General features: G+C 43.9%; 51 protein-coding genes, 1 pseudogene and 1 other annotated feature (1 of these 53 only partly in view). Of the genes and pseudogenes, 30 read left to right on the forward strand and 22 right to left on the reverse strand.

The features are described 5' to 3' along the window. A protein-coding gene (locus tag BAE46_RS09885) for an ABC transporter permease (RefSeq protein WP_006005008.1) crosses the window boundary here: on the reverse strand, positions 1 to 736 show its start. 890 nt of this gene lie to the left of the window's left edge; 736 of the gene's 1626 nt are visible here — the first part of the coding sequence; its start codon is at positions 734 to 736; its stop codon lies off the left edge, out of view. Positions 737 to 819: 83 nt separating this feature from the next. Next, a complete protein-coding gene (locus tag BAE46_RS09890) occupies positions 820 to 1764 on the reverse strand; it encodes an extracellular solute-binding protein (protein ID WP_244885004.1) in 945 nt (314 codons plus the stop codon). Between the two features lie 293 nt (positions 1765 to 2057). Between BAE46_RS09890 and yciH the strand changes: the two genes are divergently transcribed. From yciH to pheA, 3 genes and pseudogenes are all read left to right on the forward strand, one after another. After that, on the forward strand, positions 2058 to 2384 hold the full coding sequence (gene yciH, locus BAE46_RS09895; protein WP_006005006.1) for a stress response translation initiation inhibitor YciH: 327 nt from the start codon (positions 2058 to 2060) through the stop codon (positions 2382 to 2384). Between the two features lie 131 nt (positions 2385 to 2515). Next, positions 2516 to 2674, forward strand: a pseudogene (locus BAE46_RS15225) (response regulator); the annotation flags it as partial. A gap of 184 nt (positions 2675 to 2858) precedes the next feature. Continuing rightward, complete coding sequence (gene pheA / locus BAE46_RS09900; RefSeq protein ID WP_006005003.1) at positions 2859 to 4037, forward strand: prephenate dehydratase; 1179 nt, start codon at positions 2859 to 2861, stop codon at positions 4035 to 4037. Here the strand turns inward: pheA and tyrA are convergent. The 11 genes from tyrA to ffh all read right to left on the reverse strand — a co-directional run bounded on the left by tyrA (position 4034) and on the right by ffh (position 15372). Further along, positions 4034 to 5209, reverse strand: a complete 1176-nt coding sequence (tyrA, locus tag BAE46_RS09905) for a bifunctional chorismate mutase/prephenate dehydrogenase (RefSeq protein WP_006005002.1) — start codon at positions 5207 to 5209, stop codon at positions 4034 to 4036. The genes pheA and tyrA overlap by 4 nt on opposite strands. 46 nt (positions 5210 to 5255) lie before the next feature. After that, positions 5256 to 6344, reverse strand: coding sequence for a 3-deoxy-7-phosphoheptulonate synthase (locus BAE46_RS09910; protein ID WP_006005001.1), 1089 nt, complete (start codon positions 6342 to 6344; stop codon positions 5256 to 5258). Positions 6345 to 6667: 323 nt separating this feature from the next. Then, positions 6668 to 8206 (reverse strand): AbgT family transporter, encoded by a 1539-nt coding sequence (locus BAE46_RS09915; protein ID WP_006005000.1) that lies wholly within the window; start codon positions 8204 to 8206, stop codon positions 6668 to 6670. Positions 8207 to 8371: 165 nt separating this feature from the next. Continuing rightward, entirely contained in the window at positions 8372 to 9565 is a 1194-nt protein-coding gene (locus BAE46_RS09920; protein ID WP_006004999.1) for an ATP-binding cassette domain-containing protein, read from the reverse strand. 10 nt (positions 9566 to 9575) lie between these two features. Next, complete coding sequence (gene modB / locus BAE46_RS09925; protein WP_006004998.1) at positions 9576 to 10283, reverse strand: molybdate ABC transporter permease subunit; 708 nt, start codon at positions 10281 to 10283, stop codon at positions 9576 to 9578. Continuing rightward, complete coding sequence (modA, locus tag BAE46_RS09930; protein ID WP_070112610.1) at positions 10280 to 11095, reverse strand: molybdate ABC transporter substrate-binding protein; 816 nt, start codon at positions 11093 to 11095, stop codon at positions 10280 to 10282. Before modA ends, modB begins: the two co-directional genes overlap by 4 nt. Positions 11096 to 11718: 623 nt before the next feature. Continuing rightward, positions 11719 to 12078 carry a 50S ribosomal protein L19 gene (gene rplS, locus BAE46_RS09935; protein ID WP_006004996.1) on the reverse strand — a complete coding sequence of 120 codons (360 nt, stop codon included), beginning with the start codon at positions 12076 to 12078 and terminating at the stop codon, positions 11719 to 11721. Between the two features lie 45 nt (positions 12079 to 12123). Continuing rightward, entirely contained in the window at positions 12124 to 12885 is a 762-nt protein-coding gene (gene trmD, locus BAE46_RS09940; protein ID WP_006004995.1) for a tRNA (guanosine(37)-N1)-methyltransferase TrmD, read from the reverse strand. Next, on the reverse strand, positions 12885 to 13415 hold the full coding sequence (gene rimM / locus BAE46_RS09945) for a ribosome maturation factor RimM (protein ID WP_006004994.1): 531 nt from the start codon (positions 13413 to 13415) through the stop codon (positions 12885 to 12887). Before rimM ends, trmD begins: the two co-directional genes overlap by 1 nt. 30 nt (positions 13416 to 13445) lie before the next feature. Then, positions 13446 to 13694, reverse strand: coding sequence for a 30S ribosomal protein S16 (gene rpsP / locus BAE46_RS09950; protein ID WP_006004993.1), 249 nt, complete (start codon positions 13692 to 13694; stop codon positions 13446 to 13448). A gap of 238 nt (positions 13695 to 13932) precedes the next feature. Beyond that, a complete protein-coding gene (gene ffh / locus BAE46_RS09955; protein WP_006004986.1) occupies positions 13933 to 15372 on the reverse strand; it encodes a signal recognition particle protein in 1440 nt (479 codons plus the stop codon). Between the two features lie 166 nt (positions 15373 to 15538). On the opposite strand from ffh, the gene BAE46_RS09960 reads away from it, so the two are divergent. Together BAE46_RS09960 and BAE46_RS09965 are read left to right on the forward strand one after the other, a co-directional pair. Continuing rightward, positions 15539 to 16345, forward strand: a complete 807-nt coding sequence (locus BAE46_RS09960) for a cytochrome C assembly family protein (RefSeq protein WP_006004983.1) — start codon at positions 15539 to 15541, stop codon at positions 16343 to 16345. 64 nt (positions 16346 to 16409) lie between these two features. Next, positions 16410 to 17714: an HlyC/CorC family transporter gene (locus BAE46_RS09965; protein WP_006004981.1), complete on the forward strand. Its 1305-nt coding sequence runs from the start codon at positions 16410 to 16412 to the stop codon at positions 17712 to 17714. Between the two features lie 65 nt (positions 17715 to 17779). Here the strand turns inward: BAE46_RS09965 and sixA are convergent, their stop codons facing one another. The 3 genes from sixA to fadI all read right to left on the reverse strand — a co-directional run bounded on the left by sixA (position 17780) and on the right by fadI (position 22365). After that, a complete protein-coding gene (gene sixA, locus BAE46_RS09970; RefSeq protein WP_006004979.1) occupies positions 17780 to 18310 on the reverse strand; it encodes a phosphohistidine phosphatase SixA in 531 nt (176 codons plus the stop codon). Between the two features lie 624 nt (positions 18311 to 18934). Further along, on the reverse strand, positions 18935 to 21058 hold the full coding sequence (fadJ, locus tag BAE46_RS09975; RefSeq protein WP_070112612.1) for a fatty acid oxidation complex subunit alpha FadJ: 2124 nt from the start codon (positions 21056 to 21058) through the stop codon (positions 18935 to 18937). After that, on the reverse strand, positions 21055 to 22365 hold the full coding sequence (fadI, locus tag BAE46_RS09980) for an acetyl-CoA C-acyltransferase FadI (RefSeq protein ID WP_070112614.1): 1311 nt from the start codon (positions 22363 to 22365) through the stop codon (positions 21055 to 21057). The genes fadJ and fadI overlap by 4 nt, the downstream gene beginning before the upstream one ends. 392 nt (positions 22366 to 22757) lie before the next feature. Here fadI and BAE46_RS09985 point away from each other — a divergent pair, with 392 nt between their 5' ends. The 7 genes from BAE46_RS09985 (at position 22758) to putP (ending at position 31862) form a co-directional block, all read left to right on the forward strand. After that, positions 22758 to 23726: an AAA family ATPase gene (locus tag BAE46_RS09985; RefSeq protein WP_006004971.1), complete on the forward strand. Its 969-nt coding sequence runs from the start codon at positions 22758 to 22760 to the stop codon at positions 23724 to 23726. A gap of 27 nt (positions 23727 to 23753) precedes the next feature. Further along, complete coding sequence (locus BAE46_RS09990) at positions 23754 to 24767, forward strand: DUF58 domain-containing protein (protein ID WP_070112616.1); 1014 nt, start codon at positions 23754 to 23756, stop codon at positions 24765 to 24767. Beyond that, a complete protein-coding gene (locus BAE46_RS09995) occupies positions 24764 to 25360 on the forward strand; it encodes a DUF4381 domain-containing protein (RefSeq protein WP_006004968.1) in 597 nt (198 codons plus the stop codon). Before BAE46_RS09990 ends, BAE46_RS09995 begins: the two co-directional genes overlap by 4 nt. After that, complete coding sequence (locus BAE46_RS10000) at positions 25353 to 26399, forward strand: VWA domain-containing protein (protein ID WP_070112618.1); 1047 nt, start codon at positions 25353 to 25355, stop codon at positions 26397 to 26399. The genes BAE46_RS09995 and BAE46_RS10000 overlap by 8 nt, the downstream gene beginning before the upstream one ends. Continuing rightward, a complete protein-coding gene (locus tag BAE46_RS10005) occupies positions 26392 to 28494 on the forward strand; it encodes a VWA domain-containing protein (RefSeq protein ID WP_070112620.1) in 2103 nt (700 codons plus the stop codon). The genes BAE46_RS10000 and BAE46_RS10005 overlap by 8 nt, the downstream gene beginning before the upstream one ends. Positions 28495 to 28583: 89 nt before the next feature. Continuing rightward, positions 28584 to 30248, forward strand: a complete 1665-nt coding sequence (locus tag BAE46_RS10010; RefSeq protein WP_141729337.1) for a BatD family protein — start codon at positions 28584 to 28586, stop codon at positions 30246 to 30248. A 90-nt stretch (positions 30249 to 30338) separates the two neighbouring features. Continuing rightward, positions 30339 to 31862, forward strand: coding sequence for a sodium/proline symporter PutP (gene putP, locus BAE46_RS10015; protein WP_070112624.1), 1524 nt, complete (start codon positions 30339 to 30341; stop codon positions 31860 to 31862). Positions 31863 to 32018: 156 nt separating this feature from the next. Here putP and BAE46_RS14825 read toward each other — a convergent pair whose 3' ends face one another. Continuing rightward, positions 32019 to 32252, reverse strand: coding sequence for a hypothetical protein (locus tag BAE46_RS14825; RefSeq protein ID WP_171901024.1), 234 nt, complete (start codon positions 32250 to 32252; stop codon positions 32019 to 32021). A gap of 299 nt (positions 32253 to 32551) precedes the next feature. Here BAE46_RS14825 and cysD point away from each other — a divergent pair, with 299 nt between their 5' ends. From cysD to BAE46_RS10040, 5 genes are all read left to right on the forward strand, one after another. Continuing rightward, the gene (cysD, locus tag BAE46_RS10020; RefSeq protein WP_070112626.1) at positions 32552 to 33466 is read left to right on the forward strand and encodes a sulfate adenylyltransferase subunit CysD; all 915 of its coding nucleotides are present in this window, start codon (positions 32552 to 32554) and stop codon (positions 33464 to 33466) included. Then, complete coding sequence (gene cysC / locus BAE46_RS10025) at positions 33466 to 34065, forward strand: adenylyl-sulfate kinase (protein WP_070112628.1); 600 nt, start codon at positions 33466 to 33468, stop codon at positions 34063 to 34065. The genes cysD and cysC overlap by 1 nt, the downstream gene beginning before the upstream one ends. Then, a complete protein-coding gene (gene cysQ, locus BAE46_RS10030) occupies positions 34062 to 34859 on the forward strand; it encodes a 3'(2'),5'-bisphosphate nucleotidase CysQ (RefSeq protein WP_006004949.1) in 798 nt (265 codons plus the stop codon). Before cysC ends, cysQ begins: the two co-directional genes overlap by 4 nt. Position 34860: 1 nt before the next feature. Then, complete coding sequence (cysN, locus tag BAE46_RS10035) at positions 34861 to 36267, forward strand: sulfate adenylyltransferase subunit CysN (RefSeq protein WP_070112630.1); 1407 nt, start codon at positions 34861 to 34863, stop codon at positions 36265 to 36267. A 167-nt stretch (positions 36268 to 36434) separates the two neighbouring features. Further along, a complete protein-coding gene (locus tag BAE46_RS10040) occupies positions 36435 to 38159 on the forward strand; it encodes an SLC13 family permease (RefSeq protein ID WP_070112632.1) in 1725 nt (574 codons plus the stop codon). A gap of 83 nt (positions 38160 to 38242) precedes the next feature. On the opposite strand, the gene BAE46_RS10045 is transcribed toward BAE46_RS10040, so the two are convergent. After that, positions 38243 to 39133 (reverse strand): LysR family transcriptional regulator, encoded by an 891-nt coding sequence (locus BAE46_RS10045; protein ID WP_070112634.1) that lies wholly within the window; start codon positions 39131 to 39133, stop codon positions 38243 to 38245. A 110-nt stretch (positions 39134 to 39243) separates the two neighbouring features. Between BAE46_RS10045 and metE the strand changes: the two genes are divergently transcribed. Beyond that, positions 39244 to 41532, forward strand: coding sequence for a 5-methyltetrahydropteroyltriglutamate--homocysteine S-methyltransferase (gene metE, locus BAE46_RS10050; RefSeq protein ID WP_070112636.1), 2289 nt, complete (start codon positions 39244 to 39246; stop codon positions 41530 to 41532). A 335-nt stretch (positions 41533 to 41867) separates the two neighbouring features. Here the strand turns inward: metE and BAE46_RS10055 are convergent, their stop codons facing one another. Further along, positions 41868 to 42107, reverse strand: coding sequence for a CDGSH iron-sulfur domain-containing protein (locus BAE46_RS10055; RefSeq protein ID WP_342341485.1), 240 nt, complete (start codon positions 42105 to 42107; stop codon positions 41868 to 41870). Positions 42108 to 42322: 215 nt separating this feature from the next. Beyond that, entirely contained in the window at positions 42323 to 43243 is a 921-nt protein-coding gene (locus tag BAE46_RS10060) for a cation diffusion facilitator family transporter (protein WP_083256857.1), read from the reverse strand. A gap of 361 nt (positions 43244 to 43604) precedes the next feature. Continuing rightward, positions 43605 to 43722 (forward strand) — a sequence feature (His leader region). Between the two features lie 99 nt (positions 43723 to 43821). On the opposite strand from BAE46_RS10060, the gene hisG reads away from it, so the two are divergent. The 12 genes from hisG to BAE46_RS10120 all read left to right on the forward strand — a co-directional run bounded on the left by hisG (position 43822) and on the right by BAE46_RS10120 (position 54709). After that, complete coding sequence (gene hisG / locus BAE46_RS10065) at positions 43822 to 44721, forward strand: ATP phosphoribosyltransferase (protein WP_006004934.1); 900 nt, start codon at positions 43822 to 43824, stop codon at positions 44719 to 44721. Positions 44722 to 44731: 10 nt separating this feature from the next. Beyond that, positions 44732 to 46051 (forward strand): histidinol dehydrogenase, encoded by a 1320-nt coding sequence (gene hisD, locus BAE46_RS10070; protein ID WP_070112638.1) that lies wholly within the window; start codon positions 44732 to 44734, stop codon positions 46049 to 46051. Further along, entirely contained in the window at positions 46044 to 47165 is a 1122-nt protein-coding gene (hisC, locus tag BAE46_RS10075) for a histidinol-phosphate transaminase (protein ID WP_070112640.1), read from the forward strand. The genes hisD and hisC overlap by 8 nt, the downstream gene beginning before the upstream one ends. After that, positions 47162 to 48232 carry a bifunctional histidinol-phosphatase/imidazoleglycerol-phosphate dehydratase HisB gene (gene hisB / locus BAE46_RS10080; protein ID WP_006004927.1) on the forward strand — a complete coding sequence of 357 codons (1071 nt, stop codon included), beginning with the start codon at positions 47162 to 47164 and terminating at the stop codon, positions 48230 to 48232. Before hisC ends, hisB begins: the two co-directional genes overlap by 4 nt. Beyond that, the gene (gene hisH / locus BAE46_RS10085) at positions 48233 to 48847 is read left to right on the forward strand and encodes an imidazole glycerol phosphate synthase subunit HisH (protein ID WP_006004925.1); all 615 of its coding nucleotides are present in this window, start codon (positions 48233 to 48235) and stop codon (positions 48845 to 48847) included. Positions 48848 to 48852: 5 nt separating this feature from the next. After that, positions 48853 to 49590, forward strand: a complete 738-nt coding sequence (gene hisA / locus BAE46_RS10090) for a 1-(5-phosphoribosyl)-5-[(5-phosphoribosylamino)methylideneamino]imidazole-4-carboxamide isomerase (RefSeq protein ID WP_006004923.1) — start codon at positions 48853 to 48855, stop codon at positions 49588 to 49590. Beyond that, positions 49572 to 50345 carry an imidazole glycerol phosphate synthase subunit HisF gene (gene hisF / locus BAE46_RS10095; protein ID WP_006004920.1) on the forward strand — a complete coding sequence of 258 codons (774 nt, stop codon included), beginning with the start codon at positions 49572 to 49574 and terminating at the stop codon, positions 50343 to 50345. The genes hisA and hisF overlap by 19 nt, the downstream gene beginning before the upstream one ends. A 67-nt stretch (positions 50346 to 50412) precedes the next feature. Further along, entirely contained in the window at positions 50413 to 51033 is a 621-nt protein-coding gene (hisIE, locus tag BAE46_RS10100; RefSeq protein ID WP_006004917.1) for a bifunctional phosphoribosyl-AMP cyclohydrolase/phosphoribosyl-ATP diphosphatase HisIE, read from the forward strand. 216 nt (positions 51034 to 51249) lie between these two features. After that, on the forward strand, positions 51250 to 51723 hold the full coding sequence (locus tag BAE46_RS10105) for an Hsp20 family protein (protein ID WP_070112642.1): 474 nt from the start codon (positions 51250 to 51252) through the stop codon (positions 51721 to 51723). A gap of 492 nt (positions 51724 to 52215) precedes the next feature. Continuing rightward, positions 52216 to 52713: a DUF2244 domain-containing protein gene (locus BAE46_RS10110; RefSeq protein ID WP_070112644.1), complete on the forward strand. Its 498-nt coding sequence runs from the start codon at positions 52216 to 52218 to the stop codon at positions 52711 to 52713. Between the two features lie 59 nt (positions 52714 to 52772). Continuing rightward, positions 52773 to 53021: a DUF6482 family protein gene (locus BAE46_RS10115; protein WP_006004909.1), complete on the forward strand. Its 249-nt coding sequence runs from the start codon at positions 52773 to 52775 to the stop codon at positions 53019 to 53021. A gap of 71 nt (positions 53022 to 53092) precedes the next feature. Continuing rightward, positions 53093 to 54709 (forward strand): GMC family oxidoreductase, encoded by a 1617-nt coding sequence (locus BAE46_RS10120; RefSeq protein WP_083256858.1) that lies wholly within the window; start codon positions 53093 to 53095, stop codon positions 54707 to 54709. A gap of 84 nt (positions 54710 to 54793) precedes the next feature. Here the strand turns inward: BAE46_RS10120 and adk are convergent, their stop codons facing one another. Beyond that, a complete protein-coding gene (gene adk / locus BAE46_RS10125; protein ID WP_070112646.1) occupies positions 54794 to 55438 on the reverse strand; it encodes an adenylate kinase in 645 nt (214 codons plus the stop codon). Between the two features lie 268 nt (positions 55439 to 55706). After that, positions 55707 to 57638: a molecular chaperone HtpG gene (htpG, locus tag BAE46_RS10130; RefSeq protein WP_070112648.1), complete on the reverse strand. Its 1932-nt coding sequence runs from the start codon at positions 57636 to 57638 to the stop codon at positions 55707 to 55709. Between the last annotated feature and the right edge of the window lie 33 nt (positions 57639 to 57671).

Raw genomic sequence — 57671 nt, forward strand, 5'->3', positions numbered from 1 at the left:
ATAGCATAGTAGCTAATTGACTCGCGGCCGTCGCATTACCCATGCCAAACCAGGTACGGTATATACCGGTGGTAAAGGTGTTTATACCAAAATAGGCCACGGTCCCATAATCAGCCATTGCTTCCATCATGGCTAGCGCCGCGCCTGTAATTATGGACGGTCTTGCCAAAGGTAACGCGACTTGCTTCATATGTTGAAAACGCGACAGGCCGGCTAGTTTTGATACCAAAGTAAACTGCGCCGATTGCTCGCTAAACGCCGTTCTGGCAAGTAAGTATACATATGGGTAAAGTACTAAAATCATGACCAACACCGCGCCTTCAAGACTGCGGATATCGGGCAACATTTGTTGATTAAACGGCGCCTCAAATAGTGTGCGCAAAAATTGCTGTAGAGGTCCTGAAAAATCAAGCATGCCGGTGTAGGTGTAGGCAATAATATAAGCAGGCATGGCTAATGGCAGCAAAATTAACCAGTTGAGTAAGGATTTGCCGTAAAAAACATAGTTGACCATAAACCACGCCAAATAGGTGCCTATCACCGCGGTGCCTAGGCCGACCCCTATTGCCAACACCAAGCTATTAAATACGTAGCTACCCATTACGGTGCTAAGCAAATGCGACCATACCTGCGTGTCAAAATTGGCCATGCTGGCAAACACAACTAATAACGGGACTGCAAAGAGTCCCGTTATTGTCCATGTGCTTATTTTAAGTAGGCTTATTTTGGCGTACATGTAAAATCAAAGATGACGTAATAAGGTATCTATATTCTACCGTATTTGAAGCAGAAAAATAGCGAAAACGCACAGCTTAATGTTTATTTCCAGCCGGCTCGGTCCATCAGCATTAAGGCTTTGGCATTATTTTCGCCTATTTTGGTAAGCGGTACTGTCTGACCCTTAAACTCACCAAAGCTAGCTAGTTCTTGACTTACGGCAACGCCCTCAATCACGGGGTATTCATGATTGACTTCTGCGTACCATTTTTGTGCTGTTTCGGTGAGCATATACGCCAACAGTTTTTCAGCGTTTTCTTTGTTTTTAGCATATTTTGTAATAGCGGCACCTGACACGTTGACATGCACCCCCATCTCATTTTCACCCTGATCATACCACACCACCTCTATCTGCTGCGCGACTTGGCGCGTGTCTTGATCTTTACTGGTTAACATACCGCCTAAATAGTAGGTATTAGCAATAGCCACGTCGCATTCACCCGCTGCGAGCGCTTTTATTTGGTCACGATCGCCGCCTTTAGGGGAGCGTGCAAAATTAGCCACCATGCCTTTGGCCCACGCTAAGGTTTTCTCATCGCCCCAAATTTCAATCAGCGCCGACACCATCGACTGATTATAAATATTGCTAGACGAGCGAATACAAATACTGTTAATAAACTCAGTGCCGACCAACTGCTCTAGGCCGGTAATAGGCGCATCGTCAAACGTACCCTTTCTGACCATTATAGGTCGTGCACGTTTAGTTAGAGCAACCCACTGCTTAGTTTCTTCTACCCAATACTTTTTGGCAACGTCTGTCACGTCTGCAGACTCAATGGCTTGGGTTAAGCCCATATCTTTGGCGCGCACTAAGCGTCCCACATCGGCTACTAACAAAACGTCGGCTTCGGTAAACTGTCCTTCGGCCTTTATACGGCTCAATAGGGCGTCGCCCTTACCGGTGACTAAATTAACCGCTATGCCACTTTGCTGCGTAAATTTATCAAGCAAGGGCTTTATTAATGCTTCTTGGCGACCCGAATACACGTTCACCTCTTGTGCGAAAACTTGCAGCGAACCGCACAGCAAAATCGCTATACAGACTAATGGTTTGATGCTGAACAGTTTAAGCGATACTGAATTGATAGTTGAAGTGTTAATAAAGAGCTCCTTTGCTATTAAATGATAATAGTTCTCACTAAGATTAAGCGAGTATAACGAGAACGAAATAAAATAGCGAATGGTTTACTTTTATTTAGTAATTGTCGAAGATAGAATGTGACTTTGCACTTTGGCATCTATTTTGTACGGCATTTTACACTTAAGGACACACCGTCATTATGAACGATTCACGATTAGTATATTCGACCGACCTAGGGAGAATTAAGACAAACGACAGTCAAGCCAAGGGCCAAGCACCGAAGGGCGATGGCATTGTGCGGCTCAAGCGCGTCACTAAAGGCAGAAAAGGCAAAGGGGTCAGCACAATTGAAGGTCTTGAGATGACGCCAAGCGAACTCAAAGCCCTTTGCAGCGAATTTAAAAAGCAGTGTGGCTGCGGCGGCAGTGTGAAAGGCTTTATCATAGAAATACAGGGAGACGTACGCGAAAAATTAAAAAGCATCTTGGAAAACAGAGGGTTTAAGGTAAAACTGGCAGGCGGTTAGTCAATAGGCAAAAGCAGTGATCGACCAAAACGATGTCGACGTCGTGGACAGCTCTATGTATTTAGTTGACGGCAGCGGCCTTGATATTCTAAAGTATTTAAAAGAACAGAACAGCGCGGCAGGCCTTCCTTAATCCCTGCACCACACACATCCTTATGGTTACCTCGGAGGCGAGCGGCAGTATAAACATGACTAATCTCCAGCAAGCAGGCGTAAATGCCTTATGTAACAAGCCCTTTGATTCGGACGAAGTACGCGCAATTCTGTCTAGATTGCTAGAACAGGCATAAGATAAATCGAATAATTCATTGACAGTGATGCCCTCGTTTTTTACATTGCAGTGTCAACGTATACTTTACTTGCCGCGAGGCGCATATGGGGATCTCCTTTTAGGCAAAATATTGCCATGGGAGGCACGCAAGATTGTTTGTTATTTGAGCAATTGAGCACTACTACTACTTCAGGAAAAAACACGTGTCAATAGATGTCTTAGCTTCAATCCGAGAGCAAATAACCAAAACCGACAGTGAACTTCTCGCGCTCATCGCACAGCGCCAAAAACTCACCGCGCAGGTAGCAGAAACTAAAGTGAAGCATCAAATATCGGTGCGCGACAAAACGCGAGAAGAACAACTGCTTGTGCGTTTAATCAAGCAAGGCAGAGAGTTTGGTCTTGACCCTCATTTTATTACCAACCTGTTCCAAGTCATTATTGAGGACTCGGTGCTACAGCAGCAGGCGATGCTGCACGAATGGGCTAATCCCGATTCTCGCTTGCCCTTAAACCGTGTTGCCTTTTTGGGTAAAAAAGGCTCCTATAGTTATTTGGCTACGCAAAAATATTTTTCGCGCAGGCCCGGCGAATTGGTTGAAATTGGCTGTAAAAGCTTCGCTCAAATTATTGAAAAAGTAGAAACGCATGAAGCTGACTATGCCGTGTTACCTATAGAAAACACCAGCTCAGGCAGTATTAATGAAGTGTATGACCAGTTGCAGCACACCCGCTTGAATATTGTAGGTGAACTGACTCATCCTATAAAGCACGCGCTACTAGTACATGATGGGGCGCAAAACATAGATATTAAAACGATATATGCACACCCTCAAGTATTTGCACAATGTAGCCATTTTTTAGCCGAGTTTGGCAATGTAGAGGTGAAAACCTGCGACTCTACTTCCGACGCTATGATAAAAGTAAGTGAATTAGCCTCACCTCATGCCGCAGCAATAGGCTCTGAAGAAAGCGGCGGTTTTTACGCCCTTAAATCGATAAAGTCTAATTTAGCCAATCAAAAAGAAAACCACAGCCGCTTTATAGTGGTGGCGAGTCAATCCATAAAAGTGCCTTTACAAGTGCCGGCGAAAACCACGGTAATAATGTCTACAGTGCAATCGCCAGGGGCGCTTTGTGACGTACTACTGGTGTTGAAAGAAAATAATATTAATCTAACCAAGCTTGAATCAAGGCCTATCAACGGCAATCCATGGGAAGAGATGTTTTATGTTGACGTAGAAGGCAATACTGAAGACGGCCCTATGCAAACAGCCTTTGATAAACTGCGCGGTATGACGCGTTATTTCAAGGTCTTAGGCTGCTACCCAGTTGAAAAAGTCTCGCCTACCCGAATAGCAGCGAGCAAGGCATTAAGCTAAACGTTTTTGCGCAGCAGGCGACCATCGTCTGCTTTTAAAAGCATTTGCTTACTGTCTTTTAAACACTGCGAAGCATATTCACCAAACCAGTTTTCGACGTCTTTGAAGCGCGCGATGAATGCTTCTTTATCTTGGCTTTTTAAAAGCTTTATGGCATCGCCAAAGCGTTCGTGAAATCGCTCTAGCAGGGCAATGTTATCGCTGTCGTTAAAAATAATGTCGGCGTATAAAGACGGTGCTTGCGCAAACAGCCTGCCGACCATGGCTAATTCAAGTCGATAAATTGGCGAGCTAAACGCAATAAGCTCACTTAAATCAGGATTTTCTTGCTGCAAGTGTTGACCATACACAAAGCTGTTGAAATGGCGCATTACCTGAATAAAAGCCATCGCTTTGTCGTGCACTTTAGCCTGTGTTTGATGAATTTGTGCGCCCCATACTTCCATTTGCGCGATGAACCATGCGTAAGCCGACGGCAAACGCCCGTTGCATACCACCACCACTTGTTTAATCATGCCTGGTGCGTCTGGTCCAAACATAGGATGCAGGCCTACTACCGGCCCGCTGTGTTGCTCCAGCATACTTGCAAGAGGCGCTTGTTTTACGCTGGTAACATCGGCCAAAATACAGTCTTGAGGCAGCGGCGGTAGCGCTTCAATAAGACGAATAGTTTGATTAATAGGCACAGAAAGTATGACTAAGTTTGCGCCGTTGAGCAGTTCGGCGCGCTTATCCCAATTATCTTTTTCAATAATAGTAACCTCGTACTCACTGCTTTGAAACAGTGTCACCAGCACTTTACCCAAAGCGCCTTTGCCGCCTACAATCACCACTTTATGAATGTCAGGGTTGGTTTTGGCATAGTTTGCATGCTGCGAATAATACGAATCTCGCATCGCGCGGCGCAGCACGTCTTCTATCAAATCGCCCGACACACCCATATGCTCTGCCTGTTCTCTGCGCTTGGCAATTAAACTGGCTTCGCGTTGGGGTACGTAAATAGGCATACTGTTGGCGCGTTTTACAACCCCAATTGATTGAGTGAGCTTTTGGCGCGCCGCGAGAAGCTCGACTAACTGGGTGTCTAAGGCATCAATCTCATCTCTAAACCCGGTGAGTAAAGCGCTAAGCTTTTCGTTATTGCGATTGTCTTCAAAGCGATCTTGACTCATTTAGCTGCGTGGCCTTTTTATGCAAATATTTATTAAACAGACCGTTTCAAGCACGGTCGTGTTTTTGTTGGCGCATGGGCAATACGGTGATGAGCTTGTCACGGGCCCCATGAATGAGTGAATAGGTATCTTCCCAGCTTATGCAACCGTCGGTAATTGAAACGCCGTATTCAAGCTGCGCAACTTTCTTACCGTTTGAACTTTGATTGCCCGCGTGCAAATGGCTTTCTAACATGATGCCAATAATAGACTGATTTCCCTCTAAAATTTGATTCACCACATTTTGCGCTACCAAGGTTTGACGCCTGTAGTCTTTTGACGAGTTAGCGTGGCTGCAGTCAACGACTAACGACGATTTTACGCCTTGGGATTGCAATGAAGATTCACAGTCAGCAACGCAGACTGAGTCATAGTTTGGCTGCTTACCGCCACGCAAAATAATATGGCCATCGGGATTACCTTCGGTTTTTATAATACTAACCTGCCCTTCACGGTTAATACCCATAAAGCTATGACCCGATGCGGCCGACTTGAGCGCGTTAATGGCAATACTCAAACTGCCGTCGGTGCCGTTTTTAAAGCCCACCGGCATAGACAAGCCGCTGGCCATTTCTCGGTGGGTTTGTGACTCAGCAGTGCGTGCGCCGATAGCTGCCCAGCTGAAAAACTCGCCTAGGTACTGCGGGCTAATAGGATCAAGAGCCTCGGTGGCAACGGGCAGTTCTAATTCTGCTAAAAAGTTGAGTAAATCGCGTCCTTTGCGAAGCCCTGTTTCAATATCGAAGGTGTCATCAATATGCGGGTCATTAATTAAGCCTTTCCAGCCGGTCGTCGTCCGTGGTTTTTCAAAATACACGCGCATCACAATAAACAAGGTGTCTTTATTCAATTCATGCAGCTCTTTTAAGCGCAAAGCGTACTCTTTTGCTGCTTTAATATCATGAATTGAACAGGGTCCGCACACCACTAATAAACGATGATCACGACGATGAATAATATCGGAAATGATGCCTCTTGCTGAGCGCACATAAGCAAGTGCTTTTTCGGTAGCGGGCATTTCTTGTGCAAGCTGCTGTGGCGTGATTAGAACTTGTTCTGATGAAATGTGACGATTATTGACGGTGTCTTTTTGCATGTGTGTTTTCTTAAATTATGTGTTAAATAAAGGTAGCAGCATGGACTAGCTTGCTATTGAACTTGGTTACACAAGGGCTATTGCTATTATTATACGCATCAATAAGCGCTTAAGCTGGCTAGCTGACTTGCACTACTAAATAAGACTTTGAGAAAGACCTATGAAGATTAAGCATAACGCTTCATTTGTTTTAACAAACTTGCTTGTAATGAGCAAGTAAAAAGCGTCGAAACCCAAAGAAAAAGGCGCTTAACGAGTATTATGTCGTTAAGCGCCTACTTTTCACAAGTTCATGATTTTACCGTTTATTCAACTAGCGCGTGTTAAGCAGCAGGATATATGTAGCTTGACTGAATACCTAAGGGGATGCCTAAAGACCAGTAAATGAGTAAAAACACGGTCCACGCTAGCAGCAAGCAAATACTATAGGGCAGCATTAACGATAGCAATGTACCAATACCGGTGCCTTTCACATAGCGCTGACAGTACAATACTACTAAGGGAAAATACGGCATAAGCGGTGTAATAATGTTACTCGACGAGTCGCCTATTCTATAAGCTATTTGAGTAAGGTCTGGTGAAATACCAAGTTCCATCAGCATAGGCACAAATATAGGCCCTAACAGCGCCCACTTAGCGGAAGAAGATCCCACGAATAAGTTGACGAAAGCGGTCAGAAAAATGATACCTACAATAGTCACCATAGAAGGTAGCTGCAGCGCCTGTAACATCCCTGCACCCTCAATTGCTAGGAGCACGCCCAAATTAGACTTACCAAACGCGTCTATAAAAAGCGCACAGAAAAACGCCATTACAATGTAGTAGCTCATACCATTCATTGCTTTGGTCATGCTGTCTATCATGTCTTTGGTGCTTTTATACACACCAGCCATGTAGCCGTAAACCACGCCGGGCAATAAAAAAAGTAGGAATATAATTGGCACTATCGACTGCATAATAGGCGCTTGGAAGGACGTTAGCGCGCCTTCGCTGTCTCGCATAGGCGAGGTTTCAGGAACAAGTACTAGCACCAGCACCACAATACCGGCAAGCATGGCAAGTGATGCCGCTCTTAAAGCTTTTTTCTGCTTTTGATCTAACTCTTCAAACTTGGGAATTTCGTTAGAGTCGCCATCAACTTCAACATTTTTAAGCCGCGGCTCAATCACTTTATCGGTTAAATACCAGGCGATACCCACTACTAAAAATGACGATGCAGAGTTAAATATCCAGTTGTTAAGCGGGTTAATTTGAATATTAGGATCTAAAATACGCGCGGCTTCTTGGGTAAAACTTTGCAGTAAAGGGTCGATAGCTGAAGGAATGAAGTTTGCACAAAACCCACCGCTGACGCCCGCAAAGGCAGCGGCTATACCAGCAAGGGGATGGCGTCCCATGGCGTAAAAGATGACGCCGGCCAGTGGAATAACTAATACATAGCCTGCATCGGTGGCGGTATGGCTGACAATTGCCACCAGCACTACCATAGGCGTTAAAAAAGTCCGAGGCGTTGAGTCGAGCATGCGCTTTAAACCCGCACTGATAAAACCAGAGTGCTCTGCAACACCTACGCCTAACATTGCCACAAGCACCACGCCAAGAGGCGCAAACCCAGTAAATATAGTAACCATGCGCGACAAGAAGTCAGCTAAAGATTCACCCGTGAGCAGATTATTAATGACCACCGCTTGGCCAGTGCGAGGGTCGAGTGCGTCAAACGCAAACTGCGACATTATGGCGGACAAAAACCATACTACGAGTAAACATAAGAAAAATATAATGGCGGGATCGGGTAGTTTGTTGCCGACTACTTCTACTTTATCAAGGGCTCTAGTTGCCCAAGTGGATTTTGCTTGCTGCATAGCCACTGGCTCCATGTTGTTGTTATTGTTGGAATGCTTAAGGTTTTATTGCTTTTAGGGGCCTAAATATAGCAGTGTAATAAAAATTAACAATGTTTAAAAAGGATTGGCTAAGTATTTTTTGCAGTTCAATAGTAATTTTATTGATGGCGCTAAGTAGGAAACTTACAAAGCTTTGCACACAAAATAAAGTTTTTCATCTACTTTTATATTAAGCGTTTGAAACGACTTTATGGTAATTAAGGAATGAAATACCTGCCCATGCCATCTGCCGCTTACCACTACCCCCGTGGTGTTCTCAATGATATTGCTAATGCACACGGGGAAGCAGTTGACCATACTCGTTTGATTGTTGTCGTGGCGCGATACGCTTAACTGATTGGCGTTTAACGCAAAACTACGTGGCTCACCTTTTTGTGGAAGCAGCAGTGCGCTGACAAATTGGTTATTATTCATTTCGGCACTGTTCACGCTCGGCACTTTTACGTAAAGCCTGCACGCATCCGTCTGGACTCTACTTTTGTCTTTGCTTTTGTTTTGGCCGTTGTTTTGGCTTTCGCTGACCGCTTCAGATTTGCTTAATAACCACACCTGCAATGAGCTGTCTTGATCGTCTATATGGCTAAATATTCCATTCACGGCGCAAAAGTAATCAGCTTTATTAACCTCAACATTTTGAGTACTGCCTATTTGATAATCAACAGCGCTTTTGATCGACATTTGATTAAGCACCGCGCCCTGCTCTATGACTATGACTTCACTGGCACACAGGCTCAATTCTTTTAAAGAATGACTCACCATAATTGCGCGAAAACCGTTTTTGCTTGCGAGTGTTCGCAGCACCTGATGCATGACTTGCCGCAGTTTCCAGTCAAGTGCTGAGAAGGCTTCATCGAGTAAAAGCAATTTTTTACCTGTTAACAAACCACGCGCAAAACATACCCTTTGTTTTTCGCCGCCTGATAGTTGCCAAGGCATTTTTGACATAAGCGACGAAATGCCGCATAAACCAAGCACCTCATCTAAGTCTAAAGAATTGGACTGACGACTTTCACTGTGTCGAATAACTAGCGTGAGGTTTTCTGCCACATTCAAATGGTCAAATAAAGCACTGTCGGCGCCTATATAGACACATGGATTGTAGCGCCCTTTTGTATTTATACAGTGCATGGGTAGATGCATGGTGCACTGTGCTGCGTTAACGAGGCCAGCCATGACTTTAAGCATGGTTGTTTTACCTGCGCCAGACTCTCCGAACATACCGACAATTTTATGCTTATCATCAATGGTGACCTCCATTTCAAACACCTGCTCTTGATGTTTCGATAGTTTAATTTTATGCCACAGCTTTATATTCACAGCTTTATATTCACAGTAATGCACCGTGGCGCTGTTGAGCGGAAAATAAACGCGCTTGACGATTAAATTTATATAACAGCGTTAAGCTAACCAAACTAATCACCAGCAAAAACATAGAAAGTGCATGCGCCTGCTCATACTGCAGCGATTCTACTTGGTTAAACAATGCAATAGACACCACTTGGGTTTTGCCGGGGATATTGCCGCCTATCATCAAAATCAACCCAAACTCCCCTAGCGTGTGCGCAAAACCTAATGTTGCTGCACTGATTATACTGGGGCGAATGATAGGCAGAATAATAAATAAAAATCCTCGTATAGGCGAAATACCTAGGGTGCTAATGGTTAATTTTACGTGAGTGCCCAGTTGGCTAAAAGCCGTTAACAGAGGCTGTATGACAAAGGGCAATGAATAAATAATTGAACCAAACAATATGCCATTAAAGCTAAAAATAAACTGCTCGCCCGTGATCGTAATCCACAGACTTCCTAGATATGAGTTAGGCGAAAACGCAGTTAACAAATAAAAACCCAAAACGGTGGGCGGCAGCACCAAGGGGAGCGCCACAAGGGCCTCAAAAAAAGGCTTTAACTTGCCTTTATAATGCGCCAGCCACCAAGCAAACGGTAAGCCAATGAGTAATAAAATAACCACCGTAATCGTGGCTAGCTTTAAGGTTAGCCATATTGCAGGCCAGCTTTCTAAAAGCGCACTCACTGGCTCGCCTCATTTATAGGCAAATAGCCAAGGCTAGCAAGTTTTCGCTGTGAGTCTTGTGACCTTACGAAATCTATAAATAATTGTGCATGCTCTTTGCGACTCGATGAATTAGCAATAACGACGTCTTGAATAATAGGTGGGTATCGCTCGCTAGGCAGCACAAAGTAGTCACTATACTTAGGATCTTTAAGATTAATTAATGCATTGATCAGAACAGATTCAGCCAGCAGGCCTACTTGGGCATTGCCAGAATCTACAAATTGAAAAGCTTGGATCACATTTGCCCCTAGCACTAATTGTGTAAACACAAACGCTGAATTATTCAAGCTATCAATGTAGTTTTTTGCGGCGCTGCCAAAAGGTGCAAGCTGCGGGTTTGCAATGGCAAGCTTGCCTGATATATCAAGCGTATTGGTGCTATTTAAGCCTTCAACTAACCATTGCGGCGCAGGAAACAACACTAAATTGCCGCGAGCATAGCTTTGCCGAGCGCTGGCTAATTCATTTTCTTCTAAGGCAATAGGCCGCTGAGTATCCGCTGAAAAGAACAAATCAAAAGGCGCTCCGTTTGACAATTGAGCGAACAAAGTACCGCTAGAGCCCACTACCAGATCGATAGGCTGCGATGACCAAAACGGCGACTCTGCAATTAAGATTGATAAGGGAAAATGAAAGTTACTAGCAACCGCGATTGTTAAAGAAGATGTTTCCCGTTTATCGCTGGCACTTGGTTTGGTCGCGTCGCTGCAGGCAAATAGAATTGCCAGTAAAACAAAAATAAAACTGATAATTTTGACCTTGCGCATCATATACTAACAGCAACCCTTCCCTTTTATAATCGAATGCGAACACTACAACAATACTCGGCTAATACCAAGGTTGACAGCTGCCTATTTAGATAAATACACAGGTCACATAGTAACAGCTAATCCTAATAAGTTAATAAGCACAGGCCTATTGTCTTGCAGCAGATGACACAGAGTATATTACTGAAGCGACGCCACAAAGGCATTGGTCGCCCCTTGAAGTATGCCTTAGAACATTCATTTCAACGTAAAAATCAATGAATTTAATCACGACTATGCTCACCTAATTCATCTACGCATCAATAGGACATAAAAATGGCAAAATGGTTACCAGCAAACGTAATTAATCGTATTGATTGGAACCCGCATTTATTCAGCTTACACTTTACTGCTGCCTTTTACCGCTGGTAACTTGTAAGAAGTGGCCTTGCAGGTAACAAGCTAGACGCAATGACCGCAACGTAACCGTTAGCGTTGACAAATAAACTCAAGTCCGTTGATAGCATATTTTAATACCTTCTATTTTAGCTATATCTATTTTATATAGGCACAAAAAAACTCGCTGATAAGCGAGTTTTTTCCATCTTGATATTACATTTTTGTGTTAACGGTAACGTAAATTAGATTTAGTTAAGTTTTTCTTTGATACGTGCAGATTTACCTGAACGATCTCGTAGATAATACAATTTAGCTCTGCGCACGGCACCGCGACGCTTCACTTCAATTGAATCTATAGCAGGGCTATGAGTTTGAAACACACGCTCTACACCCTCTCCACTTGAAATTTTACGAACTGTAAAAGCAGAGTGTAAACCGCGATTACGCTTAGCAATACATACGCCTTCATATGCCTGCACACGCTCTTTTTCGCCTTCCTTTACTTTAACGCGCACAATTACTGTATCACCAGGGCCGAACACTGGAACATCAGTTTTGAGTTGTGCATCCTCAATTTTCTTTATTATGTTTTGATTGACTTTAGCCATCGAATCCTCACGTCCTAGTAGTAACTGTCATTTGCTGCAGCAGGCTTATATAAATTTCTTCAATATTGCCTGTTGCTCCTCAGTCAGAGCTAGGTTATTTAATAAATCAGGGCGTTTCATAAGAGTACGTTTTAACGACTCTTGCAGGCGCCACTGCCTAATTTTTTCATGGTTACCACTTAACAACACCTCGGGGACACTTTTACCTGCATAGGTATGCGGCCTTGTGTACTGTGGGCATTCTAGCAATCCGCTGGTAAAAGAATCTTCTACCGCTGACTGATTATGCCCTAACACATCAGGAATTAACCTTGATACTGCGTCCATCAACACCATCGCGGGTAGTTCGCCGCCACTTAACACATAATCGCCAATAGACCATTCTTCGTCTATGAGCGTTTGGATTATGCGCTCGTCAATGCCTTCGTATCGGCCTGCTACTAGCACTAAGTCAGTTTGTTGACTCAATGTTTGTACACCGTCAAAATCTAGCGTTCGCCCTTGGGGTGATAAGTAAATCACCTTTGATTTTTCGCTAGATGCCGCTTTGGCACTAGCAATCGCGTCTGTTAATGGCTGCACCATCATTAGCATGCCAGGACCACCACCGTAAGGTTTATCATCAACCGTGCGATGTTTGTCAGTGGTATAATCGCGAGGATTATACACTGCCACTTCTATTAAGCCTTTTTTAACCGCTCTGCCAATAACGCCTTGTGAAAAGAAGCTAGTAAACATTTCGGGAAACAATGTAACAATGCTAAAGCGCTGCTTATACTCTGGCTTCGCCTCAACACCACTGCTCATTAGAAGGCTGGGTCCCAATCTACTGTAATGGTCTTGCCATCTTTGTCGACACTTAACACAACACTGTCGTGTAAGAATGGCAACAAACGTTCTTTTTGACCAAATGCATCGTTAATTTTAGCTTTCACTAACATTACATCATTCGCGCCTGTTTCAAACATGTCTTTAACTACACCCATTTCATAACCTTTATCGGTTATTACCTGCATGCCTACTAAGTCTTTCCAATAGAAGTCATTGTCTAATTCAGGCAGCTGCGATGCCTCAATGCTAATTTGCGCATTTTTAATCAACTCAGCTGCATTGCGGTCTTCAACACCTTCAAGCTTGGCAACCAAACTCTTAGCGTGATACCGCCATTGATCAACTTTTAACACTTGATTACCGCCTTGAGACACACTGATGTGCCAAGGTGCATAATCAAAAATACTGTCTTTGTTTTGAGTAAAACTGTTGACCTTGACCCAACCTTTCACACCGTAAGGTGCACCAATTGAACCAATAATCAAAATGTCAGACGCTAGACTCATTTTTACTCCAAACCAACAATAGCTGGACCGTTAAGCCGCAACTTTTGCATCTTTTACCAAACGCGCAACACGCTCAGACAAACTTGCACCTTGACCAGTCCAATATTCAACACGCTCAAGATCTAAACGAAGTTTCTCAGATTGACCTTGTGCAGTTGGATTGAAAAAACCAATGTTTTCAATAAATTTGCCATTACGTGAACGACGGCTGTCAGCAACAACCACTTGATAAAATGGGCGCTTTTTCGCACCACCACGCTGTAAACGAATAGTAACCATATATGCCTCAAACTCGTTGTAACGTTACCGTTAACAAACCCTTCTTCTCAAGATGGGAAAAAGAGAGCGCGAAGTATACTTATTTAGCCTGTGAATGCAAGCAGTATAACGAGTTTAGACAAAGTGTTTGCTAGCGTACGATTGATTAACGCTATAAAGAAGGCTTGCTGCTAGTAAGGAAGAACTTAGTGCTAAGCTCTGTAAAAAGCGCTTAGCACCAAAAAACGTCGCTGATTGCTTATTTCTTACGGCCAAAATTGCCCATGCCCGGTGGTAATTTCATGCCTGAGGGCATGCCGCCACCGGACATTCCACCTGCGCCTGGCATACCACCACCGCCCATCATACCGCCCATGCCGCGCATCATATTCTTCATTTTACCGCCGCCCATTTTCTTCATCATTTTTTGCATTTGCATAAACTGCTTCAATAAACGATTAACGTCTTGAATTTGAGTGCCTGAGCCTGCGGCAATACGGCGCTTACGAGAGCCTTTGATTACGTCAGGGCGATCGCGCTCACCCGGGGTCATGGAGTTAATAATTGCTTCCATTTGAATGAACTGCTTGTCGTTAGCCTGATCTTTAACTTTCGCGCTCATGCCTCCCATGCCGGGCATTTTGTCCATAAGCGACGCCATCCCGCCCATGCTACGCATTTGTGCAAGCTGTTCTTTAAAATCTTGTAAATTAAAGCCTTTACCGGTTTGGATCTTTTTGGCTACGCGCGCAGCGGCGTCTTTGTCTACCTTGCGCTCTACATCTTCAATTAGGCTAAGCACATCGCCCATGCCTAATATACGCGAGGCAATACGCTGGGGGTGGAAAGGCTCTAAGGCATCAAGCTTTTCGCCCATGCCTAAAAACTTAATCGGTTTACCGGTAATTTGCTTAACCGATAAAGCTGCTCCGCCGCGCGCATCGCCGTCGGCTTTAGTTAAAATAACGCCGGTTAGAGGCAGAGTTTCATTAAACGCTTTTGCAGTGTTCGCCGCATCTTGACCGGTCATGGCGTCTACAACAAACAGCGTCTCAACAGGGTTAACCGCCGCGTGAAGCTGCTTAATTTCGTCCATCATTTTTTCGTCAACCGCCAAACGACCCGCGGTGTCGACAATAAGCACATCAAAAAACTGCATTTTCGCATGCTTAATAGCAGCTTTAACTATATCCACCGGTTTTTGCATCATGTTGGATGGGAAACATTCTACGCCGACTTCTTCAGACAAGGTTTGCAACTGCTTTATAGCCGCGGGGCGATACACATCGGCGCTAACTACTAAGACTTTTTTCTTTTCACGCTCTGTTAAATACTTCGAAAGTTTACCGACGCTAGTGGTCTTACCCGCGCCTTGTAAACCTGCTAGCATTATAACCGCAGGCGGCGTGGCGGCTAAATTTAAGCCTTGCGAACCGTCACCTAAAACATTTTCGAGCTCGTCTTGAACCACTTTAATAAACATTTGCCCTGGCTTCAAACTTTTTGAGACCTCAATCCCCAGCGCACGGGTTTTAACTTTTTCAATAAAGTCTTTCACTACGCTCAAGGCTACGTCTGCTTCAAGCAAGGCCATGCGTACTTCGCGCAGCGTGTCTTTAATGTTGTCGTCGGTCAAACGACCTTTGCCACTAATGTTTTTTAGGGTTTGACCTAAGCGGTCAGTAAGATTCTGGAACATAAATCATCAATTTAGTATTTTCTAATTTGGTAATCAGTATACAATAAGCCTAGCGTGATCGTAACGGTTGCGTTAGATTTATTGATAATTACTATATTCTCGGCAATTCGCAGCAGCGCTGCACAAGGAATTAACGCGTGAAACCCACCTCAAAGGTCCATCGCTCATGAGCACTTTACTCTCCTATTTAGCGTTTGCATTTTCGCTTGTCTGTTATATTTGCGCTGGTTCGCTTTATGTACAACAGTTTTTCAAGCAATCCTCCACTCTTATAAAGTACGCACAACCTTCACTGATGCTGGCACTAATTGGTCATCTTGGTATTCTTTTTTTAAGCACGCAGCAGCACAGCGGTGAACAACTGAGCCTATCTTTTGTCGCCACCATGCTGGCTTGGTTAGTCACACTCACTATGTTTATTACTCACAAATTTATTAGAAACTTGTTGTTTTTGCCCGTTGTATGCTTTGTATCTGCCTTCATTATCTTAATCGATCTATTTTTCCCGGCTACCACCGGCATTACTGTCACGATGTCGGTTGGCATGATTGCCCATATACTACTATCGCTGGTAGCCTTTGGTTTGCTTAGCATAAGTATGCTATACGCTTGTCAACTAGCCTATATTAAACATCAGTTAAAGCAAAAGAGTCGCACTATGATAGGCGGACATCTGCCGCCTCTGCAGTCGGTAGAACGCATTTTATTGCAGCTTATGAGCCTAGGCACAGTGTTGTTGTTTTTAGCACTGGTTAGCGGATTTATATTTATCCCTAATATGCTTACAGAAGGCTATGCGCATAAAACTATCCTGTCCAGCATTGCATTGTGCTGCTACACACTGTGTATTGGCCTTCACCACTTTATTGGCTTAAAAGCTCGCAGTACCATTATTTTTAACTTTTTAGGCTTATTTTTGCTCACGCTAGGCTATTTTGGCAGCCGACTAGTAAAAGATTTCTTGTTGACTTAACATGATCGCTCAAGCATAACGTTTATGCTCATCTTATTTCACACATTATCTTAGGAATGCTTAATTGAGCTCTATAGACACTTCTACCCTGCTAATTGTGCTGGGTGTACTCATTTTTATGTCAGCTTATTTCTCTAGTTCAGAGACGGGTCTGATGAGCCTGAATCGCTACCGCTTGAAGCATTTAGCTAATGAAGGCAAAGCAGGCGCCCTGCGCGTGCAGAAACTACTTAATCGTCCCGACCGCTTAATCGGCTTAATCTTAATAGGCAACAATTTAGTTAATATTGCGGCAACTACTATTGCCACAATTGTGTGTATTCGCCTGTATGGCCCCGATTTTGGACCCTTAATAGCGACCGGTGTGTTAACCATCGTGATACTTGTATTTGCTGAGGTAACACCGAAGACTTACGCCGCCCTGTATCCAGAAAAAATAGCTTTTCCTAGCTCCTTCATTCTTATTCCTCTTATGTTTTTGTTTACCCCTTTAGTAAAATTAATTAACTTGATTACTAACGGCGTGTTAATGCTTTTGCGTATCAATCCGGTAAGTCGTTCAGATACAGCTTTAAGTCAAGAGGAGCTGCGCACCGTAGTATATGAAGCAGGCTCTTTAATACCCCAGAAACACCAAGAAATGTTAGTCAGTATTCTTGATTTAGAAAAAGTTACCGCGGAAGATATTATGGTGCCGCGTAGCGATATTTACGCCATAGATATAAACGATGATTGGAGAGTTATTCAAAAACAATTAACGCATTCTCAGCACACCCGCGTATTGCTTTATCGCGATAGCGTAGATGACGCGGTAGGCTTTATGCACGTGCGCGATGCGTTACGTTTATTAGCAAAAGACCAGTTTACGAAAGCCACAATGCTAAGGGCAGCACGCAAAATATTTTTCACACCCGACTCCACTCCCCTGCATACACTTATGTATAAAATGCAGGCCCAGCGTGAACGCATAGGTTTGGTGGTGGATGAGTACGGAGACATTCAAGGTCTGATGACCTTGGAAGATATTTTAGAAGAAATTATTGGTGATTTTACTACCTCAGTGGCACCCGACCATAGTAAAGAAGCGCTTGAACAAAGCGACGGTAGCTTTTTTGTTGACGGTAGTGCCAACATTCGTGAACTCAACAAAGAGCTCAATTGGGCATTTCCAATAAACGGCCCTAAAACGCTCAATGGTCTAATTCTAGAGTTTTTACAAGAGATGCCTGAAGCACAGGTAGGTTTGCGCCTAGCGGGCTACCCGGTTGAAATCATTGAACTGTCTGACAATATGATTAAGACGGTGCGAATTATTCCTGAGTTTTACAAGGCACCCATAGATGATGTTAGCGGTCAGCGCAATAGCTAAGCACTGTATCAGCATGCGAGCGCTAATGGCCACGTTAATTTTTGCATAATGCTGACCTTCGCTGGCTATACACCCTGAAACATCGCTAACTTTTTGCCTATCGCGGTGCTGCCTTTGTAGTCGATAAGCAAGGTGTCAGCTGGTTCAAAATACTGATCATTTATGTTAACACAAAGCAGCCTCGACAAAAGACTCACTAGCGGCATGTGAGTCACAATTAACATGCTCTTTGGCGCATCTGTGCTGGTTGCATAATCATGTATTACATCAGCGCTTTGCTGCGCACTTGCAATTGGTGTGAGTGCATCAGTGGTTTTTTCATTTAACACTTTGATGTGTTTGGCCACACCCCGAAATGTCTGCTGCGTTCGAAAATATGGACTAACTAAGGCTAAATCTATGCTTGACTTAACATTAGTATTTCCAGCCTTCATTACATCGGTAATTTCACTATATGTGCTTATACCGGCTAAATGTTGATTTAACCATCTGCCTACATTTTCACTTTGCTGCACACCAACGTTTGTGAGGCTGCGAGCACGATCTGGCTTTGCATATTCAACCGCCTCACCGTGCCGCATTATAATTAATAGCATATCGCTTTATCACCATTTAAATGAGTTCATTGTTATTTGTTGCTCGCGGATAAAGTGCTTATAAACTTTGCGGGTTTACTTTGGCTTATCCCATAGTGTGAATTGATTCACTCCTATAAATAGAGGTGACGATATAATGTTTATTCGTAATCTTGCTTATATCGTGTCAATTAACCTGCTGTATAATTTTGTATAGTTGTTACCGAACTAAGTAAACCACAGTCGCTGCATGATAAATAAATTTATAGGGTAATAGAGCAAACGTGCCGCTGCTATTTTTGCTCGTTTCACTTATGTCTGCGGCCTTTTTATAAGCCGCATTATTTATTAACAGACTATATGTTAACGGCAATATGACTTGTTTCGTGAATATAAGCTAGCAACGATGCTTGCTATCATAACTACACATTTAGGGGTTTACAATTGCAAAACACCTCTTCACTACTGTTTTTAATGCTTGTCACACGCTTAAAAACGGCGTGCGTTTAGCAATGATTACCCCCCCCATAAGTTTAAGCAAATCGCAGATAAATATGTTTCGGTAAAAAAAATGCGCTATCTATAAAATAGCGCACAATATAAGTATTAAAAACGTTTAATCAATAAAGACAAAGCATAACGGTATTAGTAAAAATTACGCTTCTCATCGCGCATTTCAAGCAGTATCGCCGCAGGAGTATATTTCTCACTATAACTTGTTGCATAGTGCTCTAATCTAGACACCACGTGATCTATGCCTAGTTCATCCATATACCTAAATGGACCGCCTCTAAACGGCGGGAAACCAATACCAAATATAGCGCCTATGTCGCCGTCGCGGGCACTTCTAATAACGCCTTCCTCTAGGCACATAGCCGCTTCGTTAAGCATTAATAATAGACATCGCTCTGCCACGCTTGAATCAGTGTATTTGCTGACAGGCGTTATGCCAAGGAGTGTGTAGAAAGATTCGTCCACTTTCTTGCCGCTGTCTTTGCTGTTTGCTTTGCCCGAATACTTGTAAAAACCAGAGCCGTTTTTCTTGCCCTTTCTGTCATTTTCAAGCAGCTTTTCAAATGCATCAGGTGATGCAAAACGTTCACCAAATTGATTCATCAGTATAGGAATAATTTTGGTACCTACATCAATACCCACCTCATCTAACAGTTTAAAGGGCCCTACCGGAAAGCCAAACTTAACTAGCGCTTGGTCTATCGCGTTAATGGGCTGACCTTCCATTGCCAAAAATCCGGCTTCACTCATATAAGGGGCGAGTATTCTATTTACATAAAAGCCTGCACCATCTTTTACCACAATGGGAGTTTTGCCCTGACGTTTAGCAAACCCTACCGTGGTAGCTATGGTTTGCGGCGAAGTGCCTTCATGCCCTATTACTTCTACCAGTGGCATTTTGTCTACCGGCGAAAAATAGTGCAAGCCAACCACATTTTCAGGTCGCTTGGCTTTTGCTGCAATATCGGCGATGGGAATTGAGGAGGTGTTTGAAGCAAAAATAGTGTTTTCGTGGCAGTGCTCTTCTATTTCTGCCACCATCGTCTGCTTCAAGTTTACATCCTCAAATACCGCTTCTATTGCCATATCAACTGACTTATAGCCGGAGTAATCTAAGCACCCAGTAATGTTGGCCATTTGTCTTTGCATTTGTGACAACAGCATGAAGCGCTTTTTAACTTTCTTATTTAAAATGTCATAGCTATACTTCATCGCACTGGCAATACCGTGTTCATTAATGTCTTTTATACGCACGGGCACGCTTGCTTTAGTGGCACTGACAAATGCAATCCCGCCGCCCATAAGACCGCCGCCTAACACACCAATTTTTTTTATAACCTTGGGTTTAAGACCGTCCGCACCGCTTTCTTTCTTCATTTCGGTGGTCGCAAAAAATACGCCACGAAGCTGTTTCGACTCAGGTGTCATCACCAGCTTACCAAACAAGCTCGCTTCAGTAGCATAGCCTTTTTCGCGGTTTTTTAGGCCAAGCTCAATGCAATCAATTATGTACATAGGCGCTGGATAGTTGCCTTTTGTTTGCGCCATGGTTTGTTCACGCGCTTTGGAGAACATTATGCCACGCCCAAACGAAGTGCTCTCAATAACTTTGCTGACCATGGATTTTGCCACAGTGCGCGTTTTGACCGCTTGGCCAGCAAGCCCTACAGCCACATCCATTAATATAGACTCCGGCACACAATCATCCACAATGCCGTACTTTTTGGCTTGGGAAGCGCGCACAGAATTGCCCGTTAGCATCATTTTCATTGCCTGCTGCAAGCCAATAAGCGCGGGTAAACGCTGTGTGCCGCCGCTGCCTGGCAATAAGCCTAATTGCACTTCAGGCAGGCCAAGCTGTGTTTTATCACTGTCGGTACATACACGATAGTCACATGCAAGTGCTAGCTCTAAGCCGCCGCCTAAGGCTGGACCATGAATGGCAGCAACAAATGTTTTTCTGATTTTTTCAATGCGGTCGAATATCAACTGGCCTTGCCTAGATAAGGTTTCCGCGTCTTGGACCGTATCGCATGCGGACAACATGCTGATGTCGGCGCCCGCCACAAAAGAATCTTTTTTACCGCTGGTGATGACCACGCCTTTTATGTCTGCATCGCTTTCTATTTGGTCTAAAATGACGCTTATTTCATCGCCAAAATCGCCTTTCAAGGTATTCATGCTTTCGCCTGGCACATCCATGGTTAAAATGGCAATACCGTCTTCACGTTTTTCTAAAGTAAAAGCACTCATCATTCTGTCTCCACTATCATAGCTGCACCTAGTCCACCGGCTGCACAAGCTGTTAGTAAGCCTGTACCTCCGCCGCGGCGATTTAATTCATTTAGCATTTGAGTAATCATACGCGTCCCGGTTGCTGCGAACGGATGACCATAGGCAAGCGAACTGCCCATTACATTGAATTTTTCCATGTCAATTTCACCTGTGGCTTTTTCACGACCCAGCTTTTCTTTAGCAAACTTGTCACTGGCAAACATTTTAATGTTGGCTAAGGTTTGTGCTGCAAAAGCTTCATGCATTTCTATTAGCGTTAAATCGTTTAGATTCATGCCGGCACGTTCAAGTGCAATAGGCGTTGCATAAGAAGGTCCCATTAGCATATCTTCCCATACGTCAATGGCAGCAAAAGCATAGCTTTTCAAATACCCAATAGGCTTATAACCGAGTGCTTTTGCTTTGCTTTCAGTCATCATAACAACGGCTGATGCACCGTCGGTAAGCGGTGTTGCTGTGGCGGCGGTCACGCTGCCGTGCTTCTTATCAAATACTGGACGCAATTTAGCGTAGCTATCTAATGCGCTGTCAAAACGAATATTGTTGTCGCGTATAAAGGCCTTTTTGTAGGGCTGGGCATAAGCAGTCATGACTTCATTGCTTAAATTGCCATTTTCCCAGTTTCTAGCCGCAAGCGTATGAGAGCGGTGCGCAAGTGCGTCTTGATCGGCACGCGCAATATTGTGCGTTTTTGCCATTTGCTCTGCGGTTTGCCCCATCGACAAACCAGTCGAATATTCAGCCACGGCGGGGGCTACCGGCATCAAATCTTTAAGCCCTAACTTTTTAAATATTGAAAACTTTTGGCCCATGGTCTTGGCTTTTTGCAAATCAACTAAAGCTTGCGCTAAATTTCTTGACACCCCAATTGGCGATACAGAAGTTGAATCGGCGCCCCCCGCGATACCTACTTCAATGTTACCTGCCAGCATAGATTCAGCAATATTCACCGTAGACTGAAAGCTCGTTGCACATGCTCTTGATACGCTGTAAGCGTCGGTTTGCACACGCATACCTGTACCCAACACAATTTCACGCGCAATATTAGGCGCTGCCGGCATTTGCACCACTTGCCCATATACGACTTGCTCTATTAAAGCGGGGTCTATGTCATTCCGGATAATCATTTCGTTGACGACTACTTTGGCGAGATCAACTGCAGGCACCCCATTAAAATCACTCGCCATTTTGGCAAAGGGGGTACGTAAACCAGTAACGATGGCGATGCGATCGCCGCCGCTGGTTTTCAGCATTTGTGTTTTGGGCATATTGCTTCCTTGGTTAAGAAAATCGTGTCGATGAATACTTTCTAAGAGCATAGCACTTAAATTAATAGGCGCGAAACTTTTGCCATAAATCTGGTCTGACCACTACGTCAGATGCTATTATTCCAAAATTCACACAAAATAGCAAACCAATGCTTACGGTCTAAATTAAGCAAATGCTGATGAAACTTTTGTTGTGCAGTCAGGTCACAAAGGGTGTGTTTGACAAGCGTGGCCTGCCTTCACCACTTTCATAGCGGTTCATTAGAATTCAGCCACTTACATCTTGGTAAATAGCAATTATTTGAAAAACGCTATGAAAGAACCACTTGAATTGTTGCCACTAAGACCGATATCTGATAGCAACAGCAAATTCTTCTTTTTGGGAAATAAACATGCATAATCAATTTACTGCCTTACTTGAGCATTTAGATTCACAGGTTTTGGGGCAAAGGCACTTAACGCAAAGTATTTTGATTGCTTTGCTAGCCGACGGCCACTTGCTCGTTGAGGGCCCACCGGGCTTGGCAAAAACCAGAGCAGTTAACGCGCTTTCTGACGGTATAGACGCAAACTTTCATCGCGTTCAGTTTACCCCTGATTTATTGCCTGCCGATTTAACCGGCACCGATATTTATCGGCCAGAAACGGGGGAGTTTGTGTTTCAAAAAGGCCCGCTATTTCATAATTTAGTGCTGGCTGATGAAATTAATCGCGCACCCGCTAAAGTGCAGTCGGCGCTGCTAGAGGCTATGGCAGAGCGCCAAATTACGGTAGGCAGCACCACCTATAAGCTACCTTCTTTATTTTTAGTTATGGCAACCCAAAATCCTTTAGAACAAGAAGGCACTTATCCATTGCCTGAAGCGCAGCTTGACCGTTTCTTAATGCATGTTGAAATTGACTACCCCGACGCGGCTACCGAACATAAAATTCTAGCCCTAACGCGTAGTGAAGCGATTAATTCATTAGAAAAGCGCAGTCCATTAGACAATCACGCCAAACTTACACGAGAAAATATTGCCGAAGCGCGCACTGAAATATTAAAATTACATGTGTCAGAAGCTGCCGAAGCCTATTTGGTGCAATTGATTATGGCAACACGCGAACCTGAAAAATACGATGCCGATTTAGCCCAGTGGATAGAAATTGGTGCAAGTCCACGCGCTACTATTGCCCTTGAGCGTTGCGCACGTGCGCACGCATGGCTACATCAACGCGATTTTGTGAGCCCTGAAGACATTCAAACCGTACTACCTAACGTCCTTAGGCACCGGCTTATTTATAGTTATCATGCCCAAGCACAAGGGATTACCGCTAACCACGTTATAGAGAAAATTTTGGCTATGGTGCCTGTACCTTGAAAATTATTGAGCGAGTAATTAACTAACATGGTAAATACGCAAGATCTCCTGGCATCGCTTTTATCAAACGGTGTATCATGCGAGCTAGCAGAGCTTGTTCGCTACCGTGCGCTTGCGCGCAAGCTCAACTTAGTGCCTAACGGCAGCATAAAAAGCAGTATGGCCGGTACAATCACCTCACGCTTTAAAGGCCGAGGAATGGAGTTTGACGAGGCCCGTCATTACCAACCCGGCGATGATATTCGCAGCATAGACTGGCGCGTTACTGCGCGCACTGGCAAAACACATACAAAACTGTACCGCGAAGAGCGAGAACGTCCGGTGCTCATTTTTATTGATTTGTCGTCGTCAATGCAGTTTGGCACCTCGCTTTTGTATAAATCAGTGCAGGCATTGCATGCCGCCGCGCTAGTCACTTTTAGTGCCCTATCGCGAGGAGACAAAATTGGCTGTATGGCAGTATCAAATAACATTGATATAGAACGTAAACCAAAGTCTACGGCTAAGCAGGCTTTGTCGATGCTTAATCAACTAATTGAACTACAAAACAACGCAATCATTGAAACCTATACGAACGCTAAACAACCTGCCCTACAAAAGACAGCGTCACCTCGCGAGACAGCCGATCAAAGTACAACGCATATGAATCAACTAGCCATGTTGGCCAGGCCCGGTACACTGGTATATGTTATTTCTGATTTCATCAACGTTTCAAACAGTGCTTTTTCGGTGTTAGGCAAGATAAAGCGCCACTGCGAAGTAAGGCCACTACGTATATTCGACCCCATTGAAGAAGCTCTGCCTGCGGTGAATAGCATGCAAGACGTGCTGCTCTCAAATGGTCTACAAGAGCAGCATATACTGCTGGGAGACAGCAGCATTAATGAACAGTACAAGCGCATACGCGGCGACGTGTTTGACGCACTGAAAGCCAATTTAAACAGCTTAGGCCTGCCGCTTCGACAAATTAGCGCAGCGCAGCCTATTGAACAACAGCTTAGCGCGAGTAAGTCTGGACTAATACTGGGGGAGTTTAGATGAACCCACTTGATCAACTTGCCGACATTACCACACCACAAAACGTATCGATTTGGCCTTTAGCATGGGGTTATTGGCTAGTCTTGGCGCTTGCAATCTTGCTACTTGCGATTGCGATAATCAGCGTTGTACGCTTCAAAAACACGCGTAAACAAAAACGTGGGACCATGGCTGCATTAAATAGCTTAGAAACGCTAGATCCTTACTTTGCGCATAAGGTACACGTGCTAATAAAAACACTGTTTGCGCATTATATGCCGCACGTAGCGAGCAAAACAATGCATGGCAGTGAGTGGCAATCTTTACTGCTGTCGGTTTATAAAGGCAATCATCCAAGTGAGGTAGTACGGTCAATTTCAATGCTGCAAGCGCGTATGTATGCCAAGCCACCTGCCAGCCTTGAAGCCGCGTTGCCAAGTAAAGAAGCGACTGCAGACGATCTGCAGAATGTGGTAAGGGCTCAAAACGATGTAATATTGACGGCAATGCGTGACTTCGTAGACACTAGCTTTCCTTGCAAAGTGCCCAGTAATAAACATACAGCCGTCGCCAAAACCTCACCTCCATCGCCAGCAAAAGAGGTCAGCCATGTTTGAGTTTGTTTGGTGGCCCCTATTGGCGCTTTTACCTTTGCCCTTGCTGCTGCGCTACTTGCTGCCTGCCAAGAAAAAAAATGCGCAGGTCGCGTTATACTTTCCACATGTGACAGAGCTTGCTCAAAGCCAAAATAAAAAAATCAGAAGCTCTATAGGGAGGGCATTAATACTAAGCATTGCGTGGATTGCACTGGTGTTTGCCTCGGCTCGCCCTATTTGGTTTGGCGATCCCATTGCTATACCTAGTGAAGGCCGGGACTTAATGTTAGCAGTCGATTTGTCTACCAGCATGCGTCAAAAAGACATGCTGGTAAATGGCCAAGGCGTTGACCGACTAGAAATGGTGAAGTCGGTAATGGATGATTTTATTGAACGCCGAGTAGGTGACCGCATTGGGTTAATACTATTTGGTGACACCGCCTACTTGCAGGCACCGTTAACGTTTGATCGTAACATAATAAAACAATTTTTAGATGAAAGCATGATCGGTTTAGTGGGCGACAGCACCGCAATTGGCGACGCCATTGGCTTAGCCGTTAAACGCTTTATCGAAAAAGAGCGATCTAACCGGGTATTGATTTTACTCACCGACGGACGCAACACCGCCGGCAATATTAGTATTGACCAAGCATTAGCGCTGGCCGTGGCTAATCAAGTCACAGTGTATCCCATTGGCGTGGGCTCGGAGCAACAGGTGCAAAATAGCCTGTTTGGACAGCGACTCATAAACCCTTCATCAGACTTAGACGAGCGCGCTCTATTAAAGATAGCAAAAGAAACAGGCGGTGATTATTTTCGAGCAAAAAGTACCCAAGAGCTTGCGCAAATATACGCGATATTAGATTTACTTGAGCCGGTTAAAGGAAATGATCAAACACTGCGCCCACGAGAAGAGCTGTTTTATTATCCACTGGCGGCAGCTGTTGGCATCGTAGCTTTTATTGCATTGACGCCGCTGCTGTTGATGCTGTTTAGAAATGTGAGAAACACTTCTTCAAGCCCCCGCAACACTTCAACAAGGGCCGCTGCAGATGAATGATATCGTTCAAAACTTTCAATTTATTCGTCCTGAATGGCTGTGGGCTTTATTGGCGATTTTAATTATTTACGCCTTAAAACTTTGGTTTGGCAAGGACCAAAACGTGTGGCAGCAGCTTATTCCAGCTCACCTTTATCAGCAAATGATAGTACGCAAAAGCGCAGTTGCATCAAATAAGTTTGTGCACCTAAGCATGGCGTCTTTATTAATAGCGGTCATTGCTATAGCCGGCCCTACATGGGAAAAGCTCCCCCAAATGGTTTACCAAACACAAGCCGGTAAAGTAATTTTAATGGACATGTCAATGTCTATGCGCGCAAGCGATTTATCCCCAAACAGGCTCACCAGGGCCAGATTCAAAGCTATCGATTTAGTCAATGAAGTAAAAGAAGGGGAAACCGGCTTAGTAGCCTATGCCGGAGACGCTTTTGTGGTGAGCCCACTTACCGATGATATCAATAACCTTACCACCTTAATACCGGTGCTGACGCCGGAAATAATGCCTATCAAAGGCAGTTCAGCACTAACCGGTTTGCTACGTTCAGCCTCGCTTCTGCAAGACGCAGGCTATCAGCAGGGACAAATTTATTGGGTAACCGACGGCATCCGCTATGATGAAATTAGAGATATAAGAGATTTTATCATAGACTCGCCGTTTGAAGTATCGGCCTTGCTAGTAGGCACCGAAGCAGGCGCGCCTATTCCAATGGAAGACGGACAATTGTTAAAAGACTTCACAGGCAAAATTGTAGTACCCAGCATTAATTCACGTTACATGAATCAGGCCATGGCAGGTACAAATGGAAAATATCATTTGTTTGCCAACGACGATAGCGATATTCAAGCAATTAAACGCAACGTTGCTTTTGACCAGCAGCAGCGAGCGAAAGAAGTAGATAATGCCACTGGTGACACTTTCAAAGATATGGGTCCTTATTTACTTTTACTATTGTTGCCCGTGGCGGCTTATAGTTTCAGAAAAGGCGTATTGAGCGTCGCTATTTTAGGTAGTCTTTTGCTGGGTTTAGGCACCAGCAGTCCGCGCGTTTTCGCGGTACAGTCTCAGCCTTTGCCCAACACAGTAAACGTAATAGCCGACCAAGAGATCAACCAAAATTCGCCGCGCACAAATGAAAACTTACTTGATAGGGTCTTCAAAAATGCAGACCAAAGAGGGAAAATAGCGTTTGATGAAAACGATTATGCCAAAGCGCAAAATCTTTTTGAAGACAGCGCCTGGCTAGCGGCCAGTGCTTATAAAAGTGGTGATTTCGAACGCGCTGAAGCATTGTATAAGCAACTTATCCAACGCGGTTCAGTGACACAAAGCGCATTAATGGACAATGTTTACAATAAAGGCAATGCCTTAGCCAGGCAAGGTAAGCTTGAAGACGCCCTTAATGCTTATAATGAAGTGTTAAAGAGCAATCCAGAGCATCAACATGCAAAGGCTAATAAGCAACTTGTAGAAGAACTGTTAGAGCAGCAGCAACAAGAACAACAGCAACAGGACTCTCAGGAAGAACAAGACGAACAAGACGGCGAGCAAGACCAGAATCAGGATTCATCGCAAAAAAATAGTGATGAACAGCAGGGTCAAGATGCACAAGACCAGCAAAGTCAGTCTCAAGATAGTCAGCCGTCCGATAGTCAGCCCGACGGTTCGCAGCAGCAACAAAGCCCATCAAGCGAACAGTCTGATGGAAACAGCGCGCAAGAAAACCGCGAAGGTCAGCAAGAAGAACAGCAACCCTCGGATGAGTCGCTCAAGCAAGAAGCGCAAAAGCAAAAAACGCAAGAGCAACAAAATGCTCAGCAGTCACAAGCCGAGCAGCAGTCAAAAGAAAATGAGGCTTCTGCTGAACAGCAAAGCAATGAAGCGCCGCAGCGAAACGAGCAAGCGCAAACCGAGGCTATTTCTAATCAGGTGAATACCGATGATTTAACGCCTGAGCAAAAAGAAGAGTTACAAAGAATGCAGATGATCTTAAATAAAATTCCCGACGACCCTGCGTATTTGCTGATGCGAAAAATGCAGCTTGAAGCCTATAAACGCAGAAATGACCCTTCACCTCCGATACAGGAAAACTGGTAGTGAGCATACAGCCTATAGTTAAACCATCCTTGTCAACAGTGTTGCGTGTAAGCGTGCTATTAAGTGTATGTATATTACTGGGTGCAATCATGCACGTAAGCACCGCATACGCGAAGGTTACACAGCTTACTACCAACGTGGATAGAAACACCATTTTGGTCGATGAATCTATACAATTGACCCTAACAGCGCAGGGCTCAGCAGATCGAGATGCGGTCAACTTCAGGCCCTTACAAGTAGACTTTAACGTAAGTCAGCCCTCGTTTAGCCAGTCTACACAAATAATCAACGGCTCAATGTCGCGCACGGTGACTTGGACAATCAATTTATACCCCAAGCAAATTGGTTCTTTCACTGTGCCACGCTTTACCGTCGACAATGAATCTAGCATCGAATTTACAGTAAACGTGCTGCCAGTTGACAGCGCTAGCAGCAGCCAGCCAAGAGAGTTCTTCGTGACCTCTAGCATCGACACGCAGTCAGTATATTTACAACAGCAAATTTTATATACGGTCAAAATACACCTTGTTCGTGATATTCAGCGAGGCCAGCTTACCCAGCCTAATTTAGCTGGCGCTATTATAGAACAGATTGGCGAAGATACCGACTATCAAGAAATTATTGAAGGGGTGCGCTATCGCATAATCGAAAGAAAATACGCTATTATTCCTCAAGCAAGCGGTAACTATGTTATTGATGGGCCCATATTTGAGGCCGAAGTTCCGACCAATTCTCGCCGCAGTTTTGCTAATTTTGGACGTACAAAAACCATCTCTCGGCGCGCATCCGACATCAACATAAACGTGCAGCCTATTCCAGACAACTACAGCGAAACATGGTTGCCCAGCGAACTGGTAGAAATTACGCAGCAGTGGCAAGGCGAAACGCAACCCTTTGTGGTAGGTGAGCCCGTCACGCGCACTATTACCCTGACCGCACTTGGGCTAACTAAAGAGCAGTTGCCCGGCATCGACTTGCCTTATCACCCAAGTTTTAAAGTTTACCCTGAACAGCCTAGCCTTGCTTCGGTTGAACGTAATGACAAATTAATAGCGCAAGGTACATTTAACAGCGCCATTATTCCAGAAGAAGCGGGAAATTTCATATTGCCCGAAGTTCGCATCCCTTGGTTTAATGTAAATACTGGCACAACCGAATTTGCGACACTGCCCGCTAGCTCAATTGAGGTTGTTGCCAAGCCCAACAATGGCGCAGCAACCGCGCAAACTGCGCCGCTCAAAGGCCAGCAGCAAACCACTTCACCAAATATGTCGCCTGCTCTACCTACGCTTCCACCGCAGTCAAGCACAATGAACTGGCTGCACTATTTATTAATAGCGACTAACGTGTTTACCCTCATTGCTTTGTACATTTTTTGGCTAATGGCAAAGACTAAGCGACATAGCCCCAAAACAGCCCAAACAAATATTGCGCCATCTGTTTTGCCAGAGCAAGAGGCTTTTACGCGCCTTAAACAAAGTTTAGAGCAAGGCCATACACATGGCATTTCAGATGCACTTGAAAGCTGGCTGCAGGCCCTATACCCCACGCAGTTTTATTCAATTAGCGCCAGTTTAGCAATGCACCCGCGCTCTGGTGCACTTGAGACCTACAACCAACTGTTAGCAAACAGTTTTTCAACTCACCCCGAACCAATTGACAACCGTAATTTTATTGAGCGTTTAACACAATTCAAGAAACTTGCTACCTTAGATAATGAGGAAACGGCGCGCTCAGTGCTTTACCCTAAATAGCTCTGGTATACATAAGCTTTTTTTTCCGTGCATCCTGTTAGACTACGCGTAGCATAATGCTAAGTAAAATAATAAAAAAAGGGCGTCTTAATGGAATTTGGCACGTATATATCATTGGCAATTTATTTCTTGATAATGCTGGGCATAGGTCTTTACGCCTTTAAAACCAACGAAGACAGTGCTTCTGGATATATGTTAGGCGGGCGTAAACTAAGCGCGCCAGTCACCGCGCTGTCAGCAGGTGCTTCTGACATGAGTGGTTGGATGTTAATGGGTGTACCCGGCGCCATGTATGTAACAGGCGCCTCTTCGCTTTGGATTGCATTTGGTTTAACGCTGGGTGCATGGATTAATTATTTAGTGGTGGCACCTCGCCTGCGTGTGTTTACCGAAGTCGCTAACGACTCTATTACTCTGCCAGATTATTTTGAAAATCGTTTCTTAGATAAGACAAGAATGCTGCGCGTAATCGCTTCCATCGTCATCATTCTCTTTTTCACTTTATATACATCGTCTGGGGTGGTAGCAGGCGGCAAATTATTTGAATCGTCATTTGGCTTAAGCTTTGAATTAGGAGTATTTATTACCGCTGGCGTGGTGGTAACCTATACTTTTTTTGGCGGCTTTACCGCCGTATCTATTACCGACTTTGTGCAAGGCTGCATTATGTTTGTCGCGCTAGTGCTGGTCCCCAGTGTCGTTGTATTTGAGCTAGGCGGTATTAATCAAACCCTCGACAGCGTAGCGATTATTAATCCTGATCTACTGTCATTAATGATTGATGCATCTACCGGCGAAACCTTAGGGTTTGTGGCAATAATTTCTTTATTGTCTTGGGGCTTAGGTTACTTTGGCCAACCGCATATTATTGTACGTTTCATGGCCATAAGCAGCGTAAAGCAGATACCGGCAGCCAGAAGAATTGGCATGACTTGGATGATCGTGGCGCTTATTGGCGCAGCAATGACCGGCATTTTTGGGCTGGCCTATATGACCTCTCAAGGTATACCGCTTGACGATCCAGAAACAATTTTCATTGTGTTATCACAGCTACTCTTCAACCCTCTTATTAGTGGGTTTTTATTAGCCGCAATATTGGCCGCTATTATGAGCACCATCTCTTCTCAACTTTTAGTTACCTCAAGCTCGTTAACCCGCGACGTGTACACCTGTTTTATTAACAAAGAAGCCTCAGACAGTAAACAAGTTATGGTCGGTCGTATTTGCGTAATTGTGGTTGCCGCTGCCGCTATAGGAATGGCGTTAGGCGAAAATAAAACAATTTTATCGCTTGTCAGCAATGCTTGGGCAGGATTTGGCGCAGCCTTTGGCCCGCTGGTCATCATTTCTTTATTATGGGACAAAATGACTAAGGAAAGCGCAATTGCAGGTATGTTAGCGGGCACTATTACCGTACTAATTTGGATTTTTGTGCCCATTGATGAAAGTGGCGCTGCTTTATCTTCGTATATTTATGAAATAATTCCAGGGTTTATCGTTTCTGCTGCGGTTATAGTAATAATGAGTATTACCCGGCCGAGCAAAGATTCAGAAGCGTCAGAAATATCTGCCTTATTTAATGAATTTACGCATCGTTATAAAACAGATTCGTAACATCACTATATTGAGACATATGGCTTACTTTGCAGCAAGACAAAGGCACAGCAAAAATGATTGAAGGCCTGCAGTTCAATCTAGGTCTAGATAAAATAAGCTCAGCAAAGTATACGTTTATTAACTTTACTGAAGCTTCGATTCTAAAGTCCTACCCTAGTCTTCTGCCTTCTTGGTTAGCTTACTGTCACTTATTGATGCAATGTTAGAAAGTAGCATAGAAGTACTTATAGGCAGTATGCCACTTACCGACACAATCAAAGAAGCCTTAGTAAAAGACAAAGCTTGACTTGCGGGCATTATTTTAGTCTGCAAAGTAATTGAACAAGGTGAATGGGAAAGGCTTAATAAAGCCTGCACACGTATAAAAATTGAATACGACGATGTCATTATCGCCTATGCAGATTCTGCATTTTGGGCCGAAAAGCGTCTCGATCTCCTTATTTATCGAGCTTGAAGCCCTGCAGAGCTCTCACTATTGCTTATTAGCATCCTGATAACAAATGTATCTATTAAATTATAAAACGGTTATCAACAATACCAAATTGTAATAGCCAACTTATCCAATTATGCTAACATTATATGCTTATAAATAATTAGTATATGCGCCTTTAACGTAGCCCCTAATGCTAGGGGCATGTTGGTTAAACATATTGCTTGCCTCTTAGACAATACAAATAGAGTTAACTATGACTGATAAATTGCCGCGCATGACCCACCTCAAAGAGCTCGAGGCTGAGAGCATTCATATTTTTAGAGAAGTAGCCGCCGAATTTGACAATCCAGTAATGCTGTACTCAGTGGGTAAAGATTCATCGGTGTTATTGCACCTTGCCCGAAAAGCATTTGCACCTGGCACTATTCCTTTCCCCCTTTTACATGTGGATACGACCTGGAAATTTAAAGAAATGATTACGTTTAGAGATAAAATTGCCGCTAAACACAATTTAAATATGCTGGTGCACACCAATCAGGAAGGCGTTGAGCAAGGTGTTAATCCCTTTTCAGTTGGCAGCGCAAAACATACCGACATTATGAAAACAGGCGCGCTTAAACAAGCTTTAAATCATTATAAATTTGATGCGGCTTTTGGCGGCGCTCGCCGCGACGAAGAAAAGTCTCGTGCGAAAGAACGCGTATATTCGTTTAGAGATGAAAACCACCGCTGGGATCCTAAAAACCAGCGCCCAGAGTTATGGAACATCTATAATTCACAAATTAATAAAGGCGAAAGCATCCGGGTATTTCCCATGTCTAACTGGACAGAACTTGACATCTGGCAGTATATTTATGCAGAAGGCATAGAGATCCCTTCTTTGTATCTTGCTAAACCACGTCCGGTGGTCTATCGCGATGGTGTATTAATCATGGTTGACGATGACCGTATGCCCTTACATGAAGGGGAGACTCCGCAAATGAAGTCGGTTCGTTTCAGAACCCTTGGCTGTTACCCGCTTACCGGTGCGGTTGAGTCAGTTGCTGACACTTTGCCCCAAGTTATACAAGAAATGTTGTTAACCAAAACATCAGAGCGCCAAGGGCGAGTCATCGATAACGATTCTTCTGGCTCTATGGAAAAGAAGAAAATGGAGGGTTACTTTTAATGGCACCTAGTAATATTGTATGGCACAAAAGTACGGTAGACAAGCAGCATAGAAGTGCCAAACTTGGGCAAAAACCCAGCGTAATTTGGCTAACGGGTTTGTCTGGATCGGGTAAATCTACTATTGCAAATCTTTTAGAAAAACGCCTTTATGAGGCTGATCATGCGACCTATTTACTTGATGGCGACAACGTACGCCACGGCCTATGCGGCGACTTAGGGTTCAACGACAAGGCGCGCGTTGAAAATATAAGACGTATCAGCGAAGTCAGTAAGCTATTTGTCGACGCGGGCTTAATTGCTCTAACCGCGTTTATCTCGCCGTTTAAGGCAGACCGTAACTACTGTAGATCATTACTTGCAAACGGTGAGTTTGTAGAGGTGTTTGTAGACACTCCAATTGAAGTGTGTGAAAAGCGCGATCCCAAAGGCCTTTATCAAAAAGCGAGAAGCGGCGAAATTAAGCATTTTACCGGTATAGATTCTGCCTACGAAGCCCCGCAGTCGCCAGAAATACATTTACATTATAAGGACGAAACAGCCCAGCAAACTACACAACGTTTATATCTAGCACTGCAAGAAAAAGGATATGTTAAGTGAGCAAGTTCCAGATAAACGAAAAAAGTATTCAAGCGCTTACCCAGATTGCACAAGACGCAGGCGACAAAATATTAGACATTTACTCATCAGACATCGCCATATACGACAAATCTGACTCAAGCCCATTAACCGAGGCCGATTTAGCTGCTCATCACCATATTGTAGACGCGCTAGGAGCACTTGCTGATTTACCCATTTTATCGGAAGAGTCGAGCGAAATCCCTTGGCAAGAACGCAAAAAATGGACACGCTACTGGCTAGTAGATCCGCTTGACGGTACCAAAGAGTTTATTAAGAAAAACGGTGAGTTTACAGTCAACATTGCCCTAATTGAATACGGTGAACCGACCTTCGGTATTGTGCACGCACCGGTGCTTAAAAAGACCTACGTGGGCGCAAAAAAGCGGGGCGCTTATGTGCTACAAGAGGGGCAAAAAATAGCGATTAAAGCACGCCCACATACACAGGGTCAAGCATGGAGAGTAGTGGGCAGTCGCTCGCATCAAAGCCCTGAAATTAATAAAGTTATGGATGCTCTTGACGGCGAAAAAGACTTAATTGCTATGGGCAGTTCATTAAAGTTATGCCTAGTTGCAGCCGGTGAAGCGCATTTATATCCTCGTGTCGGCCTAACAAGTGAGTGGGACACAGCGGCAGCGCACGCCATCGCATTAGCCGCAGGCGCAAAAGTCACTGTGCTAGACACTAATAATCCTTTTGACGCAGACGCACACCCGCTGCGCTACAATCAAAAAGAATCAGTTTTGAACCCTTTTTTCATGGTAAGTTGCTAAGATGTTTAACGAAAATGAATTATTACGCTCTGACATAAATGAATACTTAGCGGTTCACGAGCGCAAAGATTTAATGCGCTTTTTAACCTGCGGTAGCGTAGACGACGGCAAAAGTACGCTGATAGGCCGCCTACTGCACGATTCCAAAATGATTTACGAAGATCAGCTAGCGGCTATCACTAAAGACAGCAAGAAAGTAGGTACCACAGGCGAAAAGGTCGACCTTGCGCTATTAGTGGATGGCCTGCAGTCTGAGCGCGAGCAAGGCATCACTATAGACGTGGCATATCGCTACTTCAGTACCGACAAGCGCAAGTTTATTATTGCCGATACACCCGGGCACGAGCAATATACCCGCAACATGGTCACAGGCGCGTCTAATTGCGACCTTGCCATTTTGATGGTTGATGCACGCGCAGGCATTAAAACACAAACGAAACGTCATTCATTTTTAGCCTCACTGTTGGGCATTAAGCACGCTATTGTAGCGGTCAATAAAATGGATTTAATGGAATTTAGTGAAAGTGTGTTTAACGATATTAAACAAGAATTTATTTCATTTTCAAAGCAGCTTAACATCCCCGATATTCGCTTTATTCCTATGTCGGCACTTGAAGGCGACAACGTCGTCAACAGAAGTGAGCATACGCCTTGGTATAGCGGCCCCACCCTGATGGATACTCTTGAAACAATCGTAATTACCGATCAGAGTAAAGACGATTTTAGATTTCCAGTACAGTACGTTAACAGACCGAATCTGAATTTCAGAGGTTTTGCCGGTACCATCGTTTCAGGCCAAATAGCCAAAGGCGATGCAGTTACTGTGTTGCCATCAGGTAAAACCTCTATCGTAAAATCTATTTATACCTTCAACGGTGATATTGAGCATGCAAACGCGCAGCAGGCGATTACGCTAACGCTGAAAGATGAAATTGATATTTCACGCGGCGACATGATTGTTAAAAACGACAATAAGCCCCTAATAGCCAGTAGTTTTAGCACTTACTTGGTCTGGATGGCAGAAGAAGAGCTCATTCCCAATAAACAATTTAGTTTTAAATTTGCCACGAAGACCGTTACCGGCACAGTGTCTAACCTACACCATAAAATTGATGTGAATACGCTTAATGAAAGTGAAGCTTTGCATTTAAATCTCAATGAAATTGGGGTGGTTAATATTAGATTAACGCAAAATATTGCCTGCGATCCTTATGCTAAAAATCGCGCCACGGGTGCTTTTATCATTATTGACCGCATGACAAATGGCACAGTGGGTGCCGGTATGATCATTAGCGCTAATAAAGAGAGTAAAGGCTCAACGCAGTACTCAGAGTTTGAGCTGGAAATGAACGCCCTTGTAAGGAAGCATTTCCCGCACTGGGGCACTAGCGACATAAGCAACACTTAATGTGGCGGTAGCTTGTGTATTGCTTGGCAGTCATCTAGCTGATCTTTAGCTATAACGATAGGTATTTGCTAAGCTTTAGTAGCTCTACTTTACGCAATTAATTAATCCCTAGACAGTCTAGCTGTTAATTAATTGTTCTTACAGCCTAGTGTAACTTTTGTGAATATATGAATATTGACCAAATAATGGTACTGCTTGTGTTTTTTGCCACTATTGTGGCCTTAATATTCACAAACAAAAAACCTTCAAGTATCTTTGCCGCGTGCACCTTAGTTTTAGTGCTGCTGCAACAGCTAGATTTTTCTCATATTTTACAAAACGTTATCAACATGGGACTGGTCGCCCTTGTATTGCTGCTGCTGGTGAGTCACTCCATTGACAAAACAACGCTGGTGGTGCGGCTAGGTCGTAAAATTATTAAGGGCAGCTATGCAAAAAGTTTCTGGCGCATGTTTGCGCTCACGTTTAGCGCCTCTGCCCTTTTGAATAATACCGCCGTAGTGGCAAGCCTAATTGGCCCAATAAAGCACAATACCTTACATCCACCCTCAAAATTATTAATTCCTTTGTCGTACGCCGCTATCTTAGGCGGCACCGTGACGCTTATTGGTACCTCTACCAACTTAATAGTCGACAGTTTCTTAATTGAAAACGGTCATGCAGGCTTTGCCTTTTTCGACTTCACCCTGTTTGGCCTTAGCGCGGGGATCGCCTGCGGTATTTTATTGTTTATGCTGTCTGGTTTATTACCCACTTTCAATGCGAATAAGAGTCAGTATCAAAGCTACCTGCTTGAAGCCGACGTAGAAGCCAGTTCAGAACTCATTGGTAATACTGTTGAAGATAATCACTTACGTAACTTACCTGAGTTATTTTTAATTGAAATAGTCAGGCGCAAAAAAGTGATCACACCAGTTACACCGGATATGATAATTGAGGAAAACGATAAACTTATATTCACAGGCAACATCGCTAAAATAGACAGCATTGGCCACATTAAAGGCCTTACTATGTTTGCCGAAGCAAATGGTTTGTTAAACGATAGCTTAACCGAAGTGGTTGTGTCAAACCGCTCTACCATACGCAATAAAACCCTTAAGCAGGTTGGCTTTAGAGCACTTTTTGACGCTGGCGTAGTGGCTATTCGACGCGACGGCGAAGCTATTTCAGGAAAATTGGGCGATTTAAAAATTCAAGCAGGGGATTTTTTATTACTTGCCACCGGCAGTGATTTTCACAGCAGAGACAACATATCCAAAAACTTCTTTGTGGTGTCTGAACAAAAAATTACGCGCAAGTTAACAAGATGGCAGGAAAACTTCACCTTACTGGGCTTTTTAGGCGTTATCGCACTAGCGGCGAGCTCTGTTATACCCCTTGCCACCGGCCTGCTTTTTTATGCGGCAAGCTTGGTGATTGTTAAAGTGTCGGCGGTTCAAGAGTATAAGCGTAATTTGCCCATTAACCTTATACTGGTCATTGTGGGGGCCCTAAGTTTGGCCACAGCGCTTGAAAACTCTGGGCTAATTCTATTCGCCACTAATCACTTAACGCCACTAATAGGGGACATGAATCCATTCTATGCTCTTATTGCGGTTTACCTGATGACGGTATTGCTGACAGAGTTTGTCACCAACAACGCGGCTGCCGCGCTTATGTTTCCCTTCGCATACGGTTTGGTTAGTGCTATGCAATTGCCCATTATGCCTTTTGCTCTAGCGGTTGCCTTTGCTGCCAGCGCCAGTTTTATATCACCCTATGGCTATCAAACTAACCTTATTGTATTTGGCGCGTCTGACTATAAGTTTTCTGACTTTGCTAAAATAGGCGTGCCTATTTCCATTACGTTTGGCGTAATTGTGCTGAGCCTGCTCAATTTAATCTACTTGTGATACATCCGCTCACATTACTTTTTTTGCAATAAACGCGCTTTAACAGCAAATTAGCTTGCTTTGTTCTCACCTGTATTAAATAGCTAAACTACCCTCGCGCGTTTTGCTAAGGCTTTGAAATGCCCCATATAGTCAGGGGCTTGTTCTTTATTGCGCGTGCCTAAATAAATCGATTTCATAATTTTGGCACTGCCTAGAGATACCCATTTTATATCAAGTTTATCTTGAAATGACTCAACCAGCCACCGAGGCAGCGCAGCAACGCCGCGACTGGCTTCAACCATTTGCAGCATAATTTCGGTTGTCTCAATAATTTTATGTCGTTTTGGACTTACGCCCGCCGGCGTTAAAAAACGCGTAAATATGTCGAGTCGACTCGCCTCCACTGGATACGTTATAAGGGTTTCATCTGCCAAATCGGTCGGCCTTATAAACCCCAACGAAGCAAGAGCAGAATCAGCAGGCACTACAAGCACATGTTCATAGTCAAACACTGCTTGATAATTGATATGCTTATGCAAAAGAGGATCGGGCGTTATAAGCATGTCAATTTCATACTCTAACAGCGCCCCTAGCGCACCGAACTGAAACTGCTGTTTTACATCAACATCAATATCGGGGAATTCCCTAATAAAGGGCTTCACCACGGTTAGCAACCATTGATAACATGGATGACACTCCATACCAATGCGTAGCGTACCGCGTTCTCCTTTGGCAATTTGTTGAAGCTGCAGCTCGGCATGCTCAAACTGTGGAATGACTCGGTTGCCAAACTTGAGTAGCAACTGACCCGCGTTGGTCATGCGCACCCGCCTTCCCTCTTTATGCCATACCTTTACGCCATATGCTTGTTCAAGCTTTTTGATTGCATGGCTCAAAGCAGATTGTGTGACATGCAGCTTATTTGCGGCTTCGGTCACAGTGCCGGTAGAGGCAACCGCGCTTAAAATATGTAGGTGCTGTCTGTCTAACATTGTAGGCCTTACATACATGAATAATATTCATGCTTTAATGAAAATATACCATTATTATTACGTAATTAGTCACTATAGTATAGCCCTACACTAACCAAATGGACGTATAGATGGCTAAAACACACAACCTTGGGTATCCTCGCATTGGCAAAAACCGAGACCTAAAGCACAGCTTAGAAGCATACTGGAACAATGACATTGCTGAACAGACTCTGAATGAACAGGTTCAAACACTTCGTGAGCAGCACTACCAAACATTCACGCATCTTGATTTTGCCCAAGCCGGTGACTTCTCGCTGTATGATCATGTACTAGACACCAGCTTTTTATTTGGCAATGCACCCGCACGTGCTAAGCGAGAAAATAACAATGAATCATACCTAGACAGCTATTTTAGAATTGCGCGCGGTCGCTCCAGCAAGCGCGATTGTTGCCCAACACATGCAGGTGAAATGACGAAGTGGTTTGACACTAACTACCACTACATTGTGCCAGAATTCTCTAAAACGACCACGTTTAAACTGTATGCCGACACTTTATTATCCGAGGTTAAGCAATTACAAGCACGCGGTCTAGATGTAAAACCGGTTGTTATTGGTCCCTTAACTTACCTTTATTTGGGCAAGTCATTAGATGATACAAACAAGCTAGATCTACTTGACAGCCTGCTGGTGGCATATAAGAACTTGCTTCACACCTTAGCTGAAAACGGTGTAAAGTGGGTGCAGTTAGACGAGCCAGCCTTGGTAACTGAACTCAATGCAGACTGGCTGAGTGCCTATCAACATGCCTACGATACGCTGCAAAACAGCGGTGTAAAAATATTACTCGCAAGCTACTTTGGTAGCCTAGCCGATAATCTCAAAGTAGTAACAAAACTGCCTGTTGATGGCGTTCATATTGATGCGACTCGCGCCAAGCATGAAGTAGCAATATTAGCCAAGGCACTAAATGACTCTCAAGTGCTATCAGTCGGTATTATTGACGGACGCAACATTTGGAGAACCGACTTTACTGAAGCCTTAACGCTACTAAACCCTATTGCCCAGCTTAAACAAGACAAACTTTGGCTGGCACCGTCGTGTTCACTGCTGCACTGCCCGGTTGATTTAAATGCTGAGCAAAATATTCATCCTGAAATTCTGCCTTGGCTTGCCTTTGCAGAGCAAAAGCTAATTGAGCTTGAGATTTTAAGTAAAGCCTTACATACCAGTTCACAAACGGATCAAGACTCCGTACAAGCAGCACTAGCTCAAAACAAGCGCGCTATTGACCAACGTAAGCAGTCTAGCTTGTCAACAAACAAGCTTGTGCAACGTGCGCTAACGAATATTAAAAACGAATGGCTACACCGCAGTGACGACTATGCCACCCGTATTGCTCAGCAGCAAAAAAGCTTGAAACTGCCATTGTACCCAACCACGACGATAGGATCGTTCCCGCAAACGTCACAAATACGTAAAACTCGCCAAGCGTTTATTCGCAAAGAAATTACGCAGCAGCAGTACGAAGATGCTCTTAAAGAAAATATTGCTTACTGCATTGAACAACAAGAGCAAGTGGGTCTTGACGTACTAGTGCATGGCGAGGCTGAGCGCAACGATATGGTTGAGTACTTTGCGGGGCACCTCAATGGCATGCTTACCACTGCGTACGGTTGGGTGCAAAGCTATGGTTCGCGCTGCGTTAAGCCGCCTATTATTTATGGCGATGTAAGTCGTAGCAATGACATTACCGTTGCTTGGACGCAATATGCTCAATCACTAACGCAAAAGCCAGTCAAAGGCATGCTTACCGGTCCGGTAACCATTTTGAATTGGTCTTTTGTACGAGATGATCAGCCTAGGTCTCTCACAACTCAGCAGATTGCTTTGGCAGTAAGAGGCGAAGTACAAGCGCTAGAAGCAGCTGGCACCGGCATTATTCAAATTGACGAGGCGGCTCTGCGCGAAGGCTTACCGCTCAAGCAGTCTCAATGGCCTGAATATTTACGGTGGGCGGTTGACGCTTTTAAACTGTGTTCTAGTGGGGTTAGGCGCGATACGCAAATTCATACACACATGTGCTATTCACAGTTTAACGACATTTTACCGGATATTCAGCGCATGGACGCCGATGTTATAACGATTGAAACATCGCGCTCCAATATGAAATTACTAGATGCCTTTAATGCATTTAACTACCAAAACGATATTGGCCCTGGTGTATACGATATTCATAGCCCAAACGTGCCTGAAGTTGAATCCATCACTAATTTAATTACACAAGCGGCAAGTAAAATCCCAGCCCAGCGCCTATGGATAAATCCTGACTGTGGTTTAAAAACGCGAGACTGGGCAGAAGTAAGGCCTGCGTTGACTAACTTAGTCGCTGCAGCGAAGGCGCTTCGTGCGCAATAATGACAAACCCCAGAATAAATAAAGAAAGATTATAAAGCCGCATTGCCTATGTGAGGTGAAGCGGCTTTATAATTGATTAATTTTTTGTGCAGCGACAATTAACCAATTTACACCTAAGTAGGCCTTTCGGCTGGTATAGAGTTAATACTAGAAGAAAGGCTTGGCTTTTGAATCGGTAATTTAGCCTGCTATTTTTGCATATAGTCAATATTGACCCAAAAGGCATACTAGAATAGATGCTCGATGCGAAGCTACCTAACGACGTGATCGACTCGGAGCGTATTCACAAAGGAGTATTATATGGCAATTGGCGCTGCGCCATTCGCAGCTTATATTTACTTATGACTACCATCGCACATAGGTTGTGACGCTGTGGCTTTACATCCGCAAAAAAATACCTTTTTAGACTCTGTAGCTAAAAATTTTACAGGCCTAAAGTCAGTTCCGCCATGAGAACCATCGCACATGGGTTGTTTTACACTTTTCCCGCAAGAGCACCAAAAATAGTTTTTGCCCGCCTCAACTTCAACGCCATATGGCGTATCAGATGCTCGAATCGCTTCACTCATATCCATTTCCTCTATATTAGAATATCGCCTTGACAAGCTAACACACTATCATATTCTATACCTTCTATTGGAGAGTAAATATCCTTAAGGTATTTAGAACCTTAGTGAGCCGAATAAACGTACCCAGTTATTTTAATCGCCAATAATTTATCAGCATCGAAGTATTTTCGCAGAAGCTAATTGCCCATACTGACCTTTATAGCCAACCGGAATGTTCACGGTCAATCCGCTAAATCAGGATCGCAAATAAATAATATATCCATCAGGATTGATGGATTCCACTGCCTCATTATTGCTTCAGATCGCTTTCGAATATCATCTAGCTCGGTAATCGTCGTCAACCCAAACGATTCATCCACAATAATGTGCACCAGCAAATATATATCTCTGCCACTTTTACTAATACGCACTTCTACATGCTCAAATGGCACTGCTGAAAGCGACTGCTTAAGTTTTTTCTCAATCACTAAAGACACTGCCTCGGGCGGCGCTTTGTTTATGACTTCTTTTAAACTGTCTAGCATTATTTTGCCAGGAATGGGCAGTATGCATAGTCCCAGCACTATCAGTAAAATAGGATCAACGTAAGGCGCGTAAATTACGTAGACCGACTTCTCCAGAAAATAAGCAATGGCGAAACCAAGCAAAATCGAGGCGCTCAATATACCGTCTACTAGCCAAGTGTGCGCATCAACTTTAACTAAGTCAGATCGCAGGCTTTTACTGTGAAACTTCATAAAGGCGGCTACACCAAAGCACCCAACAGTGGCAAACAGGCCATATGCCATGGCGAAACCATACTTAGCCCCATTACCGCCTGTAAACAGGCTATTAACAGCGTCAATTACTGCATACAAACAGGTAGCAATAATAATGAGCGATTTGAATAAATTGAGAGTGGGTTCTATCGCTGTATAGCCGAAGTGAAATCTGTCATCGTCTGGCAATTGCACAAGGTTGGCTACTTTTAGTGTTAACAAGGCCATAAAGAATGGAATCAGGGAGTAAACACCGTCAAATAAAATGGCGCCCGACTGTGTAATTAGAGCAAAGCCAAAGGCAACAAATACAAATACTGTTGCCATAAATAAAGACAGCCTGAGTAAGCTTTTTTCTTTTTTCTCGTGAAAACCAGTAGCCACGTTCGTTCATATATAAAGGGCCTAATTGAGCGGAGTTTACGCGTCTTTTATGAATAAGATAGAGCTTTAAAAAAATATTTATTGTACACAAATTCATCGTAATTAAGACCTCATTACGCTCATTGGATTTGGCTATTTACCTTGATTTTCGGCGCAATGGACTATGCTATTCATAAATTGACTAAGAAACAGCGTTTAGTTACCCAGTATTAGGTGATTGGGTGTTGATTAATGGAGTATGTTTGGATAACATTAAAAGCCTGAAATTGTTGCTGCGCATAATTTGCCTCAGCAAAGTGTACTATATTCCAAATTAAGACAACCAGAGCACAAATATGACCCGCATTATAAACTTATCGCATCATCATCACGTAAGCACCTAAGCTTTCAGGTATGTGCCTGGAAGGCTATGGTTTCCTTCCACCGGCGATAAACGTATTGTAAAGCCCTCGGAAGAAAACTTCCGGGGGCTTTTTACTGTTAAGGCTGTACTGTTTGCGAAGGCTACACTGTTTGCGAAGGCTACAGTCGTAAAGCAATTTAGTAATACTTAAATATAAGATCAAAAAGGAAACAACATGAGCCAAAGCAATAGACTACGTATAGCGATTCAGAAGTCGGGCCGCTTGAGTAGCGAAAGCATTGCACTTTTGAAAGCCATTGGCATCAAGCTCCAAATTCGCGACCGCTTATTAATAGCACACTCTACCAATCAGCCAATCGATTTGCTGCGCGTGCGCGATGACGATATCCCCGGCTTAATTATGGATGGCGTGGTCGACTTAGGCTTTATTGGCGAAAATGAATTAGAAGAAAAAATGCTTGAACGCCGAGCCTCCAAAAAAGCCCATGAATTTAAAACCCTAAGGCGTTTAGATTTCGGCGGATGTAGACTATCCATAGCAGTGCCTACTGAATTTAAGTATGATTCAGTTGCCTCATTAAACGGTAAAAAAGTTGCCACTACTTATCCTTATTTATTAGAGCGCTTTTTTGCTGAAAAAGGGATTAGCGCTAAAGCCGTCATGCTCACAGGCTCCGTTGAAGTTGCGCCCCGTGCAGGCGTGGCCGATGCCATATGTGATTTAGTCTCTACCGGTGCAACTCTTGAGGCAAACGGCTTAAGAGAAGAAGATGAAGTGTTTGTTTCCAAGGCGGTCTTAATTCAAAAATCGGAAGACCTTTCTCCCGACAAGCAAGCATTAATAACGCGCCTACTGCCGCGCATAGACGGCGTACTGCAAGCAAAAGAAAGCAAATATATAATGCTACATGCGCCTAAAAATTACCTAGAACAAGTCAAATCATTGCTGCCAGGCGCTGAAGATCCTACTGTACTGCCCCTTGCAGGTATCAACGATAGGGTCGCCATTCACGTGGTGAGTTCTGAAACGCTGTTTTGGGAAACTATGGAAAAACTAAAAGCCTTAGGTTGTAGCTCCATTCTGGTGCTGCCAATTGAGAAAATGATGGGTTAATGCGATGACAATGCCTCAAGCAATTATATGGAATGACTTAAGTAAGCCGATGCAAACAGCAGTACTTGCTAGGCCCGCTTTAGCCAACTCGGCTCTACTAAAAGACACAGTGAGTAAAATTTTACTGCGTGTACAAACCACGGGCGATCAAGCGGTGCTTGACTACACCCGCGAGTTTGACCGAGCTGAATTAAAAGATGGCTTACGCTTACCTGTAGCCCTAATAGCGCAGGCTAAAGCTGCCTTAAGCATTGATGTAATAAGCGCCATTGACTTGGCCTACCAGAACATAAAAACCTTTCATGAAGCACAAATACCACGCGACATAAGCATTGAAACCCAACCTGGCGTTCTTTGTGAGCAAAGACATGTTGCGTTAGAAACAGTGGGTTTATATATACCTGGTGGCAGTGCTCCCTTACCGTCAACGGTGCTAATGTTAGGCGTTAGCGCACAAGTTGCTGGCTGTGAGTTACCCATATTATGCACGCCGCCTTCGCCTCAGGGTAAAATAGCGCCAGAGATATTATATGCAGCGCACAAATGCGGTATTGAACATATTTACTTGTGCGGCGGCGCTCAAGCCATTGGCGCAATGGCCTACGGAACAAGCACTATTCCTAAAGCCGATAAAATATTTGGCCCTGGCAACAGCTTTGTTACAGAGGCTAAGCAGCAGGTCAGTAAAGACATAGCAGGCGCCGCTATCGACATGCCAGCAGGCCCATCAGAAGTGTTAGTGTTAGCCGACAAGTATGCAAACCCAAGTTTTGTGGCCTCAGATTTGCTGTCACAGGCTGAGCACGGACCCGACTCACAAGCAGTCGTGATTGCCGATGACGCTGACTTTATCAAGCAAGTGCAGCAGCAAGTATTGCTGCAATTGCCCAAACTGAGCCGCCACAGCATTGCTGAAAAATCTATTGCCAATAGCCGCTTCATTGTGACTGATTCACTGGCTCAGTCTATTGAAGTGACTAATCAATACGCCGCCGAGCATTTAATTATTCAAACCCAGAATGCCAGCGAAGTGGCAGTGAAAGTAAAGCATGCAGGTTCAATCTTTGTGGGTGAGTTTTCCCCAGAATCGGCAGGCGACTATGCCAGTGGCACAAATCACGTGTTGCCTACCTATGGCTATGCGCGCAATTACTCGTCTTTAGGCCTGCTTGATTTTATGCGCCGATTTACGGTGCAAACCATCAGCCGAAGCGGTCTGAATATTATTGGCAAAGCAATTATCGACTTAGCCAACGCTGAAGGACTAGATGCCCATGCAAATGCGGTCGCCTTACGCTTAAATATATCGAAGGGAAATGTCAGTGACTGATTGGCTTGAACAGTTAACCACACAGCATGTGCGAGATCTTACGCCTTATGAGTCTGCTCGGCGCTTATTTGGCGCAAGTGAGGGCAATCAGCGCGTATGGCTTAACGCTAATGAATCACCACAGGCGAACGAATATACCCTGCAAAGCAGCTTGCTAAACCGTTATCCAGACTGTCAGCCACCTAAGCTGCTAGCCCAATACGCACAATACACAAGCCTTATGCCTGAGCAAATAGTCACTACGCGAGGTGCAGATGAAGGTATTGAGCTATTAATTAGAGCTTTTTGCCAACCCGGACGTGATAGCGTGCTTATTTGCCCGCCTACTTATGGCATGTATGCCATAAGTGCCAATACGTTTAACGTTGGCGTAGAAAAGGTGCTATTAAACCAAGATTTCAGTGTAAACGTGAGCGCGATAAATAGCTTTGTAGGCAAGGTTAAATTAATTTTTTTATGTTCACCCAATAATCCTACCGGCACCATTATGGCGCAAGAAGATCTTGAGTGCATACTCACCGCCTACAGTAATAATGCCATAGTGGTACTTGATGAAGCCTACATAGAATTTAGCGCAGGCTGTGCAAAAACTGCGCTGTTGGCTAAATATCCGCACTTAGTGATTCTTCGCACACTTTCCAAAGGCTTTGCATTAGCCGGAATTCGCTGTGGGTTCGTGCTAAGTTCGGTGCACATAAAAAGCATATTATTAAAGGTAATTGCCCCCTACCCTGTGCCCGATCCTGTTGCCCAAATTGCGATGCAAGCATTAAGCACAGTTGGCATAGAGCTTATGCGGGCAAACGTAAAGTGCTTAAGCGCTCAGCGCACATTGTTAAGCGAGCAGCTCAGGCAAGTAGCAGGCATTACCCTTATGGGCGATCAGTGCGGTAATTTTATATTATTTAACAGCGCTCACAGCAAAGCACTTATGCACTACTTGGTAGAAAAGAATGTACTTATTCGCGATCAGTCAAAGCAAGTCATGCTCGATAACTGCTTACGCATTAGCATTGGTACAAAACAGCAAAACGCCCAGCTAATGACATTAATTGAGACCTTTTTTTCACAACAAAAAGGCAGCCATACGACCAATCAAGAGGTAGCACGATGAGTCAACAAGCCATATTATTTATAGACCGAGACGGTACGCTAGTGGAAGAGCCGCCTGTTGATAAGCAGCTAGACAGCCTAGAAAAATTGGTATTTGAAAACAACGTTATTCCTAGTTTGTTAGCACTGCAAAAAGCAGGCTTTAGACTAGTAATGGTGTCAAACCAAGACGGTTTAGGCACTAAAAGCTTTCCACAAGAAACCTTCGATGCACCGCATCAGGTTATGATGCAAATATTTAGCAGCCAAGGCGTGGTATTTGACGATGTACTCATTTGCCCACACTTTGATAGTCACGACTGCAGCTGCCGCAAGCCTAAACTGGGCTTGGTAAAAGACTATTTACAGCAAGGCAAAGTAGACTTTACCCGCTCTTTTGTCATTGGCGATCGCGATACTGACATAGCATTAGCCAATAACATGGGCATTGTAGGTATTAAGTACGACTCCACCGTCAACAACTGGGATAGCATTGTTAAACAAATCACCGTCAAAGCCAGAACCGCGGTGGTAGAGCGCAACACATCCGAAACCAAGATAAAAGTCGCGGTTAACCTCGACAGTCAAGAAAAGTCTGACATTCATACCGGCATGGGTTTTTTCGATCATATGCTTGACCAAGTGGCCACCCATGCAGGTTTTTATCTTCAGGTACACGTAGACGGTGACCTGCACATAGACGACCATCACAGCGTTGAAGATACCGCACTAGCGCTTGGCGAGGCGCTTAAAAAAGCCTTGGGCGACAAGCGTGGCATCGCCCGCTTTGGTTTTGCGCTGCCTATGGATGAGTGTAGAGCGGAGTGTTTAATGGATATTTCAAACCGCCCCCACCTGCAGTTTGACGCGCAGTTTAGTCGCGATAGCGTAGGTGAAATGGCAACTGAAATGGTCCCTCACTTCTTTTATTCTATTGCACAGTCCATGGGCTTGTCTTTGCACTTGTCTACCACCGAGGGTAACGCACATCATCAGGTTGAAAGCTTGTTTAAAGTATTTGGCCGTGCACTTCGCCAAGCGATTAGCAAACAAGGCGATGTAATGCCAAGTACAAAAGGTGCGCTGTAAATGGCGCTGGCGTCACTAGTTATTATTAATACTGGCTGCGCTAACATTGCGTCGGTCAAATTTGCGGTAGAACGTTTAGGTATTCAGGCCTTTGTGTCGGACGACGTTAATGAAATAAACCAAGCTCAGCGCGTTATATTACCCGGTGTAGGAAGCGCTCCAGCGGCAATGGCAAGTATTGAGCGAAAGCAGCTTACGGCTTGTATCCAGTCATTACAACAGCCTGTGTTAGGCGTCTGTTTAGGCATGCAGCTAATGGTGCAAAGCTCACAAGAAAATCATTTAGGCAACCATCGAGACACGCCTTGTTTAGGCCTGTTACCTGGCCATGTTGAGAAAATGAAAGCAGGTGATTTAACATTGCCCCACATGGGTTGGAATAGAGTTTACAGCCTTAGCGATAACCCTTTATTTGATGATATTGATGAGGGCGCACACTTTTATTTTGTGCACGGCTATAGTCTCGCAAAATACGAACATACCTTAGCAACCTGTCATTATGACAGCGATTTTTCAGCGGCAATTTATAAAGATAATTTTTTTGGCGTACAGTTTCACCCCGAACGCTCAAGTGACGCAGGCGCGCAGTTACTTAAAAACTTTTCAAGGATTTAAGCTTCATGATTATACCCGCTATCGATCTTATTCAAGGCAAAGTGGTGCGCTTATACCAAGGCGACTACGCACAAACCACTGAGTATCAATTAGACCCTGTTGAAGTGGTGAAAGATTACGCGAGTCAAGGGGCTAAAATACTGCATATAGTGGATTTGACCGGCGCTAAGGATCCTAGTTTACGCCAAATTCCGTTGATTAAATCGATGGTGGCAACCGGCCTCATGGCGTTTCAAGCAGGCGGCGGCGTGCGCAGTAAACAAGACGTGATTGATCTCCTAGCGGCGGGTGTAGACCGAGTGGTTATAGGCTCCTTAGCGGTTAGCGAACAAGCTTTAGTGGCCGGCTGGTTTGAAGAATTTGGGGCTGAAAAAATCGTCCTTGCCCTTGACGTAAATATAGATAAAAACAACAATAAATTTGTGGCTACCCATGGCTGGCAGCAAAACTCAGGGGTGAGTATCGATTCACTCATCGCGCATTATTCATCAGTAGGATTAATCCACGTATTATGCACCGACATAAGCAAAGACGGCACTTTAAAAGGTGCCAATAACGGTTTGTATAAAGAGCTTGTAGCGCAATATCCAGATATTGTATGGCAGGCATCGGGCGGTATCGGCAGTTTAAGCGACATAACCGCACTTAAGCCCACTCATGTTCAAGGGGTAATACTCGGCAGAGCCTTGCTAGAAGGTAAATTCACCTTAGAGGAGGCAATCGCATGCTGGCAAAACGTATAATTCCTTGCTTAGACGTGCGCGATGGCGTGGTGGTAAAAGGCGTGAAATTCAGAAATCATGAAATTATTGGCGACATAGTGCCGCTTGCGCAGCGATATGCGCAGATTGGCGCTGACGAACTGGTGTTTTATGATATTACTGCGTCAAGCGACGAACGCGTAGTAGACAAAAGCTGGGTTAGCCAAATAGCACAGGTTATTGATATTCCATTTTGCGTAGCCGGCGGCATAAAAACCGTTGAAGATGCCGGTCATATTTTGGCTATGGGCGCAGACAAGATTTCGGTCAACAGCCCTGCCCTTAGCAATGTGCAGTTAATAACCGATTTATACAACACCTTCGGGCAACAGTGTGTAGTAGTGGGCATCGATAGTTTTTTTAACCCCGACACCCAAGCCTACGAGGTTTACCAGTTCACGGGTGATGAAACACGCACTCAAAAAACAAAATGGCAAACACTCGACTGGATACAAGAAGTACAAAGCGCAGGCGCCGGTGAAATAGTGCTTAACTGCATGAACCAAGACGGTGTGCGCAACGGCTACGATATTGAACAGTTAGCAAAAGTACGTGAAAAATGCAAAGTCCCCTTAATTGCCTCAGGCGGCGCCGGCACCATGACGCATTTTACTGAGGTATTTAAGCAAGCGGGTGTAGACGGAGCACTGGCTGCCTCGGTATTTCATAAGAACATTATTGCCATGGATGAACTCAAGGCGTATTTAGCCGCTCAGGGTATTGAAATTAGACAGTAAAAGAAGATTCAGTCAACACCACAACACCACAACACCATGTTCGCGTTAAAAACACATAGGAACACACATGAAAGTGACATCAGAAAATTTACAAGAGCTTGCCTGGGACAAAATGAAAGGTTTGCTACCATGTGTCGTTCAAGATGCCACCAGTGGACAAGTTCTTATGCTAGGGTATATGAATAAAGACGCGGTTAATGCGACTATAAGCAAGGGTTTAGTCACTTTTTTTAGCCGTAGCAAACAGCGCTTATGGACCAAAGGTGAAACCTCTAACAACACCTTAGAGCTAGTGGATATTAGCGCCGACTGTGACAGTGACAGTTTACTGGTGCTAGCAAACGCGAATGGTCCCACCTGTCACAAAGGCACAACTTCATGTTGGAATGAATCAAACATTTGTGATGTAGGTTTTTTAGCACAGTTAGAGTCGGTCATAGCATCGCGCAAAAATGCGCCTGCTGATTCTAGCTACACAGCATCTTTATACGCCAGCGGCATTAAACGCATTGCTCAAAAAGTAGGCGAAGAAGGCGTGGAAACCGCGCTAGCGGCAACGGTTCGCGACCTAGAAGAGCTTAAAAACGAGTCGGCAGATTTAATTTATCACTTAATAGTATTGCTGCAGGCTAGCGACCTATGTTTGTCAGACGCGATAAAAGTATTAAAAGAACGTCATAATAAATAGTTTTAAAATCATAAGCTTATAAAATAATAAGAAATAATGTGTCAATAGTAATTGAAAAATCATAAGTCAATCCTATATATGTATTGTGGACGCCGAAAGGGTTCACTGATAAAGCCAATAGGGTATTAACCTTTAGCTTATCAACTGCTTATCGCCGAATAGTCGGGATAAGGTAAATAACAACCTTACATATTGCTTAATAGGAAGGATATGACCATGAGAACCATCGATTTATCACCATTATACCGTTCATTTATTGGCTCTGATCACTTAGCGTCTATGATTGACACCGCCAATCGCCAAGAAAAACAAACTAGCTATCCGCCATACAATATAGAATTGTTGGGCGAAGATAAGTACCGTATTACCATGGCTGTTGCAGGCTTTGCAAAAGATGACGTGATCATTGAAGTGCAAGAAAACACCTTAAAAGTAACAGGCAACAAAGAGTCAGAAACTGAAAACGCGAGCAAAGAACTCTGCAGCGAAGAAACGCAGCAGCGAAAGTATCTACACAAAGGCATTTCCGAACGTAATTTCGAACGCAAGTTCCAATTAGGTGACAACGTAAAAGTGTTAGCCGCTGACTTACAGCACGGTATGCTTCATATAGACTTAGAGCGCGTGGTTCCTGAAGCACAGAAGCCTCGAAGAATTGATATTGGCAGCACAGTGATAGAAAATCAGTAAGCTCTATTGCATGATTGATGTGTTTCCCTAGACACCTAAAAGGCGCTTAACAGCGCCTTTTTTTATGGCTGTCATTTATACTATATTGCTTAGGCGGGCTTTACTATCGCCTTTTATGGATCGTCGCTGACGCCCGGCGCCCAGAACACGGGGCTATGCGCGATACCTTACAGCACTTAGTTGGCGAGACTGTTAACCGCCGCGACTAAAAAGCAGACCCCAGACCAAGAAGAAAAATCAACGCCGGCGCCAGAAACGGTAAAGCCTGCATCTAAAAAAAAGCAAGTTAGACTTTACGGTGAACATAATAGACATTGGCACCGTGTCAATGTCTGCGTTCGCGCTTCTTAGCTGATTTATAAGTAAAAGTATGATAATGGTCTGCAAACTAAAAGCCGACGTAAAAAGATTACTTTGTTTCTATTAACCTAGTGATTATACCCAAGGTGGTTATTATGCCAAGTATTCTTAACGTATCCACGGCTGTTTAGTATGGTAGTAACTACGTACAATAACCGCTGCACTATCATTACTTTATCCCCTAACCGCTCCGCAACGTGGGAGCAAACAAAGTGGGGCATTGCCGTAATGGTTTTTGTTGTAATGACAATTGCAATAGCATGGTCGTTTGTAGGCGCATGGATAGTGCTTCCTTTTGCTGGGATTGAAGTGGGTCTGTTTGCCTACTTAATGTACCGAGTATCGATATTCACGCATACCCAACAGACAATTTATATAGATCCTACGGTGGTTAATGTTGAGGTCGGCTATCGCAAAAAACAAAGCTTAGCTGAAATGTCCAGAGCACAGCTTAATGTATTTTATTCAGAATCAGAAAATAACTGGGAGCTTCCGCGCATAGCATTATGCACCCATAAGCATAAGCAAGAAGTGGGCGAGTTCTTAAATTTGGACGATCGTAAAAAGCTAAAGGATGCGCTGCAAAGTGCAGGCCTTATTATTTGCCGAAACAAATGGTGGATCAGCTGATCTAATCGCTTAGCAAACGAGTTTAAATATACACGCACACCATTATTGGCTAATGAAACATGAATTTATATATTGAATCAATTGAAGGCGGTACGTTTATCGCCAGTATTGGTAGAAATTCTGGAGAAAAACAATTAAAAGACAAGTATCGCAATAGTAGAAGTTTTCAGTCTATACGGGATATAAAGGAACAGCTATCGGACCAAGAATTTGAACAAGTATGGCTTAAGCAAAACACACCATACGATGAGATGTGTGGCAATCAAGACCCTGAACAAAAACTAATGATGGAACTAGACTGGTCGTAAATTTAACTTCCTAAGTACTTATTATATTGTGTAACATAGTGCGACTACTTGATGCAAAAGGAATGTTTAATTTGTCTGCTTACGATTACATAATAGTGGGAGCCGGTTCAGCGGGATGTGTACTAGCCAGTCGACTTTCACAAGATCCAAATATAACTGTTTGCTTACTTGAAGCTGGCAAAAAAGACACGCACCCAGCCATTCATATTCCTTTTGGCATCGCATTAATGAGCCAGCTACCCTTTCTTAATTGGAATTACGAATCGGCGCCAGTGCCCCATATGAATAATCGGGCAATGTATTGGCCTCGCGGCAAAACGCTAGGCGGTTCAAGCTCAATAAACGCAATGTGTTACATTCGTGGACACCCTGAAAACTATAACGACTGGGCAAAACAGGGTGCGCAAGGCTGGGACTGGTCTTGTGTAATGCCTTACTTTCGAAAAAGTGAACATAACTCCCGAGGTATTTCGACTTATCACGGCGGCGCGGGGCCCTTATCGGTTAGTGATCTGAAGCACGTTAACCCAGTCACATTAGACTACATAGAGTCAGGCAAGCTTGCCGGTACTGCTCAAAACCCTGACTTTAATGGCTTAAGTCAAGAAGGAGTTGGTCTTTATCAGGTAACGCAGTCCAACGGTTCTCGCTGCTCCACTGCCAAAGGCTATTTAAGCGACAGTGTAAAAGATAGGCCTAACCTGACTATTTTTACGCAGAGCGATGTATCTTCAATCGTTATTGAAAACGGCGCTGCAACAGGCGTGAACGTATTAATAAAAAACAAACTTAGCATTCTTAGCGCAAATAAAGAAGTGCTACTATGTGCAGGCGCAATCAATTCTCCGCAGTTATTATTACAATCAGGTATAGGCCCTAAAGAAGAGCTTGAGCGTGTAGGTATAAAGCTTGTGCTCGACTTGCCTGGCGTAGGCAAAAACCTACAGGATCATTTAGACGGCACTATTTTATTTAAACAAAAACAGACCAAGGGCTATGGTCTATCATTTAGCAGTATAATAAAAAACGCTACTGCACCTTATCAGTATTGGCGTCATAAAATGGGCTTGCTTACGTCTAACATTGCTGAAGGCGGTGCCTTTATTAAATCATCCAGCGAAAAGACCGTTCCTGATATACAAATACATTTTTTACCTGGACTACTGCTTGATCATGGGCGCACCAAGCCATTCGGCCACGGCTTTACCTTTCATTTTTGCAACTTATACCCCAAAAGTCGTGGCAGTGTCTCCTTAAGCCTTAAAAAGGGTAAAGTAGTCGTTTGCATCGAACCTAATTATTTGCAAAATGAAGCTGATATTGCGCCTATGCTGGCTGGCTATAAATGGGCGCATAAAGTGGCAACAACCGGGCCATTAGGCAAAGATGCTAGCGCTTATATGCCTAATGCAACCTTACAAACAGATGAACAAATAATTGACTATATTAGGGGTAACGCGGAATCTATTTATCATCCGGTAGGCACCTGTAAAATGGGCAGAGAAGACGACCCAAGCAGTGTGGTAAATTCAGCGCTTCAGGTTAAAGGATTGACTAAGTTGAGAGTGGTCGATGCCTCTATAATGCCCACAATTATCGGAGGTAACACTAACGCGCCTACGATAATGATTGCTGAAAAAGCGGCAGATATGATAAAGGCGTTTAACGCAAGAGAAACCCCATGTTAGCCTACGCTATCCTTGCTTATATTACATAAAGAAAGATCCTAATAACCTACCGATTAGCAGGACCTTTTTATTCACAATTATTTGTTAATATAATAAGGTTGATAGCTGTGAGCTGACCACATCGACAGACTGTGTTCCGTCGAGCTTATTATACACACACACGCCTTCATCGGCGGCGCTTGAATAATATTCAATTAAGGGCTCTGTTTGCGTATGATACACGGCCAGACGAGCTCTCACGGTGCTTTCTTTATCATCTTCACGCACGATTAGGTCATCGCCAGTTTCGTTGTCTTTACCTTCAACTTTAGGTGGATTATAGCTTATATGATACACACGACCTGAAGCAGGATGCACTCTTCGACCACTCATACGCTCAACTATTACGTCGTCTGGTACATCAAACTCTATTACGTTATCTATTTTAACCTGAGCCTCTTTCATGGCGTCGGCCTGCACAATAGTACGTGGGAAGCCGTCGAGTAAGAAACCATTTTCGCAGTCAGCTTGGGCTATGCGCTCTTTTACCAAGCCTATTATTATGTCATCTGATACCAAATTACCAGTGTCCATTACTTTTTTAGCCGCTAAACCCATTTCGGTGCCTGCCTTAATGGCTGAACGAAGCATGTCGCCCGTAGAAATTTGCGGTATACCAAACTTATTCATTAAAAACTGAGCCTGCGTTCCTTTGCCGGCGCCAGGGGCACCAAGAAGAATAATGCGCATTAAGATCTTCCACCTTATTATTTGATTAGTATTGAGAAATGTAAATTATATATTATATTATATTATATTATATTATATTATATTATATTATATAAACTCTACCTCTTAGGTGGGGCATAGACAAGCGCTATTCAGTAAAATTCATCATACTTTAGGCGTAATCTATTTCCCGCATGCAAACACTTCATTTGTATCGCTTTAACGCATAAAAAAGCCAACATGATGACGATGTCATATTGGCTTTTATTGTTAACGCTTTACCGCTGTTTTATCTTACTAAATTCGCCAGTAAAGCGTTTAAGTTTTTGACAAAACTAGCAGGCTCTTTCAAGCTGCCTTGCTCTGATAAAGCGGCTTGGTCATATAGCACTTGTGTCCACTGTGAGAACTGTTCCTCGTCTTGCACGTCAGACACAATCTTAACTAAGTCATGCTCTGGGTTTAGCTCAAAAGTATACTTAGGCTCTGGTACTGCTTGGCCAGCAGACTGCATTAGTTTTGCCATTTGCGTTGTCATACCGTCGTCGGTAGCGACTATACAAGCGGGTGAGTCAGTTAGCCTATGGGTAAACTTAACGTCAGACACTTTTTCGCCTAATGCTGCTTTCATACGGACAAGCAAGCCTTCAACCGCTTTTTCTGCATCTTCTTTAGCTTTCTTAGTTTCGTCATCGTCTAAGTCGCTCAAATCTACGCTAGCGCTAGCCGCAGACTTTAGGGTCTTACCATCAAATTCATTTAGGTGTGACATTAACCATTCGTCAATACGCTCGCCCAACAATAGCACTTCTCGCCCTTTCTTACGGAACACTTCCAAATGAGGGCTAGTGCGAGCTGCTTGGTATGAATCGGCTGTCACATAATAAATAGTCTCTTGGCCCTCTGGCATACGCTCAATATACTGCGCAAGCGATACTGTTTGCTCGTTACCGTCATTATGCGTCGTAGCGAATCGTAACAAACCAGCAATTTTTTCTTTATTGGCAAAATCTTCAGCCGGGCCTTCTTTTAATACGTTACCAAATTCATTGTAGAAAGCTTGATACTTTTGGGCGTCGTTCTTAGCCATTTTTTCTAGCATACTCAAAATGCGCTTAGTACAGCCTTGGCGAATAGCTTGGGTAATTTTATTGTCTTGTAATATTTCACGAGACACATTCAGCGGTAAATCGTTTGAGTCAAGCAAGCCTTTTACAAAGCGTAAATAAGTAGGCATGAATTGCTCTGCATCGTCCATTATGAAAACGCGCTGAACATACAGTTTAAGACCGCTAGTCTGCTCGCGGTTCCACAGGTCAAACGGGGCTTTAGATGGTATATAAAGTAAACTTGTATACTCTGTTTTACCTTCTACTTTATTGTGTGACCAAGATAAAGGGTCGGCGTAGTCACGTGATACATGCTTATAAAATTCGGTGTACTCTTCGTCTGATATGTCAGACTTTTCACGTGTCCACATCGCAGTCGCTTTATTTACCGTTTCCCAAACGCCTGACTGGGCTGGGATTTTTTCACCATCGGGACCATCAGGACCTTCGCTCTCAGGCACTTCTTCTTTATAAAGCTCTACCGGAATACTAATGTGATCAGAATATTTAGTAATGATTGAACGTAAGCGCCAGTCATCTAAAAATTCTTTTTCTTCTTCTTTTATATGCAGAATAATTTCTGTGCCACGGCCTTGCTTTTCAATGTCGGCAACCGCGAATTCACCCTCACCAGCAGAAATCCATTGCACGCCTTCGCTAGCTTTTGCACCAGCAGCACGCGTATTAACAGTTACTTTATCGGCCACTATGAATGCAGAATAAAAGCCTACACCAAATTGACCAATAAGAGATGAGTCTTTGGCTTCGTCGCCTGAGAGCTTGCCGAAAAACTCAGCTGTACCTGATTTTGCGATAGTACCTAAGTTTTTAATAACTTCTTCTTTACTCATGCCTATGCCGTTGTCAGACACCGTTAACGTACCGGCGTCTTTATTCACGCTAAGCCTTACGTTAAGTTCGCCGTCGCCTTCGTAAAGGTCGGCATTAGAAAGTGCTTTAAAGCGCAGCTTGTCAGCCGCATCGGCAGCGTTTGATACAAGTTCGCGCAAGAAAATTTCTTTGTTTGAATACAAAGAATGGATCATTAGTTGCAGCAGTTGCTTAACTTCGGCTTGAAAACCATGCGTTTCGTGTTGGACTTTTTCAGTCATGATCAAGGGTCTCCTGTAAATCTAAAAGTGAGT

This window comes from Glaciecola punicea (assembly GCF_001756615.1).
Taxonomy (GTDB): domain Bacteria; phylum Pseudomonadota; class Gammaproteobacteria; order Enterobacterales; family Alteromonadaceae; genus Glaciecola; species Glaciecola punicea.

Excerpts from the sequence above, each read along its gene's own strand:
- yciH (WP_006005006.1), top strand. The coding sequence starts at position 2,058 with ATGAACGATTCACGATTAGTATATTCGACCGACCTAGGGAGAATTAAG.
- tyrA (WP_006005002.1), bottom strand. The coding sequence starts at position 5,209 with ATGAGTCAAGATCGCTTTGAAGACAATCGCAATAACGAAAAGCTTAGC.
- BAE46_RS09910 (WP_006005001.1), bottom strand. The coding sequence starts at position 6,344 with ATGCAAAAAGACACCGTCAATAATCGTCACATTTCATCAGAACAAGTT.
- BAE46_RS09915 (WP_006005000.1), bottom strand. The coding sequence starts at position 8,206 with ATGCAGCAAGCAAAATCCACTTGGGCAACTAGAGCCCTTGATAAAGTA.
- modA (WP_070112610.1), bottom strand. The coding sequence starts at position 11,095 with ATGATGCGCAAGGTCAAAATTATCAGTTTTATTTTTGTTTTACTGGCA.
- rplS (WP_006004996.1), bottom strand. The coding sequence starts at position 12,078 with ATGGCTAAAGTCAATCAAAACATAATAAAGAAAATTGAGGATGCACAA.
- trmD (WP_006004995.1), bottom strand. The coding sequence starts at position 12,885 with ATGAGCAGTGGTGTTGAGGCGAAGCCAGAGTATAAGCAGCGCTTTAGC.
- rimM (WP_006004994.1), bottom strand. The coding sequence starts at position 13,415 with ATGAGTCTAGCGTCTGACATTTTGATTATTGGTTCAATTGGTGCACCT.
- rpsP (WP_006004993.1), bottom strand. The coding sequence starts at position 13,694 with ATGGTTACTATTCGTTTACAGCGTGGTGGTGCGAAAAAGCGCCCATTT.
- ffh (WP_006004986.1), bottom strand. The coding sequence starts at position 15,372 with ATGTTCCAGAATCTTACTGACCGCTTAGGTCAAACCCTAAAAAACATT.
- BAE46_RS09960 (WP_006004983.1), top strand. The coding sequence starts at position 15,539 with ATGAGCACTTTACTCTCCTATTTAGCGTTTGCATTTTCGCTTGTCTGT.
- sixA (WP_006004979.1), bottom strand. The coding sequence starts at position 18,310 with ATGCTATTAATTATAATGCGGCACGGTGAGGCGGTTGAATATGCAAAG.
- fadJ (WP_070112612.1), bottom strand. The coding sequence starts at position 21,058 with ATGATGAGTGCTTTTACTTTAGAAAAACGTGAAGACGGTATTGCCATT.
- fadI (WP_070112614.1), bottom strand. The coding sequence starts at position 22,365 with ATGCCCAAAACACAAATGCTGAAAACCAGCGGCGGCGATCGCATCGCC.
- BAE46_RS09985 (WP_006004971.1), top strand. The coding sequence starts at position 22,758 with ATGCATAATCAATTTACTGCCTTACTTGAGCATTTAGATTCACAGGTT.
- BAE46_RS09990 (WP_070112616.1), top strand. The coding sequence starts at position 23,754 with ATGGTAAATACGCAAGATCTCCTGGCATCGCTTTTATCAAACGGTGTA.
- BAE46_RS09995 (WP_006004968.1), top strand. The coding sequence starts at position 24,764 with ATGAACCCACTTGATCAACTTGCCGACATTACCACACCACAAAACGTA.
- BAE46_RS10000 (WP_070112618.1), top strand. The coding sequence starts at position 25,353 with ATGTTTGAGTTTGTTTGGTGGCCCCTATTGGCGCTTTTACCTTTGCCC.
- BAE46_RS10005 (WP_070112620.1), top strand. The coding sequence starts at position 26,392 with ATGAATGATATCGTTCAAAACTTTCAATTTATTCGTCCTGAATGGCTG.
- BAE46_RS10010 (WP_141729337.1), top strand. The coding sequence starts at position 28,584 with ATGCACGTAAGCACCGCATACGCGAAGGTTACACAGCTTACTACCAAC.
- putP (WP_070112624.1), top strand. The coding sequence starts at position 30,339 with ATGGAATTTGGCACGTATATATCATTGGCAATTTATTTCTTGATAATG.
- BAE46_RS14825 (WP_171901024.1), bottom strand. The coding sequence starts at position 32,252 with ATGACATCGTCGTATTCAATTTTTATACGTGTGCAGGCTTTATTAAGC.
- cysD (WP_070112626.1), top strand. The coding sequence starts at position 32,552 with ATGACTGATAAATTGCCGCGCATGACCCACCTCAAAGAGCTCGAGGCT.
- cysC (WP_070112628.1), top strand. The coding sequence starts at position 33,466 with ATGGCACCTAGTAATATTGTATGGCACAAAAGTACGGTAGACAAGCAG.
- cysN (WP_070112630.1), top strand. The coding sequence starts at position 34,861 with ATGTTTAACGAAAATGAATTATTACGCTCTGACATAAATGAATACTTA.
- BAE46_RS10040 (WP_070112632.1), top strand. The coding sequence starts at position 36,435 with ATGAATATTGACCAAATAATGGTACTGCTTGTGTTTTTTGCCACTATT.
- BAE46_RS10045 (WP_070112634.1), bottom strand. The coding sequence starts at position 39,133 with ATGTTAGACAGACAGCACCTACATATTTTAAGCGCGGTTGCCTCTACC.
- metE (WP_070112636.1), top strand. The coding sequence starts at position 39,244 with ATGGCTAAAACACACAACCTTGGGTATCCTCGCATTGGCAAAAACCGA.
- BAE46_RS10055 (WP_342341485.1), bottom strand. The coding sequence starts at position 42,107 with ATGGATATGAGTGAAGCGATTCGAGCATCTGATACGCCATATGGCGTT.
- hisG (WP_006004934.1), top strand. The coding sequence starts at position 43,822 with ATGAGCCAAAGCAATAGACTACGTATAGCGATTCAGAAGTCGGGCCGC.
- hisD (WP_070112638.1), top strand. The coding sequence starts at position 44,732 with ATGCCTCAAGCAATTATATGGAATGACTTAAGTAAGCCGATGCAAACA.
- hisB (WP_006004927.1), top strand. The coding sequence starts at position 47,162 with ATGAGTCAACAAGCCATATTATTTATAGACCGAGACGGTACGCTAGTG.
- hisH (WP_006004925.1), top strand. The coding sequence starts at position 48,233 with ATGGCGCTGGCGTCACTAGTTATTATTAATACTGGCTGCGCTAACATT.
- hisA (WP_006004923.1), top strand. The coding sequence starts at position 48,853 with ATGATTATACCCGCTATCGATCTTATTCAAGGCAAAGTGGTGCGCTTA.
- hisF (WP_006004920.1), top strand. The coding sequence starts at position 49,572 with ATGCTGGCAAAACGTATAATTCCTTGCTTAGACGTGCGCGATGGCGTG.
- hisIE (WP_006004917.1), top strand. The coding sequence starts at position 50,413 with ATGAAAGTGACATCAGAAAATTTACAAGAGCTTGCCTGGGACAAAATG.
- BAE46_RS10105 (WP_070112642.1), top strand. The coding sequence starts at position 51,250 with ATGAGAACCATCGATTTATCACCATTATACCGTTCATTTATTGGCTCT.
- BAE46_RS10110 (WP_070112644.1), top strand. The coding sequence starts at position 52,216 with ATGGTAGTAACTACGTACAATAACCGCTGCACTATCATTACTTTATCC.
- BAE46_RS10115 (WP_006004909.1), top strand. The coding sequence starts at position 52,773 with ATGAATTTATATATTGAATCAATTGAAGGCGGTACGTTTATCGCCAGT.
- adk (WP_070112646.1), bottom strand. The coding sequence starts at position 55,438 with ATGCGCATTATTCTTCTTGGTGCCCCTGGCGCCGGCAAAGGAACGCAG.
- htpG (WP_070112648.1), bottom strand. The coding sequence starts at position 57,638 with ATGACTGAAAAAGTCCAACACGAAACGCATGGTTTTCAAGCCGAAGTT.